This is a genomic window from Streptomyces sp. NPDC029152 (assembly GCF_055564355.1).
In genome coordinates, this window is record NZ_JBVHWR010000001.1 from 57,672 (window position 1) to 114,761 (window position 57,090).

At 73.3% G+C, this 57,090-nt stretch carries 48 protein-coding genes, 1 tRNA gene and 1 other RNA gene (2 of these 50 running past the window's edge); 39 read left to right on the forward strand and 11 right to left on the reverse strand.

The window, feature by feature from the left end:
* The 4 genes from ACZ4V6_RS00195 to ACZ4V6_RS00210 form a co-directional block, all read left to right on the forward strand.
* Positions 1-389, forward strand: the final stretch of a protein-coding gene (locus ACZ4V6_RS00195; protein WP_467821496.1) for a serine/threonine-protein kinase. The gene continues 1,318 nt to the left of window position 1, outside the view; only the last 389 of its 1,707 coding nucleotides appear in the window; the start codon falls outside the window, past its left edge; the stop codon is at positions 387-389.
* 131 nt (positions 390-520) lie between these two features.
* Entirely contained in the window at positions 521-1,762 is a 1,242-nt protein-coding gene (locus ACZ4V6_RS00200) for a serine/threonine-protein kinase (protein ID WP_467821497.1), read from the forward strand.
* A 76-nt stretch (positions 1,763-1,838) separates the two neighbouring features.
* A complete protein-coding gene (prfB, locus tag ACZ4V6_RS00205; RefSeq protein ID WP_467821498.1) occupies positions 1,839-2,945 on the forward strand; it encodes a peptide chain release factor 2 in 1,107 nt (368 codons plus the stop codon).
* 312 nt (positions 2,946-3,257) lie between these two features.
* Positions 3,258-3,998: an LPXTG cell wall anchor domain-containing protein gene (locus ACZ4V6_RS00210; protein WP_467821499.1), complete on the forward strand. Its 741-nt coding sequence runs from the start codon at positions 3,258-3,260 to the stop codon at positions 3,996-3,998.
* 82 nt (positions 3,999-4,080) lie between these two features.
* Here ACZ4V6_RS00210 and ACZ4V6_RS00215 read toward each other — a convergent pair whose 3' ends face one another.
* Positions 4,081-4,272 (reverse strand): hypothetical protein, encoded by a 192-nt coding sequence (locus ACZ4V6_RS00215; protein ID WP_467821500.1) that lies wholly within the window; start codon positions 4,270-4,272, stop codon positions 4,081-4,083.
* A gap of 225 nt (positions 4,273-4,497) precedes the next feature.
* On the opposite strand from ACZ4V6_RS00215, the gene ftsE reads away from it, so the two are divergent.
* From ftsE to ssrA, 5 genes are all read left to right on the forward strand, one after another.
* The gene (gene ftsE / locus ACZ4V6_RS00220) at positions 4,498-5,187 is read left to right on the forward strand and encodes a cell division ATP-binding protein FtsE (protein WP_356556938.1); all 690 of its coding nucleotides are present in this window, start codon (positions 4,498-4,500) and stop codon (positions 5,185-5,187) included.
* A 46-nt stretch (positions 5,188-5,233) separates the two neighbouring features.
* Positions 5,234-6,151, forward strand: coding sequence for a permease-like cell division protein FtsX (gene ftsX / locus ACZ4V6_RS00225; RefSeq protein ID WP_467821501.1), 918 nt, complete (start codon positions 5,234-5,236; stop codon positions 6,149-6,151).
* Positions 6,152-6,219: 68 nt separating this feature from the next.
* Positions 6,220-7,392 (forward strand): S41 family peptidase, encoded by a 1,173-nt coding sequence (locus ACZ4V6_RS00230; protein WP_467821502.1) that lies wholly within the window; start codon positions 6,220-6,222, stop codon positions 7,390-7,392.
* A 90-nt stretch (positions 7,393-7,482) separates the two neighbouring features.
* The gene (gene smpB, locus ACZ4V6_RS00235) at positions 7,483-7,962 is read left to right on the forward strand and encodes an SsrA-binding protein SmpB (protein ID WP_467821503.1); all 480 of its coding nucleotides are present in this window, start codon (positions 7,483-7,485) and stop codon (positions 7,960-7,962) included.
* A gap of 90 nt (positions 7,963-8,052) precedes the next feature.
* Positions 8,053-8,452, forward strand: a transfer-messenger RNA (tmRNA) gene (ssrA, locus tag ACZ4V6_RS00240).
* 48 nt (positions 8,453-8,500) lie between these two features.
* On the opposite strand, the gene ACZ4V6_RS00245 is transcribed toward ssrA, so the two are convergent.
* Positions 8,501-9,817, reverse strand: a complete 1,317-nt coding sequence (locus ACZ4V6_RS00245) for an MFS transporter (RefSeq protein WP_467821504.1) — start codon at positions 9,815-9,817, stop codon at positions 8,501-8,503.
* 83 nt (positions 9,818-9,900) lie between these two features.
* On the opposite strand from ACZ4V6_RS00245, the gene ACZ4V6_RS00250 reads away from it, so the two are divergent.
* From ACZ4V6_RS00250 to ACZ4V6_RS00310, 13 genes are all read left to right on the forward strand, one after another.
* Positions 9,901-10,869 carry a LysR family transcriptional regulator gene (locus tag ACZ4V6_RS00250; RefSeq protein ID WP_467821505.1) on the forward strand — a complete coding sequence of 323 codons (969 nt, stop codon included), beginning with the start codon at positions 9,901-9,903 and terminating at the stop codon, positions 10,867-10,869.
* 226 nt (positions 10,870-11,095) lie between these two features.
* Positions 11,096-12,328, forward strand: coding sequence for a hypothetical protein (locus tag ACZ4V6_RS00255; protein WP_467821506.1), 1,233 nt, complete (start codon positions 11,096-11,098; stop codon positions 12,326-12,328).
* Entirely contained in the window at positions 12,328-14,526 is a 2,199-nt protein-coding gene (locus tag ACZ4V6_RS00260; protein ID WP_467821507.1) for a polysaccharide deacetylase family protein, read from the forward strand. Before ACZ4V6_RS00255 ends, ACZ4V6_RS00260 begins: the two co-directional genes overlap by 1 nt.
* A complete protein-coding gene (locus tag ACZ4V6_RS00265) occupies positions 14,523-15,902 on the forward strand; it encodes an acyltransferase family protein (RefSeq protein WP_467821508.1) in 1,380 nt (459 codons plus the stop codon). The genes ACZ4V6_RS00260 and ACZ4V6_RS00265 overlap by 4 nt, the downstream gene beginning before the upstream one ends.
* A gap of 81 nt (positions 15,903-15,983) precedes the next feature.
* The gene (locus ACZ4V6_RS00270) at positions 15,984-16,880 is read left to right on the forward strand and encodes a hypothetical protein (RefSeq protein WP_467821509.1); all 897 of its coding nucleotides are present in this window, start codon (positions 15,984-15,986) and stop codon (positions 16,878-16,880) included.
* A gap of 133 nt (positions 16,881-17,013) precedes the next feature.
* The gene (locus ACZ4V6_RS00275) at positions 17,014-18,384 is read left to right on the forward strand and encodes a nitrate/nitrite transporter (RefSeq protein WP_467821510.1); all 1,371 of its coding nucleotides are present in this window, start codon (positions 17,014-17,016) and stop codon (positions 18,382-18,384) included.
* A 98-nt stretch (positions 18,385-18,482) separates the two neighbouring features.
* Entirely contained in the window at positions 18,483-19,634 is a 1,152-nt protein-coding gene (locus tag ACZ4V6_RS00280) for a uroporphyrinogen-III synthase (RefSeq protein ID WP_467821511.1), read from the forward strand.
* 253 nt (positions 19,635-19,887) lie between these two features.
* Entirely contained in the window at positions 19,888-20,493 is a 606-nt protein-coding gene (locus tag ACZ4V6_RS00285; protein ID WP_467821512.1) for a CGNR zinc finger domain-containing protein, read from the forward strand.
* Between the two features lie 207 nt (positions 20,494-20,700).
* The gene (locus ACZ4V6_RS00290; protein WP_467821513.1) at positions 20,701-21,225 is read left to right on the forward strand and encodes a sigma-70 family RNA polymerase sigma factor; all 525 of its coding nucleotides are present in this window, start codon (positions 20,701-20,703) and stop codon (positions 21,223-21,225) included.
* Positions 21,226-21,284: 59 nt separating this feature from the next.
* Positions 21,285-22,055 (forward strand): anti-sigma factor family protein, encoded by a 771-nt coding sequence (locus tag ACZ4V6_RS00295; protein WP_467821514.1) that lies wholly within the window; start codon positions 21,285-21,287, stop codon positions 22,053-22,055.
* A gap of 81 nt (positions 22,056-22,136) precedes the next feature.
* Positions 22,137-24,443, forward strand: a complete 2,307-nt coding sequence (locus ACZ4V6_RS00300) for a HelD family protein (protein ID WP_467821515.1) — start codon at positions 22,137-22,139, stop codon at positions 24,441-24,443.
* A 418-nt stretch (positions 24,444-24,861) separates the two neighbouring features.
* The gene (locus tag ACZ4V6_RS00305) at positions 24,862-26,277 is read left to right on the forward strand and encodes an NAD-dependent malic enzyme (RefSeq protein ID WP_467821516.1); all 1,416 of its coding nucleotides are present in this window, start codon (positions 24,862-24,864) and stop codon (positions 26,275-26,277) included.
* 368 nt (positions 26,278-26,645) lie between these two features.
* Positions 26,646-26,927 carry an HU family DNA-binding protein gene (locus tag ACZ4V6_RS00310; RefSeq protein WP_003990598.1) on the forward strand — a complete coding sequence of 94 codons (282 nt, stop codon included), beginning with the start codon at positions 26,646-26,648 and terminating at the stop codon, positions 26,925-26,927.
* A gap of 119 nt (positions 26,928-27,046) precedes the next feature.
* Here ACZ4V6_RS00310 and murA read toward each other — a convergent pair whose 3' ends face one another.
* Positions 27,047-28,393, reverse strand: coding sequence for a UDP-N-acetylglucosamine 1-carboxyvinyltransferase (murA, locus tag ACZ4V6_RS00315; RefSeq protein WP_467821517.1), 1,347 nt, complete (start codon positions 28,391-28,393; stop codon positions 27,047-27,049).
* A gap of 233 nt (positions 28,394-28,626) precedes the next feature.
* Here murA and ACZ4V6_RS00320 point away from each other — a divergent pair, with 233 nt between their 5' ends.
* The 9 genes from ACZ4V6_RS00320 to ACZ4V6_RS00360 all read left to right on the forward strand — a co-directional run bounded on the left by ACZ4V6_RS00320 (position 28,627) and on the right by ACZ4V6_RS00360 (position 40,017).
* Positions 28,627-29,199, forward strand: a complete 573-nt coding sequence (locus ACZ4V6_RS00320; RefSeq protein WP_467821518.1) for a YqgE/AlgH family protein — start codon at positions 28,627-28,629, stop codon at positions 29,197-29,199.
* Between the two features lie 29 nt (positions 29,200-29,228).
* On the forward strand, positions 29,229-29,513 hold the full coding sequence (locus ACZ4V6_RS00325; protein WP_171991040.1) for a DUF3039 domain-containing protein: 285 nt from the start codon (positions 29,229-29,231) through the stop codon (positions 29,511-29,513).
* Between the two features lie 213 nt (positions 29,514-29,726).
* Positions 29,727-31,025, forward strand: a complete 1,299-nt coding sequence (locus ACZ4V6_RS00330; RefSeq protein WP_467821519.1) for an extracellular solute-binding protein — start codon at positions 29,727-29,729, stop codon at positions 31,023-31,025.
* Complete coding sequence (locus tag ACZ4V6_RS00335) at positions 31,022-32,014, forward strand: carbohydrate ABC transporter permease (protein ID WP_467821520.1); 993 nt, start codon at positions 31,022-31,024, stop codon at positions 32,012-32,014. The genes ACZ4V6_RS00330 and ACZ4V6_RS00335 overlap by 4 nt, the downstream gene beginning before the upstream one ends.
* The gene (locus ACZ4V6_RS00340) at positions 32,011-32,856 is read left to right on the forward strand and encodes a carbohydrate ABC transporter permease (RefSeq protein WP_467821521.1); all 846 of its coding nucleotides are present in this window, start codon (positions 32,011-32,013) and stop codon (positions 32,854-32,856) included. The genes ACZ4V6_RS00335 and ACZ4V6_RS00340 overlap by 4 nt, the downstream gene beginning before the upstream one ends.
* 1 nt (position 32,857) lies before the next feature.
* A complete protein-coding gene (locus ACZ4V6_RS00345) occupies positions 32,858-34,477 on the forward strand; it encodes a beta-N-acetylhexosaminidase (protein WP_467821522.1) in 1,620 nt (539 codons plus the stop codon).
* 232 nt (positions 34,478-34,709) lie between these two features.
* Entirely contained in the window at positions 34,710-35,603 is an 894-nt protein-coding gene (locus tag ACZ4V6_RS00350; protein ID WP_467821523.1) for an FAD binding domain-containing protein, read from the forward strand.
* The gene (locus ACZ4V6_RS00355) at positions 35,600-37,708 is read left to right on the forward strand and encodes a (2Fe-2S)-binding protein (protein ID WP_467821524.1); all 2,109 of its coding nucleotides are present in this window, start codon (positions 35,600-35,602) and stop codon (positions 37,706-37,708) included. The genes ACZ4V6_RS00350 and ACZ4V6_RS00355 overlap by 4 nt, the downstream gene beginning before the upstream one ends.
* Positions 37,705-40,017, forward strand: coding sequence for a xanthine dehydrogenase family protein molybdopterin-binding subunit (locus tag ACZ4V6_RS00360; RefSeq protein ID WP_467821525.1), 2,313 nt, complete (start codon positions 37,705-37,707; stop codon positions 40,015-40,017). The genes ACZ4V6_RS00355 and ACZ4V6_RS00360 overlap by 4 nt, the downstream gene beginning before the upstream one ends.
* 81 nt (positions 40,018-40,098) lie before the next feature.
* On the opposite strand, the gene ACZ4V6_RS00365 is transcribed toward ACZ4V6_RS00360, so the two are convergent.
* Positions 40,099-40,173: transfer RNA gene (locus ACZ4V6_RS00365), tRNA-Cys, on the reverse strand.
* 220 nt (positions 40,174-40,393) lie between these two features.
* Between ACZ4V6_RS00365 and ACZ4V6_RS00370 the strand changes: the two genes are divergently transcribed.
* The 4 genes from ACZ4V6_RS00370 (at position 40,394) to ACZ4V6_RS00385 (ending at position 45,805) form a co-directional block, all read left to right on the forward strand.
* Positions 40,394-41,860: an MFS transporter gene (locus tag ACZ4V6_RS00370; RefSeq protein ID WP_467821526.1), complete on the forward strand. Its 1,467-nt coding sequence runs from the start codon at positions 40,394-40,396 to the stop codon at positions 41,858-41,860.
* 159 nt (positions 41,861-42,019) lie between these two features.
* On the forward strand, positions 42,020-43,816 hold the full coding sequence (locus tag ACZ4V6_RS00375) for a DEAD/DEAH box helicase (protein ID WP_467821527.1): 1,797 nt from the start codon (positions 42,020-42,022) through the stop codon (positions 43,814-43,816).
* 302 nt (positions 43,817-44,118) lie between these two features.
* On the forward strand, positions 44,119-44,769 hold the full coding sequence (locus tag ACZ4V6_RS00380) for an IclR family transcriptional regulator (RefSeq protein WP_385461467.1): 651 nt from the start codon (positions 44,119-44,121) through the stop codon (positions 44,767-44,769).
* Positions 44,770-45,013: 244 nt separating this feature from the next.
* On the forward strand, positions 45,014-45,805 hold the full coding sequence (locus tag ACZ4V6_RS00385; RefSeq protein ID WP_467821528.1) for a S16 family serine protease: 792 nt from the start codon (positions 45,014-45,016) through the stop codon (positions 45,803-45,805).
* A gap of 7 nt (positions 45,806-45,812) precedes the next feature.
* On the opposite strand, the gene ACZ4V6_RS00390 is transcribed toward ACZ4V6_RS00385, so the two are convergent.
* From ACZ4V6_RS00390 to ACZ4V6_RS00410, 5 genes are read right to left on the reverse strand one after another with little or no spacing between them, the layout of a single operon-like run.
* Positions 45,813-46,778 (reverse strand): glycine betaine ABC transporter substrate-binding protein, encoded by a 966-nt coding sequence (locus ACZ4V6_RS00390; protein WP_467821529.1) that lies wholly within the window; start codon positions 46,776-46,778, stop codon positions 45,813-45,815.
* Positions 46,775-47,632, reverse strand: coding sequence for an ABC transporter permease (locus tag ACZ4V6_RS00395; protein WP_467821530.1), 858 nt, complete (start codon positions 47,630-47,632; stop codon positions 46,775-46,777). Before ACZ4V6_RS00395 ends, ACZ4V6_RS00390 begins: the two co-directional genes overlap by 4 nt.
* Positions 47,629-48,894, reverse strand: a complete 1,266-nt coding sequence (locus tag ACZ4V6_RS00400) for a betaine/proline/choline family ABC transporter ATP-binding protein (protein ID WP_467821531.1) — start codon at positions 48,892-48,894, stop codon at positions 47,629-47,631. Before ACZ4V6_RS00400 ends, ACZ4V6_RS00395 begins: the two co-directional genes overlap by 4 nt.
* Positions 48,887-49,534 carry an ABC transporter permease gene (locus ACZ4V6_RS00405; protein ID WP_467821532.1) on the reverse strand — a complete coding sequence of 216 codons (648 nt, stop codon included), beginning with the start codon at positions 49,532-49,534 and terminating at the stop codon, positions 48,887-48,889. Before ACZ4V6_RS00405 ends, ACZ4V6_RS00400 begins: the two co-directional genes overlap by 8 nt.
* Before the next feature lie 28 nt (positions 49,535-49,562).
* Positions 49,563-50,048, reverse strand: coding sequence for an Lrp/AsnC family transcriptional regulator (locus ACZ4V6_RS00410; protein WP_467821533.1), 486 nt, complete (start codon positions 50,046-50,048; stop codon positions 49,563-49,565).
* 125 nt (positions 50,049-50,173) lie between these two features.
* On the opposite strand from ACZ4V6_RS00410, the gene hppD reads away from it, so the two are divergent.
* Complete coding sequence (gene hppD, locus ACZ4V6_RS00415) at positions 50,174-51,319, forward strand: 4-hydroxyphenylpyruvate dioxygenase (protein WP_467821534.1); 1,146 nt, start codon at positions 50,174-50,176, stop codon at positions 51,317-51,319.
* Between the two features lie 13 nt (positions 51,320-51,332).
* Here the strand turns inward: hppD and ACZ4V6_RS00420 are convergent, their stop codons facing one another.
* Entirely contained in the window at positions 51,333-52,745 is a 1,413-nt protein-coding gene (locus tag ACZ4V6_RS00420; RefSeq protein ID WP_467821535.1) for a tetratricopeptide repeat protein, read from the reverse strand.
* Positions 52,746-52,836: 91 nt separating this feature from the next.
* Here ACZ4V6_RS00420 and ACZ4V6_RS00425 point away from each other — a divergent pair, with 91 nt between their 5' ends.
* Entirely contained in the window at positions 52,837-54,279 is a 1,443-nt protein-coding gene (locus tag ACZ4V6_RS00425; protein ID WP_467821536.1) for an FAD-binding oxidoreductase, read from the forward strand.
* Between the two features lie 13 nt (positions 54,280-54,292).
* Here the strand turns inward: ACZ4V6_RS00425 and ACZ4V6_RS00430 are convergent, their stop codons facing one another.
* Positions 54,293-54,706 carry an SsgA family sporulation/cell division regulator gene (locus ACZ4V6_RS00430; protein WP_467821537.1) on the reverse strand — a complete coding sequence of 138 codons (414 nt, stop codon included), beginning with the start codon at positions 54,704-54,706 and terminating at the stop codon, positions 54,293-54,295.
* 267 nt (positions 54,707-54,973) lie between these two features.
* On the opposite strand from ACZ4V6_RS00430, the gene ACZ4V6_RS00435 reads away from it, so the two are divergent.
* Together ACZ4V6_RS00435 and ACZ4V6_RS00440 are read left to right on the forward strand one after the other, a co-directional pair.
* Entirely contained in the window at positions 54,974-56,554 is a 1,581-nt protein-coding gene (locus tag ACZ4V6_RS00435; protein ID WP_467821538.1) for an RDD family protein, read from the forward strand.
* A gap of 188 nt (positions 56,555-56,742) precedes the next feature.
* Positions 56,743-57,090, forward strand: the 5' portion of a protein-coding gene (locus ACZ4V6_RS00440) for an RDD family protein (RefSeq protein ID WP_467821539.1). Its footprint extends 336 nt past the window's final position; only the first 348 of its 684 coding nucleotides appear in the window; the start codon lies at positions 56,743-56,745; its stop codon lies beyond the right edge, outside the window.

The window sequence follows — 57,090 nt, forward strand, 5'->3', positions numbered from 1 at the left end:
ACCAGCCCCAGCAGCCGCCGCAGGGCTACGGCTACCCGCAGCAGCCCCAGCCGCAGCGGTACGCCACTCCCCAGCCCCAGCAGCCCCAGCCGCAGCGCTACGCCCCGCCGCCCGCGCCCGAGCCCCGGCCGCCCCGGCGCGAGCCCCGGCCGCCGCGGCAGCGCAGCGCCAACCCGATGCGCATCCCCGGGCTCGGCTGCCTCAAGGGATGCCTGGTCACCCTCGTCATCCTGTTCGTGGCCGGCTGGCTGATCTGGGAGCTGAGCCCGCTCCAGGAGTGGATCGGCACCGGCAAGAACTACTGGGAGCAGCTCAGCGACTGGTTCGGCACCGTGACCGGCTGGATCGGGGACCTGGGCGGTTCGGACGCGGGCTCGGGCGGCAACTGATCCCCGGGCGGGCCGCGCGGCCCCGACTCTGGGGATTTGTCGACAACCGGCGGGTGATTTCCGCCTCCGCTGTGAGGGCCGGCTCTGCGGACGCGTAGTTTTGTGCGCAACACGCGTCGGTAGGAGCAGTCTTGGCACGGAAGATCGGCAGCCGGTACACCGCCCACCAGATCCTCGGGCGGGGCAGCGCCGGCACGGTGTGGCTGGGTGAGGGGCCCGAGGGCCCCGTCGCGATCAAGCTGCTGCGCGAGGACCTGGCCTCCGACCAGGAACTCGTCTCGCGCTTCGTCCAGGAGCGCACCGCCCTGCTCGGCCTGGAGCACCCGCACGTCGTCTCCGTGCGCGACCTGGTGGTCGACGGCAACGACCTCGCGCTGGTCATGGACCTGGTCCGCGGCACGGATCTGCGCACCCGCCTCGACCGGGAGCGGCGCCTGGCACCCGCGGCCGCCGTGGCCGTCGTCGCCGACGTCGCCGACGGCCTGGCCGCCGCGCACGCCGCCGGGGTCGTGCACCGCGACGTCAAGCCGGAGAACGTGCTGCTGGACATGCAGGGCCCGCTCGGCCCCGGCGGCGCGCACCCCGCGCTGCTGACCGACTTCGGTGTGGCCAAGCTCATCGACACCCCCCGGCGCACCCGCGCCACGAAGATCATCGGCACCCCCGACTACCTGGCCCCGGAGATCGTCGAGGGCCTGCCGCCGCGGGCCTCGGTCGACATCTACGCCCTGGCCACGGTCCTGTACGAGCTGCTCGCCGGGTTCACGCCCTTCGGCGGCGGCCACCCCGGCGCGGTCCTGCGCCGGCACGTCACCGAGACCGTCGTCCCGCTCCCCGGCATCCCCGACGAGCTGTGGCAGCTGCTCGTGCAGTGCCTGGCCAAGGCGCCGGCCTCCCGGCTGCGCGCCTCCGAGCTGGGCGCCCGGCTGCGCGAGCTGCTGCCGATGCTGGCCGGGATGGCGCCCCTGGACGTGGACGAGCCCGACGCGGACGAGGCGGACGCGCCCGAGGAGGACCCCGCGTCGCCCGCGCCCGCCGGGCAGCCGGTCCGGCGCCGGGGAGCGGTGCCGCTGGTGCCGGGCGCGAAGCCGGCCGACTCCAACCGGGACACGCACACCTCCATGCGCGTACCGGCCCCCGACGAGCTGGCTGGCGGCGCCCGCGGCACCGCCCGCGCCCCGCGCGCGGCCGGCGCCCCCCGCCCCGGCTCGGCCCGCAACCGCGCCGCCGCGCGGCGCCGCCGGCTCGCGCTGGGGGCGGGCACGGTCGCCCTGGTCGCGGCGGTCGGCGTCGGCGCCTGGCTGGCCACGAGCGGTGACGAGGGCGAGGCGGGCCCCCAGGACACGCGGAACTCGGCACCGGCCTCTCCGTGAGCCCGGGCACGCCGCCGGCGCCGCCGCCCGCCACGGTCCGGCGTGGACCGCCGGGCGGAGCCGTTACGCTGGATGCGTGGCAGTCGTCGATGTATCCGAAGAGCTGAAGTCCCTCTCCTCGACCATGGAGTCGATCGAGGCCGTCCTGGACCTCGACAAGCTGAGGGCAGACATCGCCGTGCTCGAGGAGCAGGCGGCCGCGCCCTCCCTCTGGGACGACCCGGAGGCGGCGCAGAAGATCACCAGCAAGCTCTCGCACCTCCAGGCCGAGGTGCGGAAGGCCGAGGCCCTGCGCGGCCGGATCGACGATCTCGCCGTGCTCTTCGAGATGGCCGAGGAGGAGGACGACCCCGACACCCGCGCGGAGGCCGAGTCCGAGCTCACGGCCGTGAAGAAGGCGCTGGACGAGATGGAGGTCCGCACGCTGCTCTCGGGCGAGTACGACGCGCGCGAGGCGCTCGTCAACATCCGCGCCGAGGCCGGTGGCGTGGACGCCGCCGACTTCGCGGAGAAGCTCCAGCGCATGTACCTGCGCTGGGCCGAGCAGCACGGCTACAAGACCGAGGTCTACGAGACGTCGTACGCCGAGGAGGCCGGCATCAAGTCGACCACCTTCGCCGTGCAGGTGCCGTACGCCTACGGCACCCTCTCCGTCGAGCAGGGCACGCACCGCCTGGTGCGCATCTCGCCCTTCGACAACCAGGGGCGCCGCCAGACCTCCTTCGCGGGCGTCGAGGTCCTCCCTGTGGTCGAGCAGACCGACCACATCGACATCGACGAGTCCGAGCTGCGGGTGGACGTCTACCGGTCCTCCGGCCCCGGCGGCCAGGGCGTCAACACCACCGACTCGGCGGTGCGCCTGACCCACATCCCCACCGGCATCGTCGTCTCCTGCCAGAACGAGCGCTCCCAGATCCAGAACAAGGCCACGGCGATGAACGTCCTCCAGGCCAAGCTGCTGGAGCGGCGCCGCCAGGAGGAGCAGGCCAAGATGGACGCCCTCAAGGGCGACGGCGGCAACTCCTGGGGCAACCAGATGCGTTCGTACGTGCTGCACCCCTACCAGATGGTCAAGGACCTGCGCACCGAGCACGAAGTGGGCAACCCCGAGTCGGTGTTCAACGGCGAGATCGACGGCTTCCTGGAGGCCGGAATTCGCTGGCGCAAGCAGCGGGAGAAGTGACGCACGGCGCCGACGCCGCTTTGTCGACAAGGCAACTGCCGCCTCACGGGCGGCGGTTGCCTTTTCTTCGTCGGCGATGTCCGGGTTTTACATCACACTCACACCCTTTGTGTCCGGCATACGCTCCTTACCGGGACATCGCGTACGCAATGACCTTGACGAGGCTTTGAACATTCGTAAGGGTGAGGCGCGGCATGCGTATTTCTGGGGCGCATGTGAACCGGGGGACTTTTCTGTGTGACAGCCACCCCCGTCGATCACGGCCTCGAACGCAGCCTCACTGACGATTCAGCTACTGGGGGTAGCACACTCATGACGAAGAAGACGCGGATCCGCGTCGCACGCATAGCCGCCGGCGCCGTTGTCGCTGCGGGTGCATCTCTGATGGTGACGGGCGTCGCCCAGGCCGACGACGGCCCTCTGTGCGACATCGTCGTCACTCCGGACTGCGAGGACGACGGCGAGAACCCGGGCGGCGAGAACCCCGGTGGGGAGAACCCGGGCGGCGAGAATCCGGGCGGGGAGAACCCCGGTGGGGAGAATCCGGGCGGGGAGAACCCCGGTGGGGAGAACCCGGGCGGGGAGAACCCCGGTGGGGAGAACCCCGGTGGGGAGAACCCGGGCGGCGAGAATCCGGGCGGGGAGAACCCCGGTGGGGAGAACCCGGGCGGGGAGAACCCCGGTGGCGAGAACCCCGGCGGTGGTAACCCCGGTGGTGGGAACCCTGACGATTCGGGCACCCCGTCCACCGACCCCACTGAGGCTCCCGGCGGCGGCAACGGCGGCGGCAGCGGCGGCGGCGACGGTGGCAGCAACACCAAGCCCGACGGCGGCTCCAACACCGCCGTCCAGGAGCAGGGCTCCTCGGCCCTGACCGACACCGGTGAGGCGGCCCCGGCCTCCGACACCTCTGCCCAGGGCAGCGGCAAGGAGCTCGCCGAGACCGGTGCGGCGGAGACCACGTTCCTGCTGATCGGCGCCGCCACGATGATCGCCGGCGGCATCGGCTTCCGCATCCTGCCGCGCATGATGGGCGGCCGCGCCGCCGCCTGACGGTAGCCGAGCGCCCACGCGCAGCGCACACAGGGGCCCGGAGCGCAACCGCTCCGGGCCCCTGTCACGTCTTCGCCGGGCGCTACACCGTCTGGTGGGCCAGCAGCGCCACCGCCGCGACCAGGACCGCCAGCAGGGCGATCAGCGCCATCGGGTTCAGCCCCGAGAGGAAGCTCTCCTGCTGCAGCCGCTCGCGGTTCGCCCGGCACACCGGGCACCGGCCCTCGCTCACGGGCGCCGCGCAGTTCGCGCACACCAACCGGTCGTACGTCATGCGCCTCGCCCTCCTTGCAACCGGTTCACTCACACAACGCCCACGGCACCGTGAACGTTCCCCTTCCACTGTGCCAGGTTCCGGGAGCCCCCGCGCGCGGTCCCGGCGGGGCTGTGGCCGGGACAAAAAGTGCAACTACCGCGCAACCCCGACCGGTGACTGCGGGCGGCTCCCCGGTTCGCGTATGGTCACGCTCATCTACCCCCGGCGACCCGTGGTGCATCCGTGATCCGATTCGACAACGTGTCCAAGGTCTACCCCAAACAGAACCACCCAGCCCTCAGGGACGTCTCCCTGGAGATCGAGAAGGGCGAGTTCGTCTTCCTCGTGGGGTCCTCCGGCTCCGGAAAGTCCACCTTCCTGCGGCTGATCCTCCGCGAGGAGCGGTGCAGCCACGGACAGGTGCACGTCCTGGGCAAGGACCTCGCCCGCCTCTCCAACTGGAAGGTGCCGCAGATGCGGCGCCAGCTGGGGACGGTGTTCCAGGACTTCCGCCTGCTGCCGAACAAGACGGTCGCCGAGAACGTCGCCTTCGCGCAGGAGGTCATCGGCAAGTCCCGCGGCGAGATCCGCAAGTCCGTGCCCCAGGTGCTCGACCTCGTCGGCCTCGGCGGCAAGGAGGACCGCAGGCCGGGCGAGCTGTCCGGCGGTGAGCAGCAGCGCGTCGCCATCGCGCGCGCCTTCGTCAACCGGCCCAAGCTGCTGATCGCCGACGAGCCCACCGGCAACCTCGACCCGCAGACCTCCGTCGGCATCATGAAGCTGCTCGACCGCATCAACCGGACGGGCACCACCGTGATCATGGCCACGCACGACCAGAACATCGTGGACCAGATGCGCAAGCGCGTCATCGAGCTGGAGAAGGGGCGCCTCGTCCGCGACCAGGCGCGCGGCGTCTACGGCTACCAGCACTGAGACCGCAGACCGCACCGGCTTCCACGGAAAGGCTCAACCACCCGCCATGCGCGCCCAGTTCGTGCTCTCGGAGATCGGCGTCGGTCTCCGCCGCAACCTGACCATGACCTTCGCGGTCATCGTCTCCGTCGCCCTGTCCCTGGCCCTGTTCGGCGGCTCGCTGCTGATGAGCGACCAGGTCGACACCATGAAGGGCTACTGGTACGACAAGGTCAACGTCACGGTCTACCTCTGCAACAAGAGCGACGCCAAGTCCGACCCCGCCTGCGCCAAGGGCGCGGTGACCGAGGACCAGAAGAAGCAGATCCTGGCCGACCTCAAGGAAATGGCGGTCGTCGACAAGGTCATCTACGAGTCGCAGGACGAGGCGTACAAGCACTACAAGGAGCAGTTCGGCGACTCGCCGCTGGCCAGCTCGCTCACGCCGGACCAGATGCAGGAGTCGTACCGCGTCAAGCTGAAGGACGCGGAGAAGTACCAGGTCATCGCGACCGCCTTCAACGGCCGGGACGGCGTGCAGTCCGTGGCGGACCAGCGCGACACCCTGGACAACCTCTTCCAGCTCCTCGAGGGCATGAACTGGGCCGCGCGGGCGGTGATGGCGCTGATGCTGGTCGTCGCGCTGATGCTGATCGTCAACACGGTGCGCGTCTCGGCGTTCAGCCGGCGGCGCGAGACCGGCATCATGCGGCTGGTCGGCGCCTCGGGCTTCTACATCCAGGCGCCGTTCATCATGGAGGCGGCGGTCGCCGGGCTGATCGGCGGCGCGGTCGCCTGCGGTTTCCTGGTGACCGCGCGGTACTTCATCATCGACCACGGACTCGCGCTGTCCGACAAGTTGGCCCTGATCGACTTCATCGGCTGGGACGCCCTGCTGACGAAGCTCCCGCTCATCCTGGCCATCGGTCTGCTGATGCCCGCGTTGGCCGCGTTCTTCGCGTTGCGCAAGTATCTGAAGGTGTGACACATGTCCAGAGGGTCGAACGGTCAAGCGGCCGTTCGGCCCTCTCGCGTTGTCCTAGACTCACCGGCATGTCAGGTCGTGACCGTTTCTGTCAGCCCCTCCGCGTACGCCACGGGGCCGCCCTGACCTTGGTGTTCGCGAGCGTACTCGTCACCGGGGCGGCCGCCGGAGCGTTCCCGCAGACCGACCGGAAGTCCTCCTCGGACGCGGCCCGTTCGGCCTCGCCCGCCGGGCACCACGAGGACGTGGCCCGTGCGGCGGCCGAGGCGATGGCCGACGGAAAGTCCCCGGTGGAGGCCGCCGAACGCGCCGTCAGCCGCAGCGGGGACCGCTGGGGCGCCGTCTACTCCCGGGGCGAGTACGAGGAGTTGGAGGAGGCCCTCGACGGCCGGTACACCGGCGTCGGCCTCTCCGCGCGTCGCGAGCGCGACGGCCGCATCGAGGTGACCGGGGTGCGCCCCGGGTCGCCCGCCGCCGTCGCCGGGATCCGCGAGGGCGACCGGCTGCGCAGCGTCGACGGCGAGCGGGTCGACGGGCGCCCGGTCACCGAGGTCGTCTCGACACTGCGCGGCGACGCCGAGGAGGCCCCCGCGGGCACCGCCGTCCGGCTCGGCCTGGAGCGCGGCACGCGGGCGTGGACCGAGACCGTCCGCCGGGCCCGGCTGTCCACCGACCCCGTGACCGTCCGCACGCTCGCCGACGACGTCACCGTCGTCGAGGTCGGCTCCTTCACCAAGGGGGCCGGACGGCAGGTGTGCGACGCCGTGGAGCGGGTGCCGGCCGGTGCGGGCGTCGTCCTCGACCTGCGCGGCAACTCCGGCGGGCTGGTCGCCGAGGCCGTCACCGCCGCCTCCGCCTTCCTCGACGGCGGCCTCGTCGCCACCTACGACGTCGACGGCGAGCAGCGCGCCCTGCACGCCGAACCCGGCGGCGACACCACCAGACCCCTGGTCGCCCTCGTCGACGGCGGCACCATGAGCGCGGCCGAACTCCTCACCGGCGCCCTCCAGGACCGCGGCCGGGCGGTCGTCGTCGGCTCCCGCACCTTCGGCAAGGGCTCGGTGCAGATGCCGAGCCGGCTCCCCGGCGGCTCGGTCGCCGAACTGACCGTCGGGCACTACCGCACCCCCTCGGGCCGCGGCGTCGACGGCACGGGCATCACGCCCGACCTGGACGTCGACCCGACGGACCCGGCCGCCCTGGAACGGGCGCGGACCGTGCTCAGCGGCCTGGGCCGGTAGGCGCCGCCCCGGGCCCGCCCGGCTCCCGTCCCGCGCCGCGCAAATCGGCTTCCCGCGGACCCCCTCCGTAGTGCCAAAATGGGCGGCACTATGGCTAAGGAAAAAGGGCGCAAGCTGATCGCGCAGAACAAGAAGGCGCGGCACGACTACCAGATCCTCGACACCTACGAGGCCGGCCTGGTCCTCACCGGGACCGAGGTGAAGTCGCTGCGCCAGGGGCGGGCGTCGCTGGTCGACGGCTTCGTGCAGCTGGACGGGAACGAGGCGTGGCTGCACAACGTGCACGTGCCGGAGTACAGCCAGGGCACCTGGACCAACCACAGCGCCCGCCGCAAGCGGAAGCTGCTGCTGCACCGCGTGGAGATCGACAAGCTGGAGTCGAAGTCCCAGGAGACCGGGCACACGATCGTGCCCCTCGCGCTGTACTTCAAGGACGGCCGCGCCAAGGTCGAGATCGCGCTGGCGCGCGGCAAGAAGGAGTACGACAAGCGCCAGACCCTGCGTGAGAAGCAGGACCGGCGCGAGGCGGAGCGGACGATCTCCGCGATCCGCCGCAAGCAGCGGGCCTGACCCCGCGGGAATAGGCTGGCACCCTCGTGCGTTGGTCACGTACGATGGCACCTGCACCGCTCGACGGTGCGCGGTTTGACAACACAACATGGGGATGATCGGTTTCGACAGCGGCTGTCGAAGCAGGGGAAGCGTGTCGAGGAAGCGGCCATGATCTCGTAAACCACAGGCCGAAAAAAATAATCGCCAACTCCAAGCGCGATTCCTCCCAGCAGGCCTTCGCCCTCGCTGCCTGATCTCAGGTAGCGAAGCGAGCCTCCTACAAAGGGAGTGTCAGCCCGGGGCTGTTCCCGACCCGGATCCTGGCATCAGCTAGGGGACTAAACCTTGATCCCGGTCACGGGGTGAAAAGGGAAACCACACAGTGACTGAGCCCGTCGGAGACTTGTCCGCGTGATCTCCGGGGCCGAGAAAATCGCAGCGGACTGCACACGGAGAAGCCCTGTTTCCGCACCGTTGGACGCGGGTTCGATTCCCGCCATCTCCACAGTTCCCATGTGGGCCGAGGCCCCGTCGCTCCCGAGCGGCGGGGCCTCGGTCATGCCCGGGCCCCGGCCGGGCGGGCCCGGCGTTCCCGGCGGGGCAGGGGCAGCAGGGCCAGCGTCAGGGCGAGCGCGGCGGCCGTGACCGGCACGCCGTAGCCGGCCGTGGGCGACACGTGCTCCACCGTCCAGCCGCCGGCCGCGCTGCCGCAGGCGATGCCGCCGAGCAGTCCGGTCACCGCGAGGGTCATGCCCTCGTTCAGGCGGCCCTCGGGGGTGCGGCGCTGGACCAGCGTCATCGTCGTGACCATCGTCGGGGCCGTCGCCATCCCGGCGGCCAGCAGCGTGAGCGCCAGCAGCGGCAGCGAGCCGGTGAGGGACGCGGCCAGCAGGGGCAGCGTCATCAGGGCCGTCATCGCGGCCACGCACCACGGCAGTCGGGCCCCGGCCGGGCCGGCGGGCTTCAGCGTGCCGTACAGCAGGCCCGCCGCGCAGGAACCGGCCGCCTGGAGCGCCAGCACCACCCCGGCCGCCGAACGGTGTCCCTGCACGTCCGCGAACGCGATCGTGACGACCTCCATCGCGCCGAACACCACACCCGTCGCCAGGCACATCGCCAGCAGCGGGGGTATGCCGGGCGCGCGGAGGGGCGCCTTCGCCGCCGGGCGCGGCCGGGCCGGCGGTTCCGTCGCGCGCTGGGCGGCGAACAGCAGGATGCCGGTCACCAGCAGGACCACGCCGGCCAGCGTGCCCGCCTCCGGGAACAGCGCCGTGCACAGGAACGCCGCGAGGACCGGCCCCAGCATGAAGCACAGCTCGTCCGTGGCCTGCTCGAAGGAGTTGGCCGTGTGCAGGGCGTCGGCGTCGCCCTTCAGCAGGTGGGCCCAGCGGGCGCGGGCCATGCCGCCGGTGTTGGGCGTCGTGGCCGTGGCGGCGTACGCGGCGAACAGGGTCCAGGCGGGGGCCCCGGAGCGCACGCACAGCACCAGCGCGAGGGAGCCGAGCGCCGCGAACAGCGTCGCCGGGACCGCCACCCGGGCCTGGCCGTACCGGTCCACGAGCCGCGCGGTCCACGGCGAGACCACCGCGGTCGCCGCCAGCCCGGTCGCGGTGACGGCACCGGCGAGGGCGTAGGAGCCGCGCATGCCGGCGATCATCACGACGGCGCTGACGCTGAACATGCCCATCGGCAGCCGCGCGATGAGGTTCCCCGCCGTGAACGCGCGGGCGCCGGGTACGGAGAGCAGACGCCGGTACGGGCCGGGCGGCCTGCGCGGGGCGCGCGGGCGGAAGTCGGCGGCGACCAGGGCGTCCGCGGTGACGGTGAGCAGGGGGGACGGGGGACGGGGGCGTGCGGGAGTCGGTTGCGGCATGCGTCCACCGTCGCCCGCGGCCGGTCACGGGGTCCAACACCTCCTCCGCACGCATTCACGCACTCCCGTTGTAGATTCGCCGGATGCCCGCTCCCGCCCACCTCGACCCCCGCCTCCTGCGCGCCTTCGTCGCCGTCGCCGAGGAGCTGCACTTCACCCGTGCCGCGGCCCGCCTGTACGTCGCCCAGCAGGCGCTCAGCCGCGACGTGCGGCGCCTGGAGCGCGGGCTGGGCGCCGAGCTGTTCGTCCGGTCCACCCGGCAGGTGACGCCGACGGCCGACGGCGAGCGGCTGCTGCCGTACGCCCGCCGCGTGCTCCAGGCCCAGGACGACCTCCTCGCCGCCTTCGGACAGGCGCGCCCGCTGCTGGTGGACCTCAACTCCCCCGGGCTGGTCACCGGACGCCTGGTCCTGGAGCGGGCCCGCCGGCTCGTCCCCGACCTGGAGCTCATGGCCCGCTACGAGAGCGGGCTGACCGGCGCCGCCGCCGAGCTGCTCGCGGGCCGGCTCGACGCCTCGTTCGGCCGGTTCGCGGGCCTCCCCCCGGCGCTGCGGACGGGACTCGGCCACCAGCCGGTCCGCTACGAGCCCATGGCGGTCGTCCTGCCCGAGGACCACCCCCTGGCCCCGCTGCCCGAGGTGCCGCTCGCCGCACTGGCGGGCGAGACCGTGTACGCCGGGGCCGGCAACCCGCGGACGCCGGAGTGGACCGACCTGGGGCGCCGGCTGTTCGAGGGGCGCGGCATCGAGGTGGCGCCGCCCCTCCCGCTGGCCGTCGGGGACGAGGAGTTCCGGCGGATCATGGACAAGACGCGCAACCCGATCCTCGCCGTGGTGAGCTTTCCGGCCATGGCCTCGACCGTGGTGCGTCCGCTCGTCGATCCCGTCCCGTTGTCGCCGGTCTCCCTGGTCTGGCGAAAGGGTCTGGTGCATCCCGCTTTTGACGCGCTGCGCCGGGCCGCCGCCCAGGTCGCGGCCGAAAACACATGGCTCCGGCGGCCCGCCGGAGCGTGGATTCCGGCCAGTGACGTTGCTGTGATGTCCGTCCATTAACCGACACGTGGCAACCACACGCCCTCCGCGTGCGCTACATTCTTGGCCTGAGACGGTGTGGTACAGGGGGCGCTCGAACCTGGTGGGGGCCGGTTCGGCCGACGGGTGCTCGGAGTCGTATGCGCACCCAGAACTGTCCCTCGGGGGGAAGTGCGTGCGCGTGAAGAATTGGCAGAAAGACGCCCAACCGGAGTGGCCCGACGCCACGGCCGGTGGTCGTGGTCCCGTGGAACCGGAACCGCAGCAGGACGCCACCCAGGTGCTGCCTGGGACCGGTGTCTTCCCCGGCACCGCGCCGGCGGCCGGCGGACCCGGGTGGTTCGGAGGAACCGCGGACGCCGCCGAGACGGAGGTGCTCCGCCCCCAGGCGGGCACCGACCTCTTCGGCGGCCCGGCGCGCCAGGACCGAATAGCCCAGGACCGAATAGCCCAGGACCGAATAGGTCAGAGCCGAATGGGCCAGGGCCGGGCGCCTCGGCACGGGGGCGCGCCGTACGGGGACACCGACCGGACGGAGGTCCTGCCGTCGGCGGCCCAGGCGGCCCTGACCCGCGCCTTCCCCGACCTCCCCACCGCGGCGCTCCGCGACCCCTGGCAGGAGACGCCGGGCGCACTGGACGCGGACGTACCCGGCACAGAGGCCCCCCACGCGGCCGGCGCGACCGAGCACGCCCACGACCCGCACGAGGTGACGGTCCAGCTCGACGCCGTGCAGCTCGGCGACGGCGTACTCCGCCGGGCCGCGAGCGGCTCCGGGAAGCACTCCGCCCCCGACGGCTCCGACGGACCGGTGTTCGTCGACGAGTCGGGCCGCCGCAGCCGCCGCTTCCGCCGTATCGGCATCGCCGTCGGCGGTGCCTGCGCGGTCTACGCCGTCGTCATCGTCGCCACGCTCCTGTCCGGCAACTCCAACGCCCCCTGGCTGCCCGTACCGGGCCAGGAGCAGGGCCAGCCGGCCGGCCAGGTCGACACCACCCCGCTGCCCTCGCAGTCCACGCTGCCCTCCGCGAGCGGCAGCGCCGCCCCGCAGACCAGCCCCTCGGCCGGCGCGGGCGTGACGGCGTCCCCCGGCGCCGACGCTCCCGGGCCCGGCACCTCCGCCACCGCGAAGCAGCCGGGCGGCGGCACCGACGCCGGGCGGCCCTCGTCGACCGCGACCGTCCCGAAGCCGGGCGGCGGTGGCGGCGCCGTCGAGCCGGACCCGACGGTGACGACCCAGCAGCCGCCCCCCGCCACCACGGACCCGACGACGCCGACGGACGGCGGCGGCGAGACCACGGTCGAACCGACCACGCCCACGGACGGCGGCACGACGACCGACCCCGGCGGCGGCACCGCCGTGAACGGCGCGAGCGACACCTCCCCGGTGGCCGCCGGAACCGCCGCCGTGCCCGCGGTCGACACCGCACCGGCCGGCACCTCCACTTCCCCTTCCCTGTCCCCGGAGTACACCCTCTGATGGCCTCCCGCACCCGCCGTCACGGCGCCGCCCGCGGCGCCCGTGGCGGCGCCCGGCGCCGCCGCCTGCCCTTGCGCCTGCTGCTGCCGCTGCTCGTCCTCGTCGCCCTGGTGGCGATGCTCATGCTGCGCGGGTACGTGCACAGCGAGATCCTCGCCGACCACCGCGTCCAGCCTCCCGCCGCGACCGACCACGTACCCGAGAAGATCCTCGAGGGCGGCCCGGTCATCGACGCCCGGGGCGGCCAGACCAGCAGCCTGAGCGTGCCCGACCACCGTCTCGTCCTCACCTTCGACGACGGCCCGGACCCGACGTGGACGCCGAGGGTGCTGGACGTGCTGAAGAAGCACGACGCGCACGCGGTCTTCTTCGTCACCGGCACCATGGCCTCCCGCTACCCGGACCTCGTCAAGCGCATGGTCGACGAGGGGCACGAGGTCGGCCTGCACACCTTCAACCACCCGGACCTCTCCTACCAGTCCAAGAAGCGCATCGACTGGGAGCTGTCGCAGAACCAGCTGGCGATCACCGGCGCGGCCGGCGTCCGCACCTCGCTCTTCCGCCCGCCGTACTCCTCCTTCGCCGACGCCATGGACGACAAGTCCTGGCCGGTCACCGAGTACATCGGCTCCCGCGGCTACATCACCGTCGTCAACAACACCGACAGTGAGGACTGGCAGAAGCCCGGCGTCCACGAGATCATCCGCCGCGCCACCCCGCAGGGCGGCAAGGGCGCCATCGTCCTGATGCACGACTCCGGCGGCGACCGCCACCAGACCGTGCAGGCCCTGGACAAGTTCCTGCCCGACCTGAAGAAGAAGGGCTACGAGTTCGACAACCTCACCGAGGCCCTGAACGCGCCCAGCGCCATGACCCCGGTGACCGGCGTCGACCTGTGGAAGGGCAAGGCGTGGGTCTGGCTGGTCCAGGCCTCGGAGAAGCTCACCGACGGCCTGGTGGCGGGCCTGGCGGTCATCGGCACCCTGGTCATCGGCCGCTTCGTGCTGATGCTGCTGCTGTCCGGCGTGCACGCCCGCCGGGTCCGCCGCAAGAACTTCCGCTGGGGCCCGCCGGTCACCGAACCGGTGACGGTGCTGGTCCCGGCGTACAACGAGGCCAAGTGCATCGAGAACACGGTCCGCTCCCTCATGGAGAGCGAACACCCGATCGAGGTCATCGTCATCGACGACGGCTCCAGTGACGGCACGGCCCGGATCGTCGAGGCGATGGGCCTGCCCAACGTCCGGGTGATCCGCCAGCTCAACGCGGGCAAGCCCGCCGCGCTCAACCGGGGACTGGCGAACGCCCGGTACGACATCGTCGTCATGATGGACGGCGACACGGTCTTCGAACCGTCCACCGTCCGCGAACTCGTCCAGCCCTTCGGCGACCCGAAGGTCGGCGCCGTCGCGGGCAACGCGAAGGTCGGCAACAAGGACAGCCTCATCGGCGCCTGGCAGCACATCGAGTACGTGATGGGCTTCAACCTGGACCGCCGCATGTACGACGTCCTGGGCTGCATGCCGACCATCCCGGGTGCCGTCGGCGCCTTCCGGCGCTCGGCGCTGGAGCCGTTCGGCGGCATGAGCGACGACACCCTCGCCGAGGACACCGACGTCACCATGGCGCTGCACCGCGCCGGCTGGCGCGTCGTCTACGCCGAGAACGCCCGCGCCTGGACCGAGGCCCCCGAGTCCGTCCAGCAGCTGTGGTCCCAGCGCTACCGCTGGTCCTACGGCACCATGCAGGCCATCTGGAAGCACCGCCGCGCCGTGATCGAAGGGGGTCCCTCGGGCCGCTTCGGCCGCGTCGGCCTGCCCTTCGTCTCCCTGTTCATGGTCCTGGCCCCGCTCCTGGCCCCGCTGATCGACATCTTCCTGCTCTACGGCATCGTGTTCGGCCCGACCCAGAAGACGATCGTGGCCTGGCTGGGCGTCCTGCTCCTCCAGGCGGTCTGCGCGGCGTACGCCTTCCGCCTCGACCGCGAACGCATGACCCACCTGATCTCGCTGCCCCTGCAGCAGATCCTCTACCGCCAGCTCATGTACGTCGTGCTGCTCCAGTCCTGGATCACCGCGCTCACCGGCGGCCGCCTGCGCTGGCAGAAGCTGCGCCGCACCGGCGTCGTCGAGGCCCCGGGGGGCTCGGTCCCGAGCCAGCGGTCGCGCAGCGGCAATGATCGGAGGCCCGTGGCATGACCCACGGATACACGACCGGCACGGGTGCGAACCCGGAACCGGCCGGCCCCTACGGCACCCCGTACGCGGGGGCCCCGGGCGCCGCCCCGTACGGAACTCCGTACGGGCAGGGCCCGAGCGGCGCCCCGGGGGCGCCCTACGCCGTCCCGCAGCAGCGGACGACGGAGCCCGCGTCGCCGGACGCCGCGCCGCCGGACGCCCCGGCCCCCAAGAAGCCGGGCCGCGACCGGTACCTCGACCTGCTGCGTTCCATCGCCCTGGTCCGCGTCGTCGTGTACCACCTCTTCGGCTGGGCCTGGCTGTCGGTGCTGTTCCCGTCGATGGGCGTGATGTTCGCGCTGGCCGGCTCGCTGATGGCGCGTTCGCTGAAGCGCCCGGCGCTGAGCGTGATCCGCAGCCGTGTCCGCCGTCTCCTGCCGCCCATGTGGGCGTTCAGCGTGGTCGCGCTGGCGATGATGTTCGCGAGCGGCTGGAACCCGACCGAGGACCCGGACCACGGTGACACCTGGGGCCTGCTCTCGCTGTTCAACTACATCGTCCCGATCGGCGCCCCGCCCTACCCCTGGCACAGCGGCTCCCCGTCGGGGCTGCTGGACGACACCTGGGCCGTGCAGGCCGCGGGACCGCTGTGGTACCTGCGCGCCTACCTGTGGTTCGTCCTCGCCTCCCCGCTGCTGCTGTGGGCGTTCCGCCGGGCTCCCTGGCCGACGCTGCTCGCTCCGCTGGGCCTGACCGCGATCGTCGGCACGGGCCTGGTGAAGATCCCCGGCGAGACGGGCAACGCGGTCACCGACTTCGCGGTCTACGGCAGCTGCTGGGTCCTCGGCTTCGCCCACAACGAGGGCCTGCTGAAGCAGATCCCGCGCTACGTCGCCGTCTCCGGCGCGGCCCTGGTGATGGCCTTCGGCCTATGGTGGGCCTCGGGCCACCTGGGCGCCGACGGCTGGGACCTCAACGACATCCCGATGGCGCAGGCCGCCTGGTCGTTCGGCTTCGTCGTGATCCTGCTCCAGTACTCCCCGTCCTGGCAGGAACTCCCGGGGCGGCTGGCCAAGTGGGACAAGCTGGTGACCCTCTCCAACAACCGGGCCGTCACCATCTACCTGTGGCACAACCTCCTGATCATGCTGACGGTGCCGATCATCGACCTGCTGTACCGGCTCCCGTTCATGCAGAGCGAGCGGGCGGCGGACGCCCTCTCGGACGCGTACTCGCTCTGGATGTTCGCGCTCGTCTGGCCCCTGATCGGCCTGATGGTCCTCGCCGTCGGCTGGGTCGAGGACCTCGCGGCCAAGCGCCGGCCGAGGCTGTGGCCGAACGGCACCAAGCGCTCCGCCGGGAAGCGGGCGGCGGCCGGGGCGGCGCACCGGGGCTGACGCGTCCTGTTCCCCCGTGCGAGACTGCCCCGGTCGCGGACGTGAACAGGGTGGCGTGAGCCTGCCCGGGGGAGCGGTGGGATGAGCAGGCGTCAGATACAGAAGATGCTGCGTCTGATGGCGAGCGGGGAACCGGTAGAGGTCACCAGCGCGATGGCATCAGTGAAGAAGCTGGCCCGGCTCGCCTTCATCGCCCAGCAGTTCGGGTACGAGTACGCCGACGTACGGCAGGGCGGCGGGAACAACAGCCGGCTCAGGATGCTGATCGTGCCCGACCCCGGCCCGCAGGCACGGGCGCGGGCCGCGCAGAACTGGGCGCAGTACCCGCAGGCCGGCGACGGGGTGTCGGTGCCGCCGCTGGTGCCGGACGCCTTCGAACTCCTCAAGGCGCGCATCAACTTCGACCTCACCGGCAAGAGCGCCGAGAAGCGGATGGGGCACGGCGCCCTCGGCGTCACCGTCGGCTGCGCCGTCCTCGCCTTCCGGGCCGGCGGGCAGTCCGACGACTTCGTGATGGCCGCGATCGTCTGGGTGTTCGCCCTGGCGCTCCTGGGCGTCGGTCTGCTCGTCACCCGCAAGCGCAACGCCAGGTTCGCGGCCCGTCTCCGGGCCGCCGGGTTCCTGCCGGTGGCGGACGGGACCGGGCGGGTGCGGTACCTGCCGCCGGGGGCGCAACCGACCGGGCACGGCAATCCCTTCGGCGGCGCCCCCGTGGCCGGAACGCCGTACGGCGTTCCGGCACCCGGCGGCCCCGCCGCGCCCGGTGGCCACGGTCAGCCCGTCCCGGGCGGATACGGCCACCCCGCCCCCGGTCCGTACGCCCCGGGCGGGTACGGTCACCCCGCCCCCGGTCCGTACGCCCCGCAGCAGCCGTACCCGGTCCAGGGCGCCCACGGGCAGCCGCAGCCGCCGTACCCGCCGCAGCAGCCGTACCCCCAGCAGAACCCCCACTGGCAGCCCCGGTCCCCGCAGGGCTGACGCCCGCACCTCTCACCCCGCCGTCCCGCGGGGTGAGAGCAACGTTCCCTGCCGGTCACCCGCAGCCCCACCGGCCCGAAACGCGCCCTTCCTACCTTCGGAGCGACCGAGCCCCGGAGCGCGTGGAGGCGTCATGACAGTCCCTGGCGGCCGCTGGATCCAGCACTGGGATCCCGAGGACGAGACCTTCTGGAAGGAGACGGGGGAGCGCATCGCCCGGCGCAACCTGTTCTTCTCCGTCCTCTCCGAGCACATCGGGTTCTCGGTGTGGACGCTGTGGTCCGTGCTGGTGCTCTTCATGGGGCCCGAGTACGGGCTGACGCCGGCCGACAAGTTCCTGCTGACGTCCGTGGTGACCCTGGTGGGGGCCGTGGTGCGGGTGCCCTACACCTTCGCCGTCGCGGTCTTCGGCGGGCGGAACTGGACGATCGTCTCCGCCGGGCTGCTGCTCGTGCCGACCGTCGCGGCCTTCACGGTCATGGAGCCGGGGACGTCCTTCTCGACCTTCCTCCTGGTCGGCCTGCTGGCCGGCATCGGCGGTGGCAACTTCGCCTCCTCCATGACCAACATCAACGCCTTCTTCCCGCTCCGGAAGAAGGGCTGGGCGCTCGGCCTCAACGCCGGGGGCGGCAACATCGGCGTGCCGGTCATCCAGCTCGTCGCGCTGGCGATCATCGGGGCGGGCGGCGGGCCCCGGGTGCTGCTCGGCGTCTACATCCCGCTGATCCTCGTGGCCGCCGTCCTCGCCGCCCGCCACATGGACAACCTCGCGTCCGTGCGGAACGACACCGGGGCCGCCAAGGACGCCGCCCGGGACGCGCACACCTGGATCATGTCCGTGCTGTACATCGGCACGTTCGGGTCGTTCATCGGCTACAGCTTCGCCTTCGGGCAGGTGCTGCAGACCCAGTTCGGGCGCACCCCCCTCCAGGCCGCCTACCTCACCTTCATCGGTCCGCTGCTCGGCTCCCTGATCCGGCCGGTCGGCGGCAGGCTCGCCGACCGGTACGGCGGCGCGAGGATCACCTTGTGGAACTTCGTCGCCATGGCCGCGGCCACCGCCGCGCTCGTCGCGGCCGGCGGGGCGACGTCCCTCCCGCTGTTCGTGACCGTGTTCGTGGTGCTGTTCGTGCTCAGCGGGCTCGGCAACGGGGCGACGTTCAAGATGATCCCCGGGATCTTCCGGAACAGGGCGCTCGCCCAGGGGCTGACGGGGGAGGAGGCCGTGGCGTACGGCCGGCGGCTCTCCGGGGCCTCCATGGGGCTGATCGGCGCCGTGGGCGCGCTCGGCGGCGTCGCCATCAACCTCGCCTTCCGGCAGTCCTTCCTCTCCGTCGGTTCCGGCACCGGCGCCTTCGTCGCGTTCCTCGCCTACTACGCCGTCTGCTTCGCCGTCACCTGGGCGGTATACCTTCGCCGCCCGGCCGCGCGGACGCCGGCCGGCCCGGCGGACCCGGCGGGCCCGCCGCAGGCGCAGGACCGGCCCAGTTACACCCACGTATGACGTAACACTGGTGTCATGCGGTGGAACCGAGCCCGTCACGCGCCGTTGGCAGGCTCGGCCGCCGTGCAGGCAGGTACGACGACCGGGACGAGAGAGCGATGGACGACGAACAGCAGCAGCCGGACCACGGTCCCCTCGCCGGCTTCACCGTGGGGGTGACCGCCGCGCGCCGTGCCGACGAGCTGGGCGCGCTGCTCCAGCGGCGCGGCGCCGTCGTCCTGCACGCCCCGGCGCTCAGGATCGTGCCGCTCGCCGACGACGGCGAACTGCTGGCCGCGACCGAGCAGCTGATCGACCGGGCGCCGGACGTCGTCGTGGCCACCACCGCCATCGGCTTCCGGGGCTGGGTGGAGGCCGCGGACGGCTGGGGCCTCGGCGACGCCCTGCTGGAGCGGCTGCGCTCGGTGGAGCTGCTCGCGCGCGGCCCCAAGGTCAAGGGCGCGGTCCGGGCCGCCGGACTGACGGAGCGGTGGTCGCCGTCCTCCGAGTCCATGGCCGAGGTGCTGGACCGGCTCCTGGCGGAGGGCGTCGACGGCCGCCGGGTCGCCGTACAGCTGCACGGCGAGCCGTTGCCGGGGTTCGTGGAGGCGCTGCGGGCGGGCGGCGCCGAGGTCGTGGGCGTGCCCGTCTACCGGTGGCTGCCGCCGGAGGACCTCGGGCCCGTCGACCGGCTGCTGGACGCCGCCGTCGCGCGGGGCGTGGACGCCGTGACGTTCACCAGCGCGCCCGCCGCCGTGTCCCTCCTGAACCGCGCCGAGGAGCGGGGCCTGCTGCCCGGGCTGCTCGCCGCCCTCGGCCACGACGTGCTGGCCGCCTGCGTCGGTCCGGTCACCGCGGTGCCGCTCCAGGCGCACGGCGTCGACACGCTGCAGCCCGAACGCTTCCGGCTCGGCCCCCTCGTGCAGCTGCTGTGCCAGGAGCTGCCGGCCCGGGCCCGGTCGCTGCCGGTCGCCGGGCACCGGGTGGAGATCCGCGGCCACGCCGTGCTGGTCGACGGGGAGCTCAAGGCGGTGCCGCCCGCCGGGATGTCCCTGCTGCGGGCGCTGTCCCGGCGGCCGGGCTGGGTCGTGTCCCGCGCCGAACTGCTGCGGACGCTGCCGGGGGCCGGGCGCGACGAGCACGCCGTGGAGACGGCGATGGCCCGGCTGCGCACCGCCCTCGGCGCGCCGAAGCTGATCCAGACGGTGGTCAAGCGCGGCTACCGGCTGGCCCTGGACCCGGCCACCGACGCGAAGTACGCCGACGACTGAGCCCGCGCCGTGCCCGGGCCGGCCGTCCGCCGTGCCCCGCCCCCCACCCGTGCGACGGCTGCCGTGCGTGCGGCCGACAGGCCCGCGGGAGCGGCGGAGGCGGCCCGGACGCGCGGGCGCACGCGCGAGCTTCCGGGCCTGGGCGGTACGAGGGGTTCCGGGCGTGGAAGCGGGCAGGCACTGTAGAGGGAGCGGTCCCCCTGCTCCCCTCCCCGGCCCGTTCCCCCGGGCAACCCTAGGCGGTGACAGGAACATGGCACTGGGCACGGCGACAGACCCGTACGAGCTGCGGTTCGACACCGGGCGGATCTGTCTGGACCTCCTCGCCACCACCCACCCCGTCGAACGGCTCGGCTCCGTCGCGGTGCTGCGCGCCTGGATCACCGGCTCCGGCCTCGTCCCGCCGGGCACGCCCCTGGCCCACGCGGACGCCTCCTGGCTGGCCGGTTTCCGCGACCTGCGCTGCCACACCGCCCGTCTGGTGCGCGCCCGCGTCCTGCGCGGTCCCGGCCCGCCCCCCGGCGGGCCGTACGACCTCGCGCTCGCCCGCGTCAACGACCTCGCCCGTGCCGCACCCCCGGCGCCGCGGGCGGTGCGCGGCGACGACGGGGCGCTGGTACGGGAGCTGACCGCGCCCCCGCAGTGCGCCGCGCTGCTCGGCGCGCTCGCCCGGGACGCCGTGGACCTGCTCACCGACCCCGTCGCGCGGGCGAGCCTGCGGCAGTGCGCGGGCGACAACTGCCCGATCGTGTACGTGGACACCTCCCGGGGCCGGCGCCGGCGCTGGTGCTCCAGCGAGATCTGCGGCAACCGGGAACGCGTCGCCCGGCACCGCCGCCGCGCCGCCCTCGCCCGCTGAGGCGGGCGGGATGTCTTCCCCCGTCCGCTCCCGCCCCCTTCGTGCCCCCGCCCCGGAGAAAACCGCCGCCCCGCGTTGAACACCCCGCACCCCCCGTCCGTACCGGATGGGCGAGCGATCGACTGGGGGAACTCCCGGACATCGGAGGTGGGCGTGCGCAAGGATTCCGTCGTGGCCGGTGAACGTGGTGCGAGGGCCCGACATCGCATGTCCCCGTCACCCTCGGAGCCCGACGAGGAGCTGATGCGCGCCCTGTACCGGGAGCACGCGGGCCCCTTGCTGGCGTACGTGCTGCGGCTGGTCGCGGGGGACCGGCAGCGCGCCGAGGACGTCGTCCAGGAGACGCTCATCCGTGCCTGGAAGAACGCCGGTCAGCTCAACCGTGCGACCGGATCGGTACGCCCCTGGCTGGTGACGGTCGCCCGGCGCATCGTCATCGACGGCCACCGCAGCCGGCAGGCCCGGCCGCAGGAGGTCGATCCGTCGCCGCTGGAGGTCATCCCCGCGGAGGACGAGATCGACAAGGCGCTGTGGCTGATGACGCTGTCGGACGCGCTCGACGACCTGACACCGGCCCACCGGGAGGTCCTCGTCGAGACGTACTTCAAGGGGCGTACCGTCAATGAGGCGGCGCAGACACTGGGCATACCCAGCGGCACCGTTCGCTCCCGGGTGTTCTACGCCCTGCGTTCGATGAAGCTGGCACTGGAGGAGCGGGGGGTGACGGCGTGATGAGCGGGTACGGGGGGTTCCGGGGATTCGGCGCGGGGGATGCGGGTAACTCTGCCCCCATGCAGGGATCACCGGTGCCGAACGAACACGAGACCGTCGGCGCCTACGCCCTGGGGATCCTCGACGACGCCGAAGCAACCGCTTTCGAGGAGCACCTCGCCGGCTGCCAGTGGTGCGCCCGGCAGCTCGACGAGCTGGCCGGCATGGAGCCCATGATGGCCGCCCTCGCGGACCTCCCGGGCGCGGGCACCCCCGCGATCGCCGAGTCGCTGACCGCCAGGCCGAGCCCGCGGCTGGCGGAGAAGCTCGTCGACGAGGTCGCCGAGCGCCGCGCGCGCAAGCGCCGCCGCAACTTCTACCTCGTGGGCACCGCGGCGGCGCTGATCATCGGCGGCCCGTTCGCCGCGGTGGCGACGACCGGCGGCGGTGACGACGACGGCGGCCGGCGGACCGAGGCGCGGCGGACCAGCCCCGCCGCGTCCGCCTTCGCCGCCATGCCCGACCGGGTCACCGCGACCGACCCGGCCACCAGGGTCAGCGCGACCGTGGCCCTGGAGAAGAAGGCCTGGGGCACCGACGCGGTCCTGGAGCTCAAGAACGTCAAGGGCCCCGAGAAGTGCTCCCTGATCGCCGTCGGCAGGAACGGCGAGCGCGAGACGCTCACTTCCTGGTCGGTCCCGGACCGGGGCTACGGCATCCCGGGCGCCACCGTCGACAAGGCCAAGGAGCCGCTGTACGTGCACGGCGGCGCCGCCCTCGCGCCCAACGAGATCGACCACTTCGAGGTCATGACCTTCGACGGCGAGCGACTGGTGGAGGTGGACGTGTAGGCCCCGCGGGACCGCCCCGTGGCCTCCCGGCCCCCCTTCGCGTACGGTTGACGGCTGCCCAGCACGTCAGAAGGGGGCCCGGTGGCCGCACAGGCACAACAGGATTCGGCGGTCGACACGGTGCACGATTCCGTACGCGACCGAGAGATCAGCGTGGAACAGGCACACCTGGACCGGGTGTACCGCCGCCTCGAGGAGAAGATCCACGAGGCCGAGTTCCTCATGCGGGACGCGGCGCAGCGCGGCCACGTCGGCACCCCCGGCGCGCTCGCCGAGCGCGACGCGCAGGTCTTCCGGGCGGGCATCCACCTGAACCGCCTCAACAACGAGTTCGAGGACTTCCTCTTCGGCCGTATCGACCTGCTCCTCGGCAAGGACGGCAAGAAGGGCGCGGACGGCGCGTACACGGCCGTGGAGCCCGCCGAGGGCGCCGTACGGCCCGACGACACCGCCGACGTCGCCGAGACCCTGCACATCGGCCGCATCGGCGTCCTGGACGAGGACTACGCGCCGCTGGTCATCGACTGGCGGGCGCCCGCCGCCGCGCCGTTCTACCGCTCCACGCCCGTCGACCCGGGCCGGGTCGTGCGCCGCCGGGTCATCCGGTCCAAGGGGCGGCGCGTCCTCGGCGTCGAGGACGACCTGATGCGGCCCGAGATCACGGCGTACCTGGACGGCGAGGAGCTGTCCGTCGTCGGCGACGGCGCCCTGATGGCCGCCCTCGGCCAGGCCCGCACCCACTCCATGCGGGACATCGTCGCCTCCATCCAGGCCGAGCAGGACCTGGTCATCCGCGCCCCCGCCGCCTCCGTGACGTACGTCGAGGGCGGCCCCGGCACCGGCAAGACCGCCGTCGCCCTGCACCGGGCGGCGTACCTGCTCTACCAGGACCGGCGCCGCTACTCGGGCGGCATCCTGATCGTCTCGCCGACCCCGCTGCTCGTGGCGTACACCGAGGGCGTGCTGCCCTCCCTCGGCGAGGAGGGGCAGGTCGCCATCCGCGCGATCGGTTCACTCGCCGTGGACGCCGTCGGGGCCGAGGCCACGCTGTACGACTCCCCGGCCGTCGCCCGCGCCAAGGGCTCCTCGCGGATGCTCAAGGTGCTGCGCAAGGCCGCGCGCGGGGCCCTGGAGACGGAGGGCTCGCCGACCCTGCTGCGGGTCGTCGCCTTCGGCCGGCGCCTCGAACTGGAGGCGGAGGAGCTGGCCGCCGTCCGCCACACCGTGCTGGGCGGCACGGCGCCCGTCAACCTGCTGCGTCCGCGCGCCCGCCGGCTGCTGCTGGACGCCCTGTGGGGCAAGTCCGGCGCCGCCGGCCGCCACAGCGACCCGGAGCTGGCCGCCGAGCTGCGGTCCTCCTTCGACGAGGACGTCAGCTCCGAGGACTCCTTCATCGCCTTCCTGGACGCCTGGTGGCCCGAGCTGACGCCCGGCGCCGTGCTGGCGGCCATGGCGGACGAGAAGCGGCTGGGCCGCTGGGCGCGGCGGATCCTCAACCCCGGCGAGGTCCGCAAGGTGGCCCGGTCGCTGCGCCGCGAGGGCCACTCCGTGCACGACATCGCCCTGCTCGACGAGCTCCACGCCGTCCTCGGCACCCCGGCCCGCCCCCGCAAGCGGCGCGAGCTCGACCCGCTGGACCAGCTCACCGGCCTCGAGGAGCTGATGCCGCAGCGCGAGGAGACCCAGCGGGAGCGCGCCGAGCGCCTCGCGCAGGAGCGCACCGAGTACGCGCACGTCATCGTGGACGAGGCGCAGGACCTCACGCCCATGCAGTGGCGGATGGTCGGCCGCCGCGGCCGGCACGCCACGTGGACCGTCGTCGGTGACCCGGCCCAGTCCTCCTGGACCGACCCCGACGAGGCGGCGGCGGCCCGGGACGAGGCCCTGGGCACCCGTCCCCGGCGGCGTTTCGAGCTCACCGTGAACTACCGCAACCCGGCGGAGATCGCCGAGCTGGCCGCCAAGGTGCTCGCCCTCGCGATGCCGGGCTCCACGGCGCCGGCGGCGGTCCGCTCGACCGGGGTCGAGCCGCGCTTCGCCGTCGCCGGGGACGACCTCGCGCCGACCGTGCGGGCGGAGGCGGCCCGGCTGCTGGACCTCGTCGACGGCACCGTCGGCGTCGTCGTCGCCATGAACCGCCGCGAGGAGGCCCGCCGCTGGCTCGCCGGACTCGGCGACCGGGTGGTGGCGCTGGGCAGCCTGGAGGCCAAGGGGCTGGAGTACGACGCGACCGTCGTCGTCTCGCCGGCCGAGATCGCGGACGAGTCGCCCGCCGGGCTGCGGGTGCTCTACGTCGCCCTGACCCGGGCCACCCAGCAGCTGACGATCGTCTCGGGCGGCCGGGACGAGCCGGACGCGGCCGGGGTGCCGGACCTGCTGCGCGACTGAGGCACCCGGACACAGCGAGGGGCCCGCGCCGTCGTCGGACGGCGCGGGCCCCTCGCTGTGCTTGAGTGACACCGACCCGCCATGCTCGCCTCGCGGCAAGTGGTCGCTCGTAGCGACGAAGGTTGGGCCCGGGGGCTTGGATCGGGCCGGTGTCACATCCAAGGTAACAAACGATCCCCGCAAGACAATTCCCGTCCCGCGACTTCTTTCCCGGACCGGGCCCCCGCTCCGGGGAGCCCCTTCCGCCGACGCCCAACTTCTCGTATGGTGGAAGTCGTTTTCCGAAAGCAACTCCCCTCCGGTCGGACGGCGTGCGAACAAAACGTTCGCAATCCGGGGCGGCTACCACGTACCCGGTGGTAGGTGCGACGATCGGACGGCACAACACGCGACACGGTGAAAGCAGAGGAAGTCGGCCATGGCAACGGCGCCCAGCGTCTCCTACTCGATGACCATCAGGTTGGAGGTGCCCGCGAGCGGAACCGCCGTCTCGCAGCTCACCACCGCCGTGGAGTCCTCCGGCGGCTCGGTGACCGGCCTCGACGTCACGGCGTCCGGCCACGACAAGCTCCGCATCGACGTCACCATCGCGGCCGGCTCGACCTCCCACGCCGACGAGATCGTGGAGCAGCTGCGCGGCATCGAGGGCGTCATCCTCGGCAAGGTCTCCGACCGTACGTTCCTGATGCACCTCGGCGGCAAGATCGAGATGGCGTCGAAGCACCCCATCCGCAACCGTGACGACCTGTCCATGGTCTACACGCCCGGCGTGGCCCGCGTCTGCATGGCCATCGCCGAGAACCCCGAGGACGCCCGCCGCCTGACCATCAAGCGCAACTCCGTTGCGGTCGTGACGGACGGCTCCGCCGTGCTGGGCCTCGGCAACATCGGCCCGAAGGCCGCGCTGCCGGTCATGGAGGGCAAGGCGGCCCTGTTCAAGCGCTTCGCCGGCATCGACGCCTGGCCGATCTGCCTCGACACCCAGGACACCGACGCGATCGTCGAGATCGTCAAGGCCATCGCCCCGGGCTTCGCCGGCATCAACCTCGAGGACATCTCCGCGCCGCGCTGCTTCGAGATCGAGGCCCGGCTGCGCGAGGCCCTCGACATCCCCGTCTTCCACGACGACCAGCACGGCACCGCGATCGTCGTCCTCGCCGCCCTCACCAACGCGCTGCGCGTCGTCGGCAAGCCCGTGGAGAACGTGCGCGTCGTCATGTCCGGCGCCGGCGCGGCCGGCACGGCCATCCTCAAGCTGCTGCTCGCCGCGGGCGTCAAGAACGCCGTCGTCGCCGACATCCACGGCGTCGTCCACGCCGGCCGCGCCGACCTGGTCGACGCCGCCCCGGAGTCGGCCCTGCGCTGGATCGCCGACAACACCAACCCGGAGGGCCTGACCGGCACGCTGAAGGAAGCGGTGCACGGCGCCGACGTCTTCATCGGCGTCTCCGCCCCCAACGTCCTGGACGGCGACGACGTGGCCGCCATGGCCGACGGCGCGATCGTGTTCGCGCTCGCGAACCCCGACCCCGAGGTGGACCCGGCGGTCGCCCGCCGGACGGCGGCGGTCGTGGCCACCGGCCGCTCCGACTTCCCGAACCAGATCAACAACGTGCTGGTCTTCCCGGGCGTCTTCCGCGGCCTGCTGGACGCCCAGTCCCACACGGTCAACACCGAGATGATGCTGGCCGCCGCGCAGGCCCTCGCGGACGTGGTGACCGAGGACGAGCTGAACCCGAACTACATCGTCCCGAGCGTCTTCAACGACAAGGTCGCCGGCGCCGTCGCGGGCGCCGTGCGGGAGGCGGCGAAGGCCGCCGGCGTGGCGTCGTAGGCTCTCCGGGGGATCCCCGGACCGGGGCCCGGCGGCCCGTGCGGCGGCTGTGAGGATCGCCACGACGGGCCGCCGTACCGGCGCGTCGTGGAACGGGGCGCCTCGAAGCGCCCTCTAGGGTGGCGCCAGACCAGGGCCCCGGCCCCCTCCGCATGACTCCCAAGGGTGTTCTCACGACTCCTGGGGGTGCCGGATTGGCATTACCGCCGCAGGTGCAGGCAGGATGCCTGTCTGGGCGCGAGGGCCCGACGACGGACCCGGGTGAGGGAACCGTCCGAGGTCCCTGGCAGCATCGGCTTTCGCTGTGCCCGCATGCGGCTCCGCCGCGTGGCACGCCTCAACGGCAAGAAGAACACGGGAGTAACAACATGAACCGCAGTGAGCTGGTGGCCGCGCTGGCCGACCGCGCCGAGGTGACCCGCAAGGACGCCGACGCCGTGCTGGCCGCGTTCGCCGACGTCGTCGGCGACATCGTCTCCAAGGGCGACGAGAAGGTCACCATCCCCGGCTTCCTGACCTTCGAGCGCACGCACCGTGCCGCTCGCACCGCCCGCAACCCGCAGACCGGCGAGCCGATCCAGATCCCGGCCGGTTACAGCGTGAAGGTCTCCGCGGGCTCCAAGCTCAAGGAAGCGGCCAAGGGCAAGTAAGCGCGCCTGAGCGTCGCCGGGGCCCGGCCCCGCGCCCCTTCCGGGACGCGCTCAGCACAACGCCGATGGGGCGGTCACCCGAGTCCGGGTGACCGCCCCATCGGCGTTGTCGCCGCCGCCTAGCCGAGCGCCTTGCCCGGGAGTTCGACCTTCGCGCCGAGCTCCACGAGCTTCTCCATGAAGTTCTCGTAGCCCCGGTTGATCAGGTCGATGCCGTGGACGCGGGAGGTGCCCTGGGCCGCGAGGGCGGCGATCAGGTAGGAGAAGCCGCCGCGCAGGTCGGGGATGACCAGGTCGGCGCCCTCCAGCTTGGTCGGTCCCGAGACGACCGCCGAGTGGAGGAAGTTGCGCTGCCCGAAGCGGCAGTGCGAGCCGCCGAGGCACTCGCGGTAGAGCTGGATGTGGGCGCCCATCTGGTTGAGCGCGGAGGTGAAGCCGAGCCGGGACTCGTAGACCGTCTCGTGGACGATGGACAGGCCCGTGGCCTGCGTCAGCGCGACCACCAGGGGCTGCTGCCAGTCGGTCTGGAAGCCGGGGTGCACGTCCGTCTCCAGCGCGATGGACTTCAGCTGGCCGCCCGGGTGCCAGAAGCGGATGCCCTCGTCGTCGATCTCGAAGGCGCCGCCCACCTTCCGGAAGGTGTTCAGGAACGTCATCATCGACCGCTGCTGGGCGCCGCGGACGTAGATGTCCCCCTCGGTCGCCAGCGCCGCCGACGCCCAGGAGGCGGCCTCCAGGCGGTCGGAGAGGGCGCGGTGGGTGTAGCCGCCGAGCCGGTCCACACCGGTGATGCGGATCGTGCGGTCGGTGTCCATCGCGATGATCGCGCCCATTTTCTGCAGGACGCAGATCAGGTCCTCGATCTCCGGCTCCACCGCCGCGTTGGACAGCTCCGTGACGCCCTCGGCGAGCACGGCCGTCAGCAGCACCTGCTCGGTCGCGCCGACGGACGGGTACGGCAGCCGGATCTTGGTGCCGCGCAGCCGCTGCGGGGCCTCCAGGTACTGGCCGTCCGCCCGCTTCTCGATCTTCGCGCCGAACTGGCGCAGCACGTCGAAGTGGAAGTCGATGGGCCGGCCGCCGATGTCGCAGCCGCCCAGGCCGGGGATGAAGGCGTGCCCGAGGCGGTGCAGCAGCGGGCCGCAGAACAGGATCGGGATGCGCGACGAGCCCGCGTGGGCATCGATGTCGGAGACGTTCGCGCTCTCCACGTGGGTCGGGTCGAGCACCAGCTCGCCGGGCTCCTCGCCCGGGCGGACCGTGACCCCGTGCAGCTGCAGCAGTCCGCGTACGACTCGCACGTCGCGGATGTCCGGCACGTTGCGCAGCCGGCTCGGCGCGCTGCCCAGCAGGGCGGCGACCATGGCCTTCGGCACGAGGTTCTTCGCACCGCGGACCCGGATCTCGCCCTCCAGCGGGGTTCCGCCGTGGACAAGCAGTACGTCATCAGCGCCGTTGACGGTCATGAATCTCGCGTTCCGTTGGGTGGGGCAGGGGCCAGAAGGGAAAGGGTAGTCGCCCTCGACCCCCCTTCTGTAAGCCCGAGGAGGGTCCGGCGACGTCATGGATGTGTCACAACACGAAGGGTCCCGCGACGGGCACGTGCGGTCACCGCGCGGGGGCGTGCGGGGGCGTCCGTTCACTCACGTGCCCCCGATTGCCTCCCCATGGAGGGGGAACATGCGGGATCATGTCTGGCATGACCGAGGTGTCCTCGCTCACGGGGCGGCTGCTCGTGGCAACGCCCGCCCTGGCGGACCCGAACTTCGAGCGTGCGGTGGTGCTCCTCCTCGACCACGACGAGGAGGGCTCCCTCGGTGTCGTCCTCAACCGTCCCACGCCGGTCGACGTGGGCGACATCCTGGAGGGCTGGGCGGACCTCGCCGGTGAGCCCGGGGTGGTCTTCCAGGGCGGACCGGTGTCGCTGGACTCCGCCCTCGGCGTCGCCGTCGTCCCCGGCGGCGCGTCCGGGCAGACGGCTCCGCTGGGCTGGCGCAGGGTGCACGGCGCGATCGGCCTGGTCGACCTGGAGGCGCCGCCGGAGCTGCTGGCCCCCGCCCTGGGAGCCCTGCGCATCTTCGCCGGGTACGCCGGCTGGGGCCCCGGTCAGCTGGAGGACGAGCTGACGGAGGGCGCCTGGTACGTGGTGGAGTCCGAGCCGGGCGACGTCTCCTGTCCCTTCCCGGAGAGACTCTGGCGCGAGGTCCTGCGCCGCCAGCGCAGCGAACTGGCGATGGTGGCGACGTACCCGGACGACCCTTTGCTCAACTGAAGCGTGTGAGCTTCAGTACCCTGGCGTTTATGAGCACTCTCGAGCCCGAGCGCGGGACTGGTACGGGGACCCTCGTAGAGCCGACGCCACAGGTGTCCCACGGCGACGGCGACCACGAGCGCTTCGCCCATTACGTCCAGAAGGACAAGATCATGGCGAGCGCCCTCGACGGCACCCCCGTCGTGGCGCTGTGCGGCAAGGTCTGGGTACCGGGCCGTGATCCGAAGAAGTACCCCGTGTGTCCCATGTGCAAGGAGATCTACGAGTCCATGAGCGCCGGCGGCGATCAGGGCAAGGGCGGCGACAAGAAGTAACGGTCCCGTCCGACCGGTCCTCCCGAGGCCCCCGGAGCGCGCCCGCGCGCTCCGGGGGCCTTCGCGTGTCCGGGGGCCGTCGCGCGCCTTCGCGTGTCACGAAGTGGTCGAGACCTCTTGTGGACATGTTCACGTAGTCCATAACCTCCTGGGTGTTGTGCAGAGCGAAACCGTCATTGCATATGTTGCAACGCACGTCCGGAGGACCACTCCATGAAGCTCTCCCCCCGGCTGGCCCTGCTCCTGGCCGCCACCGCCGTCGTCACCGCGGCCTGCGCGCCGCAGACGTCCGACACCTCCTCCTCCGGCAAGGACGAGAAGAGCGGCACCCTGCGGGTCTGGCTCTTCCAGGAGGTCAACAACAAGCCCAAGGAACAGGTCGTCGACCAGGTCCTCGCCGGCTTCGAGAAGGCCCACGAGGACACGAAGGTCTCCGTCGAGTACATCCCCGTCGAGACCCGCGCCCAGCGCATCAAGGCCGCCTTCAACGACCCGAAGAGCGCCCCCGACGTCATCGAGTACGGCAACACCGACACCGCCGGCTACGTGAAGGACGGCGGACTCGCCGACGTCACCGCGGAGTTCGGCGACTGGGACGAGGCCAAGGACACCGACCCGACCGCCCGGCAGTCGGTCACCGTGGACGGCAAGGTCTACGGCGCCCCGTACTTCGTGGGCGTACGGGCCCTCTACTACCGCACCGACGTCTTCGAGGAACTCGACCTCGAACCCCCCGCGTCGCTGGACGAGCTGGCGTCCACCGCGAAGACGGTCCGCGCCGCGAAGCCCGGCCTGTACGGCATCGCGGTCGGCGGCGCCTACACCTACGGCGCGATGCCCTTCATCTGGGCCAACGGCGGCGAACTCGCCACCGGCAAGGGCGGTTCGTACGCCTCGGCGATCGACAGCGCCGCCGCCCGCAAGGGCATCGAGGCGTACACCTCCCTCTTCGGCGACGACAACTGCCCGGCCGCCAAGTGCGCCGGCATGGGCGGCAACGACACCGTCACCGCGTTCGCCTCCGGCAAGGCGGCCATGGCGATCGTCGGCGACTTCAGCCACCGGGCCGTGGAGGCCGGCGCGGTCAAGGGCAAGTACGCGGTCGTGCCGCTGCCCGGCGTGAAGCCCGGATCCATCGCCCCGGCCTTCGCGGGCGGCAACAACATCGGCGTCCTCAGGAGCACCTCGCACCGCTCCCTCGCCGTCGACCTGATGAAGCGGCTGGCGTCGAAGGAGGCGCAGGGCGAACTGTTCGACGCGATGGGCTTCCTGCCGACCTTCACGGACGTACGGCAGGGCGTCGCGGCGAAGGAGCCGTTCGTGAAGCCGTTCGTCGACACCCTCTCCGCGGGCACGAAGTTCGTGCCGGCCTCGGCCGCGTGGGCGACGATCGACTCGTCGCTGGTGTTGCCGACCATGTTCCAGGAGGTGGTCAGCGGCAAGAAGGACGTGGACGCCGCCGCCGGGGACGCGGCGAAGAAGATGGACGACGCGTTCGGATCCGCCGGATGACGGCCTCGCCCTCCGGCTCGGGGGGCGCGGTGCGAACGCGGCCGCGGGCCCCTCGTGGCCCGTCGCGCCCCCGCGGCGGTGGCCGCGGGCCCGACCCGGTCCCGCGCCCCCTCGGACGCGGGTCCGGCGCGCCCTGGCTGTATCTCGCGCCCGCTCTCGTCGTGCTCGGCGGGTTGCTCGTCTACCCCGTCTACCAGCTCGGGCTGATCTCCTTCCTGGAGTACACGCAGGCCCAGGTGTCCGGTGGGGAGCCGGCCACCTTCCAGGGGTTCGGGAACTACGCGGAGCTCTTCGGGGACGACGAGTTCTGGCGGGTGCTGCTCGCCACCGTCGTGTTCGCGGCGGCCTGCGTGGTGTCGACGCTGGCCGTCGGGTGCGCGCTCGCCGTGCTGCTCACCCGGGTGCGGGCGCTGCCCCGGCTCGCGCTCATGCTGGCCGGGCTCGGTGCCTGGGCGACCCCGGCGGTCACCGGGTCGACGGTGTGGCTGCTGCTGTTCGACCCGGACTTCGGCCCGGTCAACCGGGTGCTGGGCCTCGGCGACCACTCCTGGACGTACGGGCGCTACAGCGCCTTCCTGCTCGTCCTGCTCGAAGTGGTCTGGTGCTCCTTCCCGTTCGTCATGGTCACCGTCTACGCCGGTATCCGCGCCGTCCCCGCCGAGGTGCTGGAGGCCGCCGCGCTCGACGGTGCCTCGCAGTGGCGGATCTGGCGTTCGGTGCTGGCGCCGATGCTCCGCCCGATCCTCGTGGTCGTGACCATCCAGTCGGTCATCTGGGACTTCAAGGTCTTCACCCAGATCTACGTCATGACGAACGGCGGCGGCATCGCCGGCCAGAACCTCGTCCTCAACGTCTACGCCTACCAGAAGGCGTTCGCGTCCTCGCAGTACAGCCTCGGCTCGGCGATCGGCGTCGTGATGCTGCTGATCCTGCTCGCCGTGACGCTGGTCCACCTGTGGCTGCTGCGCCGCCAGGGGGAGGAGCTGTGAATCTTCCGCGCGCGCGGGTGCGCCGTCCGTGGCGGCTGGCCGCCGAGGCGTCGGCGCTGCTGACCGCGGTCGTGGTGGCCTTCCCGCTGTACTGGATGGTGCTGAGCGCGTTCAGGCCGGCCGGGGAGATCGAGTCGAGCGAGCCCCGGCCGTGGACGCTGACGCCCTCGCTGGATTCCTTCCGGCGGGTCTTCGGGCAGCAGGAATTCGGCCGTTACTTTCTCAACAGTCTGCTCGTGGCGGGTTCCGTCGTGATCGCCTCGGCGCTGATCGCATTTCTCGCCGCGACCGCCGTGACGCGTTTCCGGTTCCGTTTCCGGACCACTCTGCTGATCATGTTCCTGGTGGCCCAGATGGTGCCCGTGGAAGCGCTCACGATCCCGCTGTTCTTCCTCATGCGCGACTTCAGTCAGCTGAACACCCTGGGATCGCTGATCCTGCCCCACGTCGCCTTCTCGCTGCCGTTCGCGATCTGGATGCTGCGGGGCTTCGTGAAAGCCGTGCCCGAGGCCCTGGAGGAGGCCGCGTACATCGACGGCGCGAGCCGGGCGCGCTTTCTGTGGCAGATCCTTTTCCCGCTGGTCTTTCCGGGACTGGTGGCGACCAGCGTCTTCTCCTTCATTTCGACCTGGAACGACTTCCTGTTCGCCAAGTCGTTCATCATCAGCGACACGTCCCAGTCGACGCTGCCGATGGCGCTGCTGGTCTTCTACAAGCCGGACGACCCCGACTGGGGCGGGGTCATGGCGGCCTCCACCGTGATGACGATCCCGGTGCTGGTCTTCTTCGTACTCGTGCAACGACGACTCGTCTCCGGCCTCGGCGGAGCGGTGAAGGACTGACATGACCGAACTGATTCCGGCGCCGCGCGCCGTCGAGGGCTCCCCGGACCGCGGTGTCCTGCTCGACCGGGACACCACCCTGTGGGCCGCCCCCGGCACGCAGACCACGGAACGCTGGCTGCGCGCCACGCTCGGCGCCGCCCTCGCGCTGCCGCTGCGGCCGGGCCCGCGGGACACCGCCGGCGTGCGGCTGCTGCTGGACGACGCCCTGGAGCCGGAGGCGTACCGGCTGAGCGTGGTCACCGACCGGTGCGTCGAGATCCGCGGCGGCGGCCCCGCGGGCGTCTTCTGGGGCGCCCAGACCCTGCGGCAGCTGCTCGGACCCGAGGCGTTCCGACGGGCGCCCGTGAGGCCGCAGTCCGCTCTCGCCGTCCCGCACCGGATCGTCGAGGACGCACCCCGCTTCCGCTGGCGCGGCCTGATGCTGGACGTCGCCCGGCACTTCACGCCCAAGGAAGGCGTCCTGCGGTACCTGGACCTGATGGCCGCCCACAAACTCAACGTCCTGCACCTGCACCTGACGGACGATCAGGGCTGGCGGATCGAGATCGAGCGGTATCCGAAACTCACCGAGACCGGTTCCTGGCGGGCACGCACCAAATACGGGCACCGGGCGTCGCCGCTGTGGGAGGACAAGCCGCACGGCGGCTTCTACACCCAGGACGACGCCCGGGAGATCGTCGCCTACGCCGCCGAGCGGCACATCACCGTCGTCCCCGAGATCGACGTGCCCGGGCACTCGCAGGCCGCCATCGCCGCGTATCCGGAGCTCGGCAACACCGACGTCGTCGACACCGCCTCGCTCACCGTCTGGGACACCTGGGGCGTCTGCGAGAACGTCCTCGCGCCCACGGAGGGGACCCTGCGCTTCTACGAGGGCGTGTTCGAGGAACTCCTCGGGCTCTTCCCCTCGGAGTTCGTCCACGTCGGCGGTGACGAATGCCCCAAGGGGCAGTGGCAGCGGTCACCGGCCGCGCAGGCGCGCATCAAGGAGCTCGGGCTCGCCGGCGAGGACGAGCTCCAGGCCTGGTTCGTCCGGCACTTCGACCGGTGGCTGAGCGCGCGCGGGCGCAGGCTCATCGGCTGGGACGAGATCCTCGAGGGCGGGCTGGCCGAGGGCGCGGCCGTGTCGTCCTGGCGCGGGTACGCCGGCGGGATCGCCGCCGCGCGCGCGGGGCACGACGTGGTCATGTGCCCCGAGCAGCACGTGTACCTGGACCACCGGCAGGACGCGGGCGAGGACGAGCCCGTACCGATCGGTTTCGTGCGCACCCTGGAGGACGTCTACCGGTTCGAGCCGGTTCCGCCGGAGCTGACGCCCGAGGAGAGGGCGCACGTGCTCGGCACCCAGGCGAACGTGTGGACCGAGGTGATGGAGACCCAGGCCCGCGTGGACTACCAGGTCTTCCCGAGGCTCGCCGCCTTCGCCGAGGTCGCCTGGAGCGACCTGCCCGCCCCGGACGAACGGGACTTCGGCGACTTCGAGCGGCGGATGGCCGCCCACTACCGGCGGCTCGACGCCCTGGGCGTCGCCTACCGGCCGCCGGCCGGCCCCCTGCCCTGGCAGCGACGGCCCGGCGTGCTCGGCCGGCCGATCGACGGACCGCCGCCGAACGCGTAAGCAAAAGCCCCGAAGCGCCACTGAAGAGTGGTAACCCGCTCGCACCGTCGGTCAACGGGAATCCTGGAAGGAAACGGACCATCTCGCCGACGAGGTGGGCGAATGCCTCCTAGCGGACCCCCGCGTCCGGGCCCTGCGAAGATGTGCCAGAGTTGCCACGTCCGCCCTGTCAGGCCGTACCGTACGGCAACACGGGCGGGACCAGGTGGGACAGCGGGAAGGGGCAGTCGGTTTGACCACGCACGCACCGCAGGCGGCGCAGGCCGTCACGCTGCCCACGACCCTGGACGAGGCCGTGGCGGCGCTCGCGGCCACGCCCGCCGCCGTGCCGGTCGCGGGCGGCACCGACCTGATGACCGCCGTCAACTCCGGGCAGCTCAGGCCCGCCGCGCTGGTCGGCCTCGGCCGCATCAGCGAGATCCGCGGCTGGCAGTACCAGGACGGCCACGCCCTGCTGGGCGCCGGGCTCACGCACGCCCGCATGGGCCGCCCCGACTTCGCGGCGCTCATCCCGGCGCTCGCCGCCGCGGCGCGCGCCGCCGGTCCGCCGCAGATCCGCAACGCGGGCACCCTGGGCGGCAACATCGCCTCCGCCGCCCCCACCGGGGACGCGCTGCCCGTGCTGGCCGCGCTGGAGGCGACGCTGATCATCGCGGGCCCGGGCGGGGCCCGCCGGGAGGTGCCGGTCTCGCACCTGCTGGCCGGCATGGAGATGCTCCGCGCGGGCGAGCTCATCGGCTACGTGCGCGTGCCGCTGCTGCACGCGCCGCAGGTCTTCCTCAAGGCGACCGGCCGGACCGGGCCGGGCCGGGCGACGGCGTCCGTGTCCCTGGTCCTCGACCCCGCCCGGCGCGGCGTGCGCTGTGCGGTCGGTGCCATCGCGCCGATGCCGCTGCGGCCCCTGGAGGCCGAGCAGTGGGTGGCCTCGCTCATCGACTGGGACAACGGCCGCGCGATCGTCCCGGAGGCGCTGAGCGCCTTCGGCGAGTACGTCGCCGCCGCCTGCGTCCCCGACGCGGCACCGGCCGAGGACGGCTCCGTGCCGCAGCTGCCGCCCGCCGTACTGCACCTGCGGCGCACCGTCGCCGCGCTGGCCCGACGAGCACTGGGGAGGGCGCTGTCGTGACCGACGACCGGCACGGAGAGGGCACGCCCCAGGGCGGCGGCCGCTGGGACCCGCTGCCCCAGGGCGACTACGACGACGGCGCGACCGCCTTCGTGAAGCTCCCCGAGGGCGGCGTCGACGCGCTGCTGGCCTCGTCCGACAGCCCGCTCGCCGCGCCCGGGCACGGCTATGTGCCGCCGCAGATCACGGTCGCGCCCGCCACCACCGCCGGGACCGACCCGGCGGCCACCGGCAGCTGGACGATGCCGTCCGCACCCGTCGACGGCACGCAGTGGCACGTCCCGGACGCCGGGGAGCGGCACGACGCCCACGGGCACGCCGGGGAGCAGCACACCGGGCACCAGGAGCACACCGGGCACCAGGAGTACACCGGGTACGCGCAGCAGGACCCCTACGGCCAGGCCGCGGGGTACGACGTGGACGCCGGGCACGGCGACCGGTTCACGTACCCGGGCGCCACCGGCCGGTGGGACTTCTCCGACACCGCCGCGGAGGGCGCGGCACCGGCCGCCGAGCCGGGGCGCGAGGCGTCCGGCCAGGACGTCACCGGACAGTGGTCCATCCCCGTCGCCGAAGGCGACCTCCCGGACGAGTCGGGCGAGTTCACCGCGTCGTCGCTCGCCGAGCAGTGGGGCGGCACCGCGCCGGCGACCCTCCCCGGCGGCGCTCCGGCGCCCTGGGCGGCCCAGCCGTGGGCGCAGGGGCCGGCCGGGCCGGTCCCCTCCGGCGACGACCGGGACGCCGGGACCGCACCGGCCCCCGCCGCGTCCGCCGGACCCGCGTCCACGCCCGCCCCGGCGGCCGGCGCGTACCCGGAGGCGCCGGCACGGGACGAGACGGCGGCAGGGGACGAGACGGCGGCAGGGGACGAGACGGCGGCAGGGGACGAGACGGCGGCCCGGGACGAGACGGCGGCCCGGGACGAGACGGCGGCCCGCGAAGCGGCGGCCGACGAGGCGCCGGACGACGCGACGGCGTCCGACGGGGCGCCCTCCGGCGGGACGGGCCCCGACGGGGGACCGGCCGGTGAGGCGGCGACCCGTGAGGCCCCGGAGACCGAAGAGGCCGAGGAGGCCCCTGAAGGCCCCGCCGAGCCCTCCGCGGCGCCCACCGGGGACGAGGGTCCGGAACCCGCACCAAAGGCTCCCGAGGAGGCGCCCGCGTCCCCGGGCCCGGCGGCCGCGCACGAGGCGGAGGACGAGCCGCGCCCGGAGCCCCCGGCGGACACCGCCGTCCCCGCCGAGCCGGTCCCCGCCGGCCCGCACGACGAGCACCCCCTCGCCTCCTACGTGCTCCGCGTCAACGGCGCCGACCGCCCCGTCACCGACGCGTGGATCGGCGAGTCCCTGCTCTATGTGCTGCGCGAACGCCTCGGCCTCGCGGGCGCCAAGGACGGCTGCTCGCAGGGCGAGTGCGGGGCCTGCAACGTCCAGGTCGACGGACGGCTGGTCGCCTCCTGCCTGGTCCCGGCCGTCACCGCCGCCGGCAGCGAGGTGCGCACGGTGGAGGGCCTGGCCGTCGACGGGCAGCCGTCGGACGTGCAGCGGGCCCTCGCCCGGTGCGGCGCGGTGCAGTGCGGCTTCTGCGTGCCCGGCATGGCGATGACCGTGCACAACCTCCTGGAGGGCAACCCGGCGCCCACCGAGCTGGAGGCCCGGCAGGCCCTGTGCGGCAACCTGTGCCGCTGTTCCGGCTACCGGGGCGTCCTGGAGGCGGTCAGGGAGGTCGTCGCCGAGCGCGAGGCCCACTCCGCCGCCGCCGCCGACGCCGCTGTCGCCACCGCCGACGCCGCTGTCGCCGAGACGGACGCCGACGAGCCCCGCATCCCGCACCAGGCGGGCCCGGGCGCCGGCGGCGTCAACGCGGCGGCGTTCGAGTCCCCGGCACCGCCCGGGACGCCGGACGCGCCCGCCCCGCACGAACAGCCCTACGAAGACCGGCCGTACGGCGAGCACCCCTACGGCGACCAGCTCCACGGGGACCAGCCCTACGGGGACCAGCCCTACGGGGACCAGCCCTACGGGGACCAGCTCCACGGGGACCAGCTCCACGGGGACCAGCCCCACGGCGACCAGCCCCACGGCCAGGACGGAGGCCACGCGTGAGCAACGAAGCCGCCATCGCCGAGGCCGCGGGAACGGCCGAGGCCGCTCCCGCCCCCGAGCCGGCCCCGCACGGCCTCGGCGTCTCCCTGCCGCCCGCCGACGCCCGCGCCAAGACCGAGGGAACCTTCCCGTACGCCGCCGACCTGTGGGCCGAGGGCCTGCTGTGGGCCGCCGTCCTGCGTTCACCGCACCCGCACGCGCGCATCGTGTCCATCGACACCAGCCACGCGCGCGAGATGCCCGGCGTGCGCGCGGTCGTCACCCACGAGGACGTGCCCGGCGCCCCGCTGCACGGCCGCGGCCGGGCCGACCGCCCCGTGTTCGCCTCCGAGGTCGTACGCCACCACGGCGAGCCCATCGCCGCCGTCGCCGCGGACCACCCGGACACCGCCCGGATGGCCGCCGCCGCCGTCATCGTCGAGTACGAGGTGCTCGACCCGGTCACCGACCCCGAGCAGGCCTTCGAGGCCGAGCCGCTGCACCCCGACGGCAACCTGATCCGGCACATCCCGCTGCGGCACGGCGACCCGGAGGCGGTCGGCGAGGTCGTCGTCGAGGGCCTGTACCGCATCGGCCGCCAGGACCCGGCCCCCATCGGCGCCGAGGCCGGCCTCGCGGTGCCGCGCCCCGACGGCGGCGTGGAGCTGTACCTGGCCTCCACCGACCCGCACGGCGACCGCGACACGGCCGCCGCGTGCTTCGGCCTCGAACCCGAACGGGTGAAGATCGTGGTCACCGGTGTGCCCGGCGCCACCGCCGACCGCGAGGACCAGGGCTTCCAGCTGCCGCTCGGCCTGCTGGCGCTGAGGACCGGCTGCCCGGTGAAGCTGACCGCCACGCGCGAGGAGTCCTTCCTCGGCCACGCCCACCGCCACCCCACCCTCCTGCGCTACCGCCACCACGCGGACGCCGAGGGCCGGGTGGTCAAGGTCGAGGCGCAGATCCTGCTCGACGCGGGCGCGTACGCCGACACCTCCTCCGACGCCCTGGCCGCCGCCGTCGCGTTCGCCTGCGGCCCGTACGTCGTCCCGAACGCCTTCATCGAGGGCTGGGCGGTGCGCACCAACAACCCGCCCTCCGGCCACGTGCGCGGCGAGGGCGCCATGCAGGTGTGCGCCGCGTACGAGGCGCAGATGGACAAGATCGCCAAGAAGTTGGGCCTGGACCCGGCCGAGGTGCGGCTGCGCAACGTCCTGGGCACCGGCGACGTGCTGCCCACCGGCCAGACGGTCACCTGCCCCGCGCCCGTCGCCGAACTCCTCCGGGCCGTCCGCGACTTCCCCCTCCCCGCCCTGCCCAAGGACACGCCCGAGGACGAGTGGCTGCTGCCCGGCGGACCCGAGGGCGCGGGCGAACCGGGCGCGGTGCGCCGGGGCGTCGGCTACGGCATCGGCATGGTGCACATGCTGGGCGCCGAGGGCGCCGACGAGGTCTCCACGGCCACCGTGAAGGTCCAGGACGGGGCGGCGACGGTGCTGTGCGCCGCCGTCGAGACCGGCCAGGGCTTCACCACGCTGGCCCGGCAGATCGTGCAGGAGACCCTCGGCGTCGACGAGGTGCACGTGGCGCCCGTCGACACCGACCAGCCCCCGGCCGGCGCGGGCTGCCGGGGCCGCCACACCTGGGTGTCGGGCGGCGCGGTGGAACGGGCGGCCAAGATGGTCCGCACCCAGCTCCTGCAGCCCCTGGCGCACCAGTTCGGGATGTCGACCGAACTGCTCCAGATCGCCGACGGCAAGATCACCTCGTACGACGGGGTGCTGTCGACCACCGTCGCCGAGGCGCTGGACGGCAAGGAACTGTGGGCCACCGCCCAGTGCCGCCCGCACCCGACCGAGCCGCTGGACGAGGCGGGCCAGGGCGACGCCTTCGTCGGCATGTCCTTCTGCGCGATCCGCGCGGTGGTGGACGTCGACGTCGAGATCGGGTCGGTCCGCGTCGTGGAGCTGGCCGTCGCGCAGGACGTGGGCCGGGTGCTGAACCCGGCCCAGCTCGCCGCCCGGATCGAGGCGGGCGTCACGCAGGGCGTCGGCATCGCGCTGACGGAGAACCTGCGCGCTCCGCGCGGCCTGGTCCGCCACCCCGACCTGACCGGCTACGCCCTGCCGACGGCCCTCGACGCCCCGGACATCCGGATCGTGAAGCTCGTCGAGGAACGGGACGTGGTCGCGCCCTTCGGGGCGAAGGCGGTCAGCGCGGTGCCGGTGGTGGCCTCCCCGGCGGCCGTCGCCTCCGCCGTGCGCGCGGCCACGGGCCGCCCGGTCAACCGGCTTCCGATCCGGCCGCAGGCCGCCGTCGTCACCGGCTGAGCGGACGCCGGGAACGCCCGGAACGGCAGAAGGGCGGCTCCCCCTCGGGGGTGCCGCCCTTCGTTCTGCCTCGTCAGGCAGTGGAGGCCGTGACGGGATTCGAACCCGTGTAACTCGCTTTGCAGGCGAGCCCCTGGGCCACTCGGGCACACGGCCGTGTTCCGGACTCCGTCGCGGTGTCCGTGCCGAACTCGGTGACTCGACCGTACGGCCGGGCGGGAGGGGGGCTCAAGGGATCCCGGAGGGCCGCAACGCGACTGCCACACGCCGTTCACGAACGGGACGCGGCCCGACGACCGGCGTACGACCAAGGTCCCGGTCCCGTACCGCCTCCCGACAGGGGTCAAAGTGTGCTGCGGACCTTACTCTGACCCCCATGACCGTCCCTGACCCGCGCGACACCGATGTCGCGGATCCCGCCGGACCCGCTCCGGCCACCGAGTTCGCCGTCCCCGCCGACACCGTGCTGAGCCGCGCCCACCGGGCACTGAGCATCGGCATCGTCTCCGTCGTCGTGCTGATCGCCTTCGAGGCGACGGCGGTCGGCACGGCGATGCCGGTCGCGGCCCGCGAGCTGGACGGGGTGTCGCTCTACGCCTTCGCGTTCTCCGGGTACTTCACGACCAGCCTGTTCGGCATGGTGCTCTCCGGGCAGTGGTCCGACCGGCGGGGCCCGCTGGGGCCGCTGACCGGCGGGATCGCCGCCTTCGCGGCCGGGCTGCTGCTGTCCGGGACGGCCGGGGCGATGTGGCTGTTCATCCTCGGGCGGGCCGTGCAGGGGTTCGGCGGCGGGCTGGTGATCGTCGCGCTGTACGTCGTCGTCGGACGGGCCTACCCGGAGCGGCTGCGGCCCGCGATCATGGCGGCGTTCGCGGCGGGCTGGGTCGTGCCGTCGGTCGTCGGACCGCTGGCCTCCGGCGCCGTCACCGAGCACCTCGGCTGGCGGTGGGTGTTCGTCGGCATCCCGGTGCTGGTGGTCTTCCCGCTGGCGCTCGCGCTGCCGCAGATACGCAGCCGGGCGGCGGGCCCGGTGGGCCCGGTGGGCGCGGCGGAGACGCCGGCGTCCTTCGACGGCCGCCGGATCCGCCTCGCCCTCGGCATCTCGCTGGGCGCGGGTCTGCTCCAGTACGCCGCCCAGGACCTGCGCTGGCTCTCGCTGCTGCCCGGCGCGGCCGGCGCGGCGCTGCTCGTCCCGGCCGTCCTCGGCCTGCTCCCGCGCGGCACCTACCGGGCGGCGCGCGGTCTGCCCTCCGTCGTCCTGCTGCGCGGCGTCGCCGCCGGGTCCTTCATCGCCGCCGAGTCCTTCGTGCCGCTGATGCTGGTCACCCAGCGCGGGCTCAGCCCGACGCTGGCCGGGCTCTCGCTGGCTGCGGGCGGCGCGACCTGGGCGGCGGGCTCCTGGCTCCAGTCCAGGCCGCGCACGGAGCCGTACCGGGACCGGCTGATGACGGTGGGCATGGTGCTGGTCGCGGCGGCCATCGCCACCGCCCCGAGCGTGCTGGTCGACGCCGTGCCCGTCTGGACGGTCGCCGTCGCCTGGGGCTTCGGCTGCCTCGGCATGGGCCTGGTGATCTCCTCCACCAGCGTGCTGCTGCTCCAGCTCTCCGCCCCCGAGGAGGCCGGCACCAACTCCGCCGCCCTCCAGATCTCCGACGGCCTGTCCAACGTGGTCCTGCTGGCCGCGGGCGGCGCCGCCTTCGCGGCCCTCGGCGGCGGCACGGTGACCCACACGGCGACCGAGGCCACCGCCTCCCACCCGGCCGCGTTCGCCGCGGTGTTCCTGCCGATGGCGGGGGTGGCGCTGGTGGGGGCGTGGGTGACGACGCGGCTGCGGGAGCGGTGAACCGCGAACGGCCGGGGCTCGCGGGGCGGACGCGTCGGCTGTGACGTCCGTCCCACCCGGGGGTGACCCGACCCGGCGGGCGCGTCGATCGCGTCGGGCCGCCGGTAGGGTGGCCCGGTTGTCATACGTGGCCGAGCCGTTCTACCCCCTTCGGAGACCGTGACTACCACCGCCAGCTCCAGCACCTCGCACCACCTCTCCCCGGCCTTCCCCGGCCGTGCCCCGTGGGGCACCGCCAGCAAGCTGCGGGCCTGGCAGCAGGGGGCGATGGAGAAGTACCTCCAGGAGCAGCCCCGGGACTTCCTGGCGGTTGCCACCCCCGGCGCCGGAAAGACGACGTTCGCGTTGACGCTGGCGTCCTGGCTGCTGCACCACCACGTCGTACAGCAGGTGACCGTGGTCGCGCCCACCGAGCACCTGAAGAAGCAGTGGGCCGAGGCCGCGGCGCGGATAGGCATCAAGCTGGACCCCGAGTACAGCGCGGGTCCCCTCAGCCGCGAGTACCAGGGCATCGCCGTCACCTACGCCGGCGTCGGCGTCCGGCCCATGCTGCACCGCAACCGCGTCGAGCAGCGCAAGACCCTCGTGATCCTCGACGAGATCCACCACGCCGGCGACTCCAAGTCCTGGGGCGAGGCCTGCCTGGAGGCCTTCGAGCCGGCCACGCGGCGCCTGGCGCTGACCGGTACGCCGTTCCGGTCCGACACCAACCCGATCCCCTTCGTCACGTACGAGGAGGGCAACGACGGCATCCGCCGCTCCGCCGCCGACTACACCTACGGCTACGGCTCCGCACTCGCCGACGGCGTCGTGCGTCCCGTCATCTTCATGAGCTACAGCGGCAACATGCGCTGGCGCACCAAGGCGGGCGACGAGATCGCCGCCCGGCTCGGCGAGCCCATGACCAAGGACGCCGTCAGCCAGGCCTGGCGCACCGCGCTGGACCCGCGCGGCGAGTGGATGCCCGCCGTGCTGCGCGCCGCCGACCAGCGGCTCACCGAGGTCCGCAAGGCCATCCCGGACGCCGGCGCCCTCGTCATCGCCGCCGACCAGGACTCCGCCCGCGCCTACGCCAAGCTGATCCGCGAGATCACCGGCGACAAGGCCACCCTCGTGCTCTCCGACGACACCGGCGCCTCGAAGAACATCGACGCGTTCAGCCAGAGCACCGACCGGTGGATGGTCGCCGTCCGCATGGTGTCCGAGGGCGTCGACGTGCCGCGCCTGGCGGTCGGGGTCTACGCCACGACGATCTCGACGCCGCTGTTCTTCGCGCAGGCCGTCGGCCGCTTCGTGCGGTCCCGGCGGCGTGGCGAGACCGCCTCCGTCTTCCTGCCGACCGTGCCCGACCTGCTCACCTTCGCCAACGAGATGGAGCGCGAGCGCGACCACGTCCTCGACAAGCCCAAGAAGGAGGGCGAGGAGGACCCCTACGCCGAGTCCGAGAAGGAGATGGACGAGGCGAACCGGGAGCAGGACGAGGACACCGGCGAGCAGGACATGCTGCCCTTCGAGGCGCTGGAGTCCGACGCCGTCTTCGACCGGGTCATGTACAACGGCGCCGAGTTCGGCATGCAGGCCCACCCGGGGAGCGAGGAGGAGCAGGACTACCTCGGCATCCCCGGGCTGCTGGAGCCCGACCAGGTGCAGCTGCTGCTCCAGAAGCGGCAGGCCCGGCAGATCGCGCACAGCCGCAGGAAGCCCGACGACGAGGCCGACCTGCTCGAACTGCCCGCCGAACGCCGCCCGGTCCTCTCGCACAAGGAGATGATGGAGCTGCGCAAGCAGCTCAACACCATGGTCGGCGCCTACGTCCACCAGAGCGGCAAGCCGCACGGCGTGATCCACACCGAACTGCGCCGCGTGTGCGGCGGCCCGCCCAGCGCCGAGGCCACCGCCGGGCAACTGCGCCAGCGCATCGCCAAGGTGCAGGAGTGGGCGACGCGCATGAAGTGACACGGTGGGGTGAGGGGACCACGGCGTGTGTTGTACGTATGAGGACAAACACGGTCGGTTCTCACTGATTACTGCCCGGATTCTGGACGGAGCCTTCCGCTGAGCGGACCGGCTCGCTACTGTCCCGCTACGCACACGCCCCGTGGCAGCGCCGCCGCGGAGCGCAGCCGTGAAGCGACTGGGCCCGGGCACAAGGCCGGGCCGTCAGCCGATCGGCGGCCTCTGAAGCGCGTGACCGACGGGACTCGGTGACGCATCCGCCGCGAGGGGGCCGCCGACCTCACCACTAAGGAGTGGGCGTCGTGACCGCGGAGACCTCTCAGACGCTCGACAGGGGACTGCGTGTCCTCAAACTGCTGGCCGATACGGACCACGGGCTGACCGTCACCGAGTTGTCCCACAAACTGGGCGTCAACCGGACCGTCGTGTACCGGTTGCTCGCCACGCTGGAGCAGCACGCGCTCGTACGCCGTGACCTGGGCGGACGTGCCCGGGTCGGGCTGGGGGTGCTGGGGCTGGGCCGCCAGGTGCACCCGCTGGTGCGCGAGGCGGCGATGCCGGCGCTGCGGTCGCTGGCCGAGGACATCGGGGCGACCGCCCATCTGACGCTGGTGGACGGCGCGGAGGCGCTCGCCGTGGCCGTCGTCGAGCCGACCTGGACGGACTACCACGTGGCCTACCGGGCCGGGTTCCGGCACCCGCTGGAGCGGGGGGCCGCGGGGAAGGCGATCCTGTCGGCCCGGCAGCAGGTCGCCGTGGCGGAGCCGGGACCCGGCTACACGCTGACGCACGGGGAGCTGGAGGCGGGGGCGTGCGGGGCCGCGGCGCCGTTGCTCGGGGTGACGGGGGTTGAGGGCAGCGTGGGGGTCGTGATGCTGTCCGACGTGGTGCCGGAGCGGGTGGGGACGCGGGTGATGGAGGCGGCGCGGGAGGTGGCGGAGGCGCTGCGGTAAGAGCGGGGCGGCCGGTGACCCGGCGTCGGTGCGGGCGCGGGGGCGGGTCGTGTGGCCCGGCGTTCCCCGGGGCCCGGCGAGAGGGCCGGCCGGGGTGGGTCGCGTCGCCCGGCGTCGCGGGGCGCCGCTGCGCCCACCCGTGCCGCCCCAGCGGCACGACTGCCCGCAGCTGCGGGGGCGTGGTGCGGCGGCCCGTGCGGCTGCCCGCGGCCGTGCTGCCGCAGGCGCACGTTAGATTGGCCCCGTGCTCTCTCGTCTCACGCGGCCCAAGGCTGTCGCCGTCTGCGCCCTGCCCGTCGTGGCGCTGTTCGCCACCGCGGTGTTCGCCCCCCTGCCGTTCTCCGTCGCGCAGCCGGGGTCGACGGCCGACGTGCTCAAGGAGTACCAGGGCAACGAGGTGATCAGGATCTCGGGCGCGCCGACCCGGGACACCGAGGGCCAGTTGCGGATGACGACGATCGTGGCGACCGGCCCCGACGCCGAGGTCTCGCTCGGTGACGTGCTGGGCAACTGGTTCGACACCGAGCGGGCGGTCATGCCCCTGGACGCCGTCTACCCCGAGGGCGACGACGTCGAGGAGATCGAGAAGTACAACCTGGACCAGATGCGGGAGTCCCAGGACACGGCGACGACGGCCGCGCTGGACTACCTGGATCTCGACCCGTCCGACGTGGACGTCCGGCTCGACCTGGGTGACATCGGCGGCCCCAGCGCCGGCCTGCTGCTCTCCCTGGGCATCATCGACAAGCTGGCCGGCGACGGCCACGGAGGCGATCTGACCGGCGGCCGGACCATCGCCGGCACCGGCACGATCAGCGCCGGCGGCAAGGTCGGCGCCGTCGGCGGCGTGCCGCTGAAGACGCAGGCCGCCCGGCGGGACGGGGCCACCGTCTTCCTGGTGCCGGAGGCGGAGTGCTCGGACGCGCAGGCCGAGCTCCCCGAGGGGCTGCGGCTGGTGCCGGTCACCTCCCTGAAGGGCGCGGTCGACGCGCTCCGGGCCCTGGACACGGGCAAGGGCGAGGTCCCCTCCTGCTGAGCGGTGCTCAGCCCTCCTTCACGAAGCCCTTCTCCTCCATCCAGTCCAGCGCCACCTGGTGCGGGTCCTGCCCGTCGACGTCGACCTTCGCGTTCAGGGTCCGCGCGACGTCGTTGGTCAGCGCCTCGGTGACGGGGGCGAGGACGGAGGCGATCGCCGGCCACTTCTTCAGGGTGTCGGTCCTGACCATGGGCGCCGCGTTGTAGTTCGGGAAGAACTTCCTGTCGTCCGCCATCACCACCAGGTTCATCGACTTGATCCGCCCGTCGGTGGTGAAGACCTCGCCGTAGGTGCAGGCGCCCTTCGCCGTCTGGGTGTAGATGATGCCGGTGTCCATCTGGGTGATGTTCCGCTGCGGGATGCTCATCCCGTAGGCCTTCTCCAGGCCCGGCAGGCCGTCCGCGCGGTTGGCGAACTCGCCCTCCACGCACAGCGTCACGGCGGCGGGGTCCTTCTCGGACAGCTCGGCCACCTGCGACAGCGTCCTGGTGCGGTACGTGCGGTAGTTGGCCTGGTTCATCGCCAGCGCGTAGGTGTTGTTCATCGGCGCCGGCGGCAGCCACGTCAGCCCCTTCTCCGCGTCCGCCTCCCGCACCGCCTCCCACTGCCGCCGCGGATCGGGGATCGGCCTGCTGTTGCCGAGGTAGGTGATCCAGGCGGTGCCCGTGTACTCGTAGGTGGCGTCCGCGTCGCCGTTCTCCACCGCCGCGCGGGTGCCGACGGAGCCCTGGATGCCGGTGCGGTCGAGCACCTCGGCCCCGGCCGCCTCGAAGGCGATGCCCATGATCGCGCCGAGGATCAGCTGCTCGGTGAACTCCTTGGAGACGACGGTGAGGTCGGCGCCCTCCAGGGGCCGGCCGCGCCCGATCGTGCCGGGCTCCACGTCGTCCACCATGGGGGAGCCGCTGGTCAGACCGCAGCCGGCGGCCGCCACCAGGACCGCCGCGGCCAGCAGACACGTACGCCGCCTCATGTGCCCGCCTCCAGGCCGCGGGGACGCAGCAGCAGTTCGGCGAGCGAGGCCAGCCAGTCCACCAGCAGGGCCAGCGCGACGGTGAGGATCGAGCCCAGCACCAGCACGGGCATGCGCTGGCTGGTGATGCCGGTGGTGATCAGGACGCCCAGGCCGCCGCCGCCCCCGAACACGGCCAGCGTCGCCGTGCCGACGTTCAGCACGAGGGCGGTGCGCACCCCGGCCAGGATCAGCGGGACGGCCAGCGGCAGTTCCACCCGGGTGAGCACGCCCGTGGGGGACATGCCGATCCCGCGGGCCGCCTCCAGCAGCGTCGGGTCGTTGGCCTTCAGGCCCGCGATGGTGTTGGAGAGCACCGGCAGGATGGCGTAGGCGATGATGCCGATCAGCGCGGAACGGCGGCCGATGCCGAGCCAGATCACCAGGAGCGCCAGCAGACCCAGGGCCGGTGTCGCCTGGCCCATGTTGGCGAACGCCATCGCCACCGGGGTGGCCTTCCGGAACGTCCCGCGGGTCAGGAGGATCCCCAGCGGGATGGCGATGACCAGCACGAAGAAGGTGGAGATCGCGGTCAGCTGGACGTGCTGCCACAGCGCCTTGGTGACCGCGCCGCGGGCCAGGGCGTTCTCGCTGAGCGCGTCCAGGGACGCCTGACGGAACCACAGCCAGGTCGCCAGCAGCACCACCACGACCACCGCGGGCAGGACGGTCAGCTTCTGCCAGGTGATCCGCGGGGCGGTCCGGGCGGGCGCCGCCGGGCGCGGCCCCTGCTCCGTGCCGTCGTCGTCCGGGACGGTGGGCGCCCCGCCGCTCCCGTGCCCGTCCTCGTCCGGCCGGCCCGTCGGTGACCTCACGCCTTCGCCGCCCCTCCGTACCCCTCCTGCTCGGAGTGCGTCCGGTCGGCCCGGGCCTCCTCCAGGTCGTGCCGGTGCTCCAGCGCGTCCAGCCGGTCGGCCTCCAGCAGCTCCTGCACCGAGTTCATCAGCGTCTCCATGTCGACGACGCCCGTGTACTCGCCACGCCGCCCGGTGACCGCGACCCGCCCGGTGTTGTCGGTCAGCACCGCCTCCAGGGCGTCCCGCAGCGTCGCGTCCCGGGTCACCGTGTCGGTGACCAGCGTCCCGGCCCGCGCGAGCGAGCCCTCGGCCCGCATCAGGTCGCCGCGCCGCAGCCACTTGTACGGGCGGCCGCGCCGGTCCAGCAGCAGCACCTCGTTGGTGCCGCCGGTCCCCAGCCGGTCGAAGATGTGCTGGAGCGGGTCCTCCACGGACACCGTCGGACAGTCGGTGATCTCCACGTCCCGCACCCGGGTCAGGTTCAGCCGCTTCAGCGCGGCCCCCGCGCCCACGAAACCGGAGACGAAGTCGTCGGCCGGGTTGGTGAGGATCGCCTCCGGGGTGTCGAACTGGGCGATGTGGGACTGCTCGCGCAGCACCGCGATCCGGTCGCCCAGTTTGATCGCCTCGTCGAAGTCGTGGGTGACGAAGACGATGGTCTTGTGCAGCTCGCGCTGGAGCCGGATCAGCTCGTCCTGGAGGTGGTCCCGGGTGATCGGGTCGACCGCGCCGAACGGCTCGTCCATCAGCAGCACCGGCGGGTCCGCCGCCAGCGCCCGGGCCACGCCGACCCGCTGCTGCTGGCCGCCGGAGAGCCGGCGGGGATAGCGGTCGTGGAACTCCCCGGGGTCCAGCCCGACCAGGTCGAGCATCTCCTCCACCCGGGACCGGATCCGCGCCTTCGGCCAGCCGGCCATCCGGGGCACGAGCGCGATGTTCTGGGCGACGGTCATGTGCGGGAAGAGGCCGGAGGACTGGATCGCGTAACCGACCTTCCGGCGCAGCTTCACCGGGTCGATGTCGGTGACGTCCTCGCCGCCGATGCGGATGCGTCCGCCGCTCGGCTCGATCAGCCGGTTGATCATCTTCAGGGTGGTGGACTTCCCGCACCCCGAGGGGCCCACGAAGATGACCGTCTCGCCCGCCTTGATCTCCATGGAGACGTCGTCCACGGCCGGCAGCGCGCTGCCGGGATAGCGCTTGGTCAGGTTCTCCAGCTCGATGGTCGCCCCGGTGGCGCCCGCGGCGCCGGCGGAGGCGGTCCCGGACGTCTCAGGCACGGATCCCCCGGGAGATGGTCAGCCGGCCCAGCAGGACGTAGGCGGCGTCGAACAACAGGGCCAGGACGACGATGCCGAGCGTGCCGGCGAGTACCTGGTTGAGCGCGTTCTTGCTGCCCAGCGACGCGATCCCGCGGAAGATCTCGTTGCCGAGGCCGGGCCCGGAGGCGTACGCGGCGATCGCGGCGATGCCCATCAGCATCTGCGTCGAGACCCGGATGCCGGTGAGGATCGGCGGCCAGGCCAGCGGCAGCTCCACCTTCAGCAGCCGCGCCGTCCGCGACATCCCGATGCCCCTGGCCGCGTCCACCAGCGCCGGGTCCACGCCGCGCAGCCCGACGATCGCGTTGCGCACGACGGGCAGCAGCCCGTACAGGGTCAGCGCGGTCACCGTCGGCGGCACGCCCAGCCCGACGACCGGGATGAGCAGGCCGATCATGGCCAGTGACGGAATGGTCAGGATGGTGGAGGTGGTGAGCGTCGCCAGGTCGCCCGCCCATGCGCTGCGGTAGGTGGCCACGCCGATCAGCACCCCGAGGACGGTCGCGGCGACCATGCACTGGAAGACGGCGCTGGCGTGCTGGTAGGCGTCCGTGAGCAGTTGCTGGTGGCGGCTGACGAGGAACTCCCAGAAGTTCACGTCCGCTCACCTCCGGATTCGGGCAGTCTCACGCACGTCGTCGGCCGTGGTCCTCCGCCGCCTGTTCCACCAGCGGGATGATCCGCAGCGGAACCGGGTTCTCCATCACGATCGCCGTGGCGGCCCGGACGATGCCATCAAAACCGACGACGCGGTCGATCACCCGCTGGAGATCGGCGTTCGAGCGGGCCACCAGCCGGCACAGCATGTCCCCGGTGCCGGTCGTGGTGTGCAGCTCCAGCACCTCCGGCACGGACGCCAAGTGCGCCCGGACGTCGGGCCCTTGGCCCTGCCGGATCTCCAGCGTCGCGAACGCCGTCACCGGGTAGCCGAGCGCCGCCGGGTCCACGTCCGGACCGAATCCGCGGATGACTCCGTTCGACTGAAGCCGGTCCAGCCGCGCCTGCACCGTGCCGCGTGCCACCCCCAGGCGCCGGGACATCTCCAGCACCCCGATCCGGGGCTCCCGCGCCAGCAGTCCGATGATCCGCCCGTCGAGACGATCGATCCCCATCTCCCCGCCCTCCCGGCTGGTCATCCTGTACAGATCGCCCGCCACACCCGGCGTTTCCCTGGGCAGACTGCCCAGTGAAAACGCAAACTATTGCGCACCTTGCGGACGCGGGAGACCCTGCGGCTATGACGCAGACCACACACCGCACTCCCGACACCGCCCGGCAGGCCGACCCCTTCCCGGTCAAGGGAATGGACGCGGTCGTCTTCGCCGTGGGCAACGCCAAGCAGGCGGCGCACTACTACTCCACCGCCTTCGGCATGAAGCTGGTCGCCTACTCCGGACCGGAGAACGGCAGCCGCGAGACCGCCTCGTACGTCCTGGAGAACGGCTCCGCCCGCTTCGTGCTCACCTCGGTGATCAAGCCGGCCACCGAGTGGGGCCGCTTCCTCGCCCAGCACGTGGCCGAGCACGGCGACGGCATCGTCGACCTCGCCATCGAGGTCCCGGACGCGCGCGCCGCCCACGCCTACGCGATCGAGCACGGCGCCCGCTCGGTCGCCGAGCCGTACGAGGTCAAGGACGAGCACGGCACCGTCGTCCTCGCCGCCATCGCCACCTACGGCGAGACCCGGCACACGCTGGTCGAGCGTTCCGGCTACGACGGCCCCTACCTGCCCGGCTACGTCGCCGCCGAGCCGATCGTCGAGCCGCCCGCGCAGCGCACCTTCCAGGCGATCGACCACTGCGTCGGCAACGTCGAACTCGGCCGCATGAACGAGTGGGTCGAGTTCTACAACAAGGTCATGGGCTTCACGAACATGAAGGAGTTCGTGGGCGACGACATCGCCACCGAGTACAGCGCGCTGATGTCCAAGGTCGTCGCCGACGGCACCCTCAAGGTCAAGTTCCCGATCAACGAGCCCGCGGTCGCCAAGAAGAAGTCCCAGATCGACGAGTACCTGGAGTTCTACGGCGGCGCCGGCGTCCAGCACATCGCCCTGAACACCAACGACATCGTGCAGACCGTGCGCACGATGAAGGCGGCCGGCGTCCAGTTCCTGGACACGCCCGACTCGTACTACGACACGCTCGGCGAGTGGGCCGGCGAGACCCGCGTGCCCGTCGAGACCCTGCGCGAGCTGAAGATCCTCGTCGACCGCGACGAGGACGGCTACCTGCTGCAGATCTTCACCAAGCCGGTCCAGGACCGTCCGACCGTCTTCTTCGAGATGATCGAGCGCCACGGCTCCATGGGCTTCGGCAAGGGCAACTTCAAGGCCCTGTTCGAGGCGATCGAGCGCGAGCAGGCCAAGCGCGGCAACCTCTGACGGCCGCGAGCGGCTACCGGGGCGGGTCCTCCAGGGAGGGCTCGCCCAGTTCCGCCAGCACCCGCGTCGCCTCGGGCGCCCACAGCGGGGAGAAGTACGGGTTGATCACCAGCGCTTCCCGCAGGTGCCGCCGCGCGGGCCCGTACCGCTCCAGCGCCCGCTCGATCATCCCCCGGTGGAACGCGTACAGGGCGCTGCGCACCCCGCCGCCGTGCTCGGCGTCCGTCGCGATCGACGCGAACCGCAGCGCCTCCTCGTACGCGCCGGTCCGGTACAGCGCCCAGCCCAGCGCGTCGGCCACCTCGACGCCCGGCTGCCGCTGCCACTCGGCCTCCAGCCGCTCCACCGCCGCCCCCGCGTCCCCGTGGTCCGCCTCGAACCGCCCCATCACCAGATCCTCGTCCGCCCCGGCCCCCTCGGCCTCCCGCACCCGCTCGCGCAGCACGTCGTACTGCGCCCGTGCCGCCCGCCCCAGCCCCAGCGACTGGTACAGCTCGCCCAGCTCCAGCGCGTACTCGGGGCACAGCCGCCCGGCCGGCACCGCCCGATAGGCGGCGAGCGCCTCCGTCGTCCGCCCCAGCGCCGCCAGCGCCCTGCCCTCCCCGGCCCGCGCGGCCCGCTCGTCGGGGTCGGTGCGCAGCGCCTGCCGGAAGTACCGCAGCGCCTCCTCGCGGTCCCCGCGCTCGAACGCCAGCCGTCCGGCCTGCTCCAGGTACGCCGCCCGCTCGGCCGGCGCCGTGGCGTCGGCCACCGCGTCGGAGAGCTTGGCCGCCGCGTCCTCCTGCCAGCCCCGGTCCCGGTAGACGGCGGCCGCCCGCGCCCGTACGGCGGGCAGGTCCGGGCGCAGCTTCCTCATCCGGTCCAGGGCCCGGCCCACGGCCTTGTGGTCGCCGAGCCCGGTGTACGCGTCGATCAGCACCGCGTGCGTCGTCCACCGCTCCGGCGCCAGCTTCAGCGCGTCCTCGCCCCACTCCTTCGCCGCGGGGAAGTCCCGCCGCTCCACCGCCAGAGCCGCCAGCGACTCCAGGGCCTGCGGATCGTTCCGCGCCCCCACCCCCAGCGACGTCCGCAGCGCCTTCTCGGCCTTCGGCCAGTTCGCGGCGTCCGCGGTCCGCCGGCCCTGCTCCACGTAGGCCGCGCCCAGCACCGCCCACGCCGGCCCGTCCAGCGGATGCGCCCGCAGGTGCCGCTCCCGGTCGTCGATCAGCACGGCCAGACCGGGCAGCGCGGCCGGCACCCCGCCGGTGACCGCGCCGCGCGCCGACGCCGCCGCTCCCGGCGCGGGCGGGGGAGCGGAACCCCGTTCCCCCGGCAGCAGCACCGGCACCCCGCCGAGGACCGCGCAGCCGGCGGCGGAGGCGATCAGCGCCCGGCGCACACGCCGCTTCCGCGGGCCCGGCAGGACGCTCGACGTCTGGATGTCCATGGCGCTCACTGTGCGTCAATACGACAAGCGCCCCGGGCAGGTGAAGGGCACCGTCGACGGGGTTCACACCGATGGCCCCGGGTGCGACGCTGTGATCATGAGCCGTATCGAAGCGCCCCGCGACGAAGACGACGCAGCCCGCGGAGCCGGCGCGGCCACGCCGGCCGCCGGCGCCCTCGTCGACCGGCTGCTCGCCGGCCTGCCCGCCGGGGCCGTCCTCACCGATCCCGACGTCACGGCCTCCTACGCCAACGACATGGCGAGCTTCTGCCCGGCCGGCGCCCCCGCCGTGGTCGTCCTGCCGCGCACCGTGGAGGACGTCCAGCACGTCATGCGCACCGCCACCGAGCTGCGCGTCCCCGTCGTCCCGCAGGGCGCCCGCACCGGCCTGTCCGGCGGCGCCAACGCCACCGACGGCTGCGTGGTCCTCTCCCTGACCAGGATGGACCGCATCCTGGAGATCAACCCGGTCGACCGCGTCGCCGTCGTCGAACCGGGCGTCGTCAACGCCACGCTGTCCCGCGCGGTGAACGAGCACGGCCTGTACTACCCGCCGGACCCCTCCAGCTGGGAGACGTGCACGATCGGCGGCAACATCGGCACCGCCTCCGGCGGCCTGTGCTGCGTCAAGTACGGGGTGACCGCCGAGTACGTCCTCGGCCTGGACGTCGTCCTCGCCGACGGCCGCCTGATGTCGACCGGCCGCCGCACCGCCAAGGGCGTCGCCGGGTACGACCTCACCCGCCTCTTCGTCGGCTCCGAGGGCTCCCTCGGCATCGTCGTACGGGCCGTCCTCGCGCTGCGGCCCAAGCCGCCCGAGCAGCTGGTGCTGGCCGCCGAGTTCGCCTCCGCGTCCGCCGCCTGCGAGGCGATCTGCCGGATCATGGAGGGCGGGCACGTGCCGTCCCTCCTCGAACTGATGGACCGTACGACCGTCAAGGCGGTCAACGACCTCGCCCACATGGGGCTGCCGGAGACCACCGAGGCCCTCCTGCTCGCCGCCTTCGACACCGCCGACCCGGCCGCCGACCTCGCCGCCGTCGGCGCGCTGTGCGAGGCCGCCGGTGCCACGCAGGTGGTCCCCGCCGACGACGCGGCCGAGTCCGAACTCCTCCTCCAGGCACGGCGCCTGTCCCTCACGGCCCTGGAGGCGGTGAAGGGCACGACGATGATCGACGACGTGTGCGTGCCGCGTTCCCGGCTCGGCGACATGCTGGAGGGCGTCGAGCGCATCGCCGCGAAGTACGGCCTCACCATCGGGGTCTGCGCCCACGCGGGCGACGGCAACACCCACCCCACCGTGTGCTTCGACGCGCAGGACCCCGACGAGTCACGGCGCGCCCGCGAGTCCTTCGACGAGATCATGGCCCTCGGCCTGGAACTGGGCGGCACCATCACCGGCGAGCACGGCGTGGGCGTCCTGAAGAAGGAGTGGCTGGCGCGCGAGATCGGCCCGGTGGGACTGGAGATGCAGCGGGCCGTCAAACAGGTCTTCGACCCGCTCGGCATCCTCAACCCGGGCAAGCTGTTCTGACCCCTCGCCCGTACTACCGGGCGAACAGTCCGGCCGGCCCGTCGTCCAGGCCGAGCCGCGCGGCCCCGGTCCCCGGCGGCACCGCCCGCAGGGCCCGCTCCGGCCAGGCCGCCACCGGCACCGGCGGCGCCTCCGGCAGGGCGTCGCCGCCGGGACCGCTCAGCGCCCTCAGGACGACGCCCCGGCCGCCGGCCTTCGACGGCCACACCCGCACCTCCCCGTGCCCGCACGGCCGGAACACCCTCTCCACCGGCAGCTCGCGGGCGAACGTCCGGCGCACGGGCTGGCCGGAGTTGATGGGGAAGGCGACGTGCACGGCGCAGGGGGCGTCGGCGAGGCAGGTGGGCCTGGCCGGGACCGGGACGCCGTACTCGGGCGACAGGAGGAGCCTCATCTCCAGCTCGCGCTCCATGAGGGTGGTGGGCATGGCCGACGTGTCCTCTCCCGTACGGCCGGGCCGCCCGGAGCGGGCCCGCACGGGGGAGAGCGGCCCCGGCCGCGAGCGTTACGCGGGTTCGCGGGACTTCCTCCGAACGCCTCCCCGGGACCGCCGGACTCCCCCTCCGTGTGAAGGTCCGTGCACGAGGTTGCCCGGAAAGGGGTGCGTACGGCGGGACCGGCCGTGCGGGTTGCGCCCGTCTGATAGATGTGGAGGCCCCCAAATCAACCCCCGAGCAGATACGGGACGACGGACATGAGCGCCCCAACCCCGGCCCCCGGCGACGACAGGCCCCGCGAAGGGTATTACCCGGACCCGTCCATTCCCGGATACGTCCGGTACTGGAACGGCGCCTCCTGGGTGGCCGGCACCAGCAGGCCGGCGCCCAAGGACGGTGAGCCGCTCGCCCCGCCGCCCGGCGTGCGGCCCGCGGCACCCGCGGCACCCGCGGCACCCGCGGTGGCCTCCGTGGCCTCCGTGGAGGAGACCGGGCCGCACTTCTTCGACGAGGACCCGGTGGAGGAGCCGCCCGCCGCCGAGCCCCGGCACGGCGGCCGTCCGGAGCCCGCCTCGGCACGGGACGCGGACCACCCCGGAAGCGGACGCGTCGCCTGGCCCGACGCGCAGGGAGCCGACGCGCAGGGAGCCGACCCGAGGGTGCCGCACGCGCGCTCCGCACCCGGCGGCGGGACGGACGCGGACGCCGCCGGCGACGGCGCGGACCGGGCGCCGGCCGGCCCCGCCCCCGCCCCCGCCGCACCCGCCTCGGGACACACCGGGCCGGCCGACGCCGGAGCGGCGCACGGGGGTTCCCCGGCCGGCCGGGGCGCCGCCCCCGGTGCGGCCGGCGACGGTTTCGCCGACGCGGAGGCCGGAGCCGGCAGCACCTTCGTCTTCCGCCGCCCGACGGCCGGACCGCGGACGGCACCGGCCGCCGACGGTCCCGCGGCCGACGAGGGCACCATCACCTTCCGCGCGGTCCCCCCGCACGCGGCGCGGCAGGAGGGCACGCCGGCGCCCGGCGCCCCGGACGCCGGCGCCTCACCCGCCACGGGCGGCCCCGGCTTCGCCGCCGGGGCCGCCGTCCGGGGCGCGGCGGGTCCCCAGCCGGCTCCCGCGGCCTTCCCGACGGTGCCCTCCGGCCCGCAGCAGGTCGCTCCCGCCGTCCCCCGGCAGACCGCCGCCCCCCTCCCCGCCGCCTCGACCCCGGTCGCCGTCGGCCCCGGCGGCGGGCAGGCCTCCTGGGCGCAGCAGGTGCACCGGCTCGCCGGGGCCGGCGGGGACGAGCAGCCCGTCGCGCCCTGGAAGCCGCCGGTCGACGACGTCTTCCAGGCCGCCGCCCGCCGCCAGGCCGCGGCCCGCCCCGCCGGGCTCGGCAAGCGGCTGGCCGCCCGGCTGATCGACACCGCCGTCCTGGCCGGCGTCACCGCCGTGGCCGCCGTGCCCCTCGGCGGCAAGGCGATCGACCACGTCAACGACAAGATCGACGCGGCCAGGCTCTCCGGCGAGACCGTCACCGTCTGGCTGCTGGACGGCACGACGGGCACGTACCTGGGCATCGTGCTGGCCGTCCTGCTGCTCTTCGGCGTCGTCTACGAGGCGCTGCCCACCGCCAGGTGGGGCCGCACCCTGGGCAAGAGGCTGCTGGGCCTGGAGGTGCGGGACATCGAGGCCCACGAGCCCCCGTCCTTCGGCGCCGCGCTGCGCCGCTGGCTGGTCTACAGCGTCCCCGGCCTCCTGGCGGTCGGAGTCGTCGGCGTCGCGTGGTGCCTGTTCGACCGCCCCTGGCACCAGTGCTGGCACGACAAGGCGGCCGGCACGTTCGTCGCGGGCTGACTCGCCGGGGCGGCCGGGCGCGGCCGCCCCGGAGGGACGCGGGGGGACGGCGCGACCGGCCCCCGCGCGCCCGTGGCCGCCGACGCGCCCGCAGCCCCGCCACCGGTGGCGGCGCCCCCGGGTCAGGGCGTACTCCGGACGGCCGCTCGCCGGATGCGCCACCGGGGGGTTCGCGGTCGACTCGGGCCATGAGCAGCGAACCGCCCCACGGCCCCGGCGGGCAGCCGCCCGAGGACGACCCGTTGAGAAAGCCTCCCCCGTCCCCGGGCGGCACGGGCTCGCCGTACGACAACCCGCCGCCGTACGGGGGCGGCGAACCCCCGCCCCACGGCGGCGGGCCCTACGGCGGTGGGCCCCACGGCGGTGGGCCCTACGGCGGTGACCCGTTCGGCGGCGGTTCCTACCCCACCGACCCGCTGGCCGGCATGCCGCCGCTCGCGGACAGCGGCCGGCGCACGCTCGCCCGCATCATCGACATGATCCTCGTGGGCATCGTGGTCTGGCTGCTCAGCTGGGCGTTCAACGTCCAGGAGTAC

Bases quoted from the DNA above. Each gene is read 5' to 3' on its own strand.
- ACZ4V6_RS00210 (WP_467821499.1), top strand. From the start codon at position 3,258: ATGACGAAGAAGACGCGGATCCGCGTCGCACGCATAGCCGCCGGCGCC.
- ACZ4V6_RS00215 (WP_467821500.1), bottom strand. From the start codon at position 4,272: ATGACGTACGACCGGTTGGTGTGCGCGAACTGCGCGGCGCCCGTGAGC.
- ftsX (WP_467821501.1), top strand. From the start codon at position 5,234: ATGCGCGCCCAGTTCGTGCTCTCGGAGATCGGCGTCGGTCTCCGCCGC.
- ACZ4V6_RS00230 (WP_467821502.1), top strand. From the start codon at position 6,220: ATGTCAGGTCGTGACCGTTTCTGTCAGCCCCTCCGCGTACGCCACGGG.
- smpB (WP_467821503.1), top strand. From the start codon at position 7,483: ATGGCTAAGGAAAAAGGGCGCAAGCTGATCGCGCAGAACAAGAAGGCG.
- ACZ4V6_RS00245 (WP_467821504.1), bottom strand. From the start codon at position 9,817: ATGCCGCAACCGACTCCCGCACGCCCCCGTCCCCCGTCCCCCCTGCTC.
- ACZ4V6_RS00250 (WP_467821505.1), top strand. From the start codon at position 9,901: ATGCCCGCTCCCGCCCACCTCGACCCCCGCCTCCTGCGCGCCTTCGTC.
- ACZ4V6_RS00260 (WP_467821507.1), top strand. From the start codon at position 12,328: ATGGCCTCCCGCACCCGCCGTCACGGCGCCGCCCGCGGCGCCCGTGGC.
- ACZ4V6_RS00265 (WP_467821508.1), top strand. From the start codon at position 14,523: ATGACCCACGGATACACGACCGGCACGGGTGCGAACCCGGAACCGGCC.
- ACZ4V6_RS00270 (WP_467821509.1), top strand. From the start codon at position 15,984: ATGAGCAGGCGTCAGATACAGAAGATGCTGCGTCTGATGGCGAGCGGG.
- ACZ4V6_RS00275 (WP_467821510.1), top strand. From the start codon at position 17,014: ATGACAGTCCCTGGCGGCCGCTGGATCCAGCACTGGGATCCCGAGGAC.
- ACZ4V6_RS00280 (WP_467821511.1), top strand. From the start codon at position 18,483: ATGGACGACGAACAGCAGCAGCCGGACCACGGTCCCCTCGCCGGCTTC.
- ACZ4V6_RS00285 (WP_467821512.1), top strand. From the start codon at position 19,888: ATGGCACTGGGCACGGCGACAGACCCGTACGAGCTGCGGTTCGACACC.
- ACZ4V6_RS00290 (WP_467821513.1), top strand. From the start codon at position 20,701: ATGTCCCCGTCACCCTCGGAGCCCGACGAGGAGCTGATGCGCGCCCTG.
- ACZ4V6_RS00295 (WP_467821514.1), top strand. From the start codon at position 21,285: ATGCAGGGATCACCGGTGCCGAACGAACACGAGACCGTCGGCGCCTAC.
- ACZ4V6_RS00305 (WP_467821516.1), top strand. From the start codon at position 24,862: ATGGCAACGGCGCCCAGCGTCTCCTACTCGATGACCATCAGGTTGGAG.
- ACZ4V6_RS00310 (WP_003990598.1), top strand. From the start codon at position 26,646: ATGAACCGCAGTGAGCTGGTGGCCGCGCTGGCCGACCGCGCCGAGGTG.
- murA (WP_467821517.1), bottom strand. From the start codon at position 28,393: ATGACCGTCAACGGCGCTGATGACGTACTGCTTGTCCACGGCGGAACC.
- ACZ4V6_RS00320 (WP_467821518.1), top strand. From the start codon at position 28,627: ATGACCGAGGTGTCCTCGCTCACGGGGCGGCTGCTCGTGGCAACGCCC.
- ACZ4V6_RS00325 (WP_171991040.1), top strand. From the start codon at position 29,229: ATGAGCACTCTCGAGCCCGAGCGCGGGACTGGTACGGGGACCCTCGTA.
- ACZ4V6_RS00330 (WP_467821519.1), top strand. From the start codon at position 29,727: ATGAAGCTCTCCCCCCGGCTGGCCCTGCTCCTGGCCGCCACCGCCGTC.
- ACZ4V6_RS00335 (WP_467821520.1), top strand. From the start codon at position 31,022: ATGACGGCCTCGCCCTCCGGCTCGGGGGGCGCGGTGCGAACGCGGCCG.
- ACZ4V6_RS00345 (WP_467821522.1), top strand. From the start codon at position 32,858: ATGACCGAACTGATTCCGGCGCCGCGCGCCGTCGAGGGCTCCCCGGAC.
- ACZ4V6_RS00370 (WP_467821526.1), top strand. From the start codon at position 40,394: ATGACCGTCCCTGACCCGCGCGACACCGATGTCGCGGATCCCGCCGGA.
- ACZ4V6_RS00390 (WP_467821529.1), bottom strand. From the start codon at position 46,778: ATGAGGCGGCGTACGTGTCTGCTGGCCGCGGCGGTCCTGGTGGCGGCC.
- ACZ4V6_RS00410 (WP_467821533.1), bottom strand. From the start codon at position 50,048: ATGGGGATCGATCGTCTCGACGGGCGGATCATCGGACTGCTGGCGCGG.
- hppD (WP_467821534.1), top strand. From the start codon at position 50,174: ATGACGCAGACCACACACCGCACTCCCGACACCGCCCGGCAGGCCGAC.
- ACZ4V6_RS00420 (WP_467821535.1), bottom strand. From the start codon at position 52,745: ATGGACATCCAGACGTCGAGCGTCCTGCCGGGCCCGCGGAAGCGGCGT.
- ACZ4V6_RS00430 (WP_467821537.1), bottom strand. From the start codon at position 54,706: ATGCCCACCACCCTCATGGAGCGCGAGCTGGAGATGAGGCTCCTCCTG.
- ACZ4V6_RS00435 (WP_467821538.1), top strand. From the start codon at position 54,974: ATGAGCGCCCCAACCCCGGCCCCCGGCGACGACAGGCCCCGCGAAGGG.